The sequence below is a fragment of the Emticicia sp. 21SJ11W-3 genome (assembly GCF_024138715.1).
GTDB classification, from domain to species: Bacteria; Bacteroidota; Bacteroidia; order Cytophagales; family Spirosomataceae; genus Emticicia; species Emticicia fluvialis.
Window position 1 is genome coordinate 1,902,378 of sequence record NZ_CP092074.1, and the last position, 57,671, is coordinate 1,960,048.

Sequence of the window (57,671 nt, forward strand, 5' to 3'; positions counted from 1 at the left end):
GCCAAATATAAAGGCGAGTTTGAAGAACGCCTGAAAGCAGTGATTAAAGAGGTAACGGATTCGGAAGGAGAGATGGTGCTTTTCATTGATGAGATTCACACGCTGATTGGTGCAGGCGCCGGTGGCGAAAGCGCAATGGATGCCGCCAATTTATTGAAACCTGCCTTGTCTCGTGGCGAATTACACACCATTGGTGCAACCACACTGGCCGAGTACCAGAAATATATAGAAAAAGATAAAGCCCTAGAGCGTCGTTTTCAGTCGGTAATGGTTGATGAACCCAATGTGCCTGATGCCATTTCTATTCTAAGGGGTATTAAAGAAAAATATGAATTGCACCACGGCGTGCGCATTCAGGATGATGCCGTTATTGCCGCAGTAGAGTTATCTGACAGATATATATCAGACCGGTTTCTGCCCGACAAGGCCATTGACTTGATGGACGAGGCGGCTTCTAAATTGCGCCTTGAAATGGACTCGATGCCGGAAGAACTGGATGAGCTGAACAGAAAGATTATGCAGCTTGAAATTGAAAGAGAGGCCATCAGGAGAGAGAGCAATAAGGATAAAGAAAGTATTCTGAATAAAGAAATAGCCGATTTGAGCGAAAGACGTAACGAACTAAAAGCCAAATGGGAGAACGAGAAAGGGTCTATTAATGAATTACGTTCATTAAAAGAACAGATTGAGCAGCTGAAACTGGAAGCTGAGCAGGCCGAACGTGCAGGTGATTATGGTAGGGTAGCGGAGATTCGTTATGGTAAACTGGTAGAAGCAAACAACAGACTTAACCAGATTCAGAAAGAGGCCAACAACGGGCAGGCTACTTTATTGAACGAAGAAGTATCAGCAGAAAACATTGCAGAAGTAGTAGCTAAGTGGACGGGCATACCGGTGGCTAAAATGTTGCAGAGCGAACGTGACAAGTTACTGCATCTGGAAACAGAGTTGCATAACAGGGTTGCCGGGCAGGACGAAGCCATAAAAGTGGTGGCCGATGCCGTGCGTCGTTCTCGTGCCGGTTTGCAAGACCCAAAACGGCCTATAGGCAGCTTCTTGTTCTTAGGGCCAACGGGTGTAGGTAAAACAGAATTGGCAAAAGCGCTTGCGCAGTATCTTTTCAATGACGATAACGCACTGGTAAGAATAGATATGAGTGAGTATCAGGAACGCCATGCGGTAAGCAGGCTGGTAGGGGCTCCTCCCGGATACGTAGGATACGATGAAGGCGGGCAGTTAACCGAGGCAATACGTAGAAAGCCTTACAGTGTGGTACTTCTTGACGAGATTGAAAAGGCGCACCCCGATGTTTGGAATATTCTGCTGCAGGTATTGGACGAAGGCCGCCTGACAGACAACAAAGGCCGTGTGGCTAACTTCAAGAATACGATTATCATCATGACATCGAACATGGGTAGTAACATTATTCAGGAAAAGTTTGCCGAAAACGAAGGCTGGAATTATCATCTGATTCTGGAAGAGGCCAAAAATGCTGTGCTTGACCAACTGAAGGCCTATGTGAGACCTGAGTTTCTGAACCGAATTGATGAAATTGTTTTGTTTGAGCCATTAAGTAAACTGAATCTGCAAAAAATTATTGGTATTCAGTTTAAACAGATTCAGAGCCGAGTGGCTGAGCAAGGAATAACATTGGAAGCCACCGATGAAGTATTGGCCAAACTAGGCGAAGAAGGGTATGACCCAAGCTTTGGCGCCAGACCTTTGAAACGTGTATTGCAGCGCAAGATTCTGAACGAATTATCTAAAGGTATTCTATCAGGGAAGGTCCACAAAGATTCTGTAATTATGATGGAATTGGGGGATGATGGCGAAATAGTGTTTGAAAACGTTGGAAACAGTGAATTTGAGATTGAATAATAGCTAAATGATTAAGAGCAATTGCCGCCGATTTTTTCAGCGGCAATTTTTTTGCTTTCCTGGCTGGTAAGCCCTATAATTTTAGTCGGTATATCTTTAATTCTATTCCCTTCGGGAGTATGTAATTTTCCGGCACGGCATCATTGCTAATCAGCTCAAAGCCATTGCGCTCATAAAAGCGATGGGCGGCGTGTGTAACCAGTGGGGTATCCAACAAAATTTCTTTAAAGTGTTGCTTAAGGGCTTCAAGTACCAAAATTTCAAAAAGTCTTTGCGCAAGCCCCAGTGCTTTGCCTCGGTATTCCTGCTTAATAAACATCTTTCTTAAAACCGCTTGTTCGTTGTTAAGCCTTTCCAGTCCTATTGTTCCAACCACATCATCTTTGCTGTTTGTTGCCACCCAGAGCAAATTTCCCCTGTCGTTATAGAACGCTTTCAGATTATGTAAATCCGGTTGGCGCTGTGCTGTTAAGCCCAGGTTAAATTCGCCGTTCTGGATACCCAGTACCATATCTTCAACCTGTGTCTGGTATTTTTCATCAAACAATTGAATGTCAATCTTCGACTGTCTCATTTCTTCAAAAGTTTCATAATACTGGCGTTTAAAGTCATTCTTGTCCAGAAAATCTTCTATCTCCTGCATAGCCATAAGAATGTTATGTTGAGAGGCGCGAATGATTTTTTCATTGTTTTCCTTAAAGCTTACCCACATTTCTTCCAGTTGAGGCAAATTCTGGTAGGCTTTCTCTGTGAGTTTCAAGTGCCTTTTGCGGCCGTCTGTTCCTGATTTTACTGATGTTATCCAGCCCGCCTTTTCCATCTCCCGGGCTATCTGTATAACACCAGGGTGCGTAATATTTAATATTTCGGCAATTTCCATAATGCCCTTTTCTCCTTCTTTACTTAAAACGTAGAAAATTGGAAACCACTTCGACTCAAAATCAACACCTGAACTTTTATAGATTTCTGAAACCGATTTCATCATGCGGTCGCTTAATCTTTTTAACCGGCTTCCTAGTGCCAACGCACCCCAATCAGATATTAAATCCATTTTATGTAAGTAGTTACGTAATTAGTTACGCAAATATTTGGATAATAATTTTTCTTTGCAAATTTTTACAAAAAAATAGATACACATGCAGATAGTAAATGCCGGAATAAACGATTTGGAAACCTTAATGAATTTTTATGATAATGCCATTGCACATCAGAAAGCCGTTAGTAATCTGGTTTGGAAAGGCTTTGACAAGCAAGTAGTGGTAAAGGAAATTGAAGATGGTAGACAATGGAAAATAATGATTGATGGCCAGATAGCCTGTGTGTTTATGACCGCCTTTAATGACCCCGACATCTGGGATGAAAAAGACAAAGATGCAGCCATTTACATCCATCGTATTTGTACCAGTCCGGATTTCAGAGGTAAAGGATTCGTTAAAATTATTACTGACTGGGCAATTAATACTGCAAAAAATAAAAACTTAGACTTTGTAAGACTTGATACCTGGCAAGACAACGCCCGCCTGCATCAGTTGTACCTGCATGCTGGCTTTCATTATGCAGGCATGAAACTGATAGACGCCTCAGGTAATCTGCCAAAACACTATTGGGGTGTTACACTGGGTTTATTCGAAATCAGCATAAATGAACTTTAACTGATAACAATACCATACTTATCTAACAACCCGCCTAATCCTTGCAGTGAAAATCTAGCCTTTTTCAATTTGTTGCGTTCAGGGTCTATGGAGTAATTATAGGCAGACCGAAAGTCAGCTTTTTCCAGGTTAGTATTACTGAAAACGGCACGGGTTAAATCGCAATTATCAAAAATAGCCGTGCTTAAATCAGCATCAGAGAAGTCAACCTCGTGTAGTGTAGTATCTTTAAAAGTGGTTTTCTTAAGATTTAAACCCAGAAACGTTGAAAGATTAAGCTGGCAATTCTGAAATCCTACTTCAAAAAGAAAAGGATTACACTGGTCAAAGTGCACGCCTAAAAGTTTGCAGTCTAAGAATTTAACGTTTTTTAGCGATGTCCCCCTTGTGTGAGCCATACTCAGGTTACAATCTTTAAAAACGCAATCAGAGAAGATACAGGTTGAGAGGTGCAATTCAGCAAAATTGCAGTTACTGAAAGTACAGTCTTCATATTCGCCTTTTGGTAAAGGGTTGACTCTAAAATCAATTTTTTCGAAGGTTTTGCCTTCAAAGTAGCTGATACTCATAAAATCAGTTATTGGGTTCGCATTAAATTATCTAAAACAATGGCGGTGGCAATGCCTACATTTAAAGACTCCGCATGGCCAAACCGCGGTATAGTAACCTTGTTAGTTACAAATTGCTCAACACCCGCGCCAATACCGTTTGATTCGTTACCCAAAACAATATAGCCTGACGCAGGAAATGCAAATTGATGCAGGTTAGCACTGTTCAGAAAAGTGCCGATAACGGCAGCTTTATTATTATGCTGGTTTTCTTTAAAATATTCTGTTAGGTTTGTATAAAAGGCTTTAATACGGGTAAAAGAACCCATTGAAGCGGCAATTACTTTTGGGTTGTACAAATCAACGGTGGTTTCAGAGCATATCAATTTTTTTATACCATACCAGTCGGCAATGCGGATAATGGTACCCAGATTACCGGGGTCACGGATATCATCCAGAACCAGAACAAATTCATTCTCAGCAGCACGTAATGATTCATTGGGTTTCATTTGTGCCACTGCAACGGCGGCATCATTACTTTGCAGGGTACTTATTTTCTCCAGTTCGGTCTGTGAAATTTGCTCAACCGATATTTTTTTTAGTTTTTTTTCGTTTTCATCAAAAAACTTAGTTGTGCATAGCAGCAACTCAATTTCAAAATCAGAGTTTACCAACTCTAAAACACTTTTAGCGCCTTCTACTAAAAAAGACTGGTGTTCTTGCCGATATTTTTTGATTTGTAAGGATTGAACGTATTTTTGTTGCTGCTTTGAAAACATACCCTTAATATTTATGCGTTTTAATTATTTTTCGTCAGGACATACACCAGATAAAAAAAAGCCAGGGATTGTCTTGTCTGATAAAATAAAATTTCTGCCTTTACTTTTTCTGATTTTTACTGCTTGTTCAAGAAAGGTTCAGTTAGCGCCAGACGAATACCGTTTGCATAGTCTGACCATCAAAGGTAATAAACAAATTCCAACTGAGGAATTAGAGTATCTCATTCCTCCGGCACAAAAGCCGAACCGACGCCCATTCAATTTACCGGTTACTCCTTATGTGGGCCTGTATAACTTTGGTAAAAATTTTTATAGCCAACAGAAAATCAAGGCACGACGCGACCGCTGGGACAGCAAACTGAAAGCTTTGCCAAGCCCGGTTAATTTTGATGCTGAGATTGAGAAAAAAAGAAAGCGATACCAAAAAAAAGTAGCGGTTTATCAGGACAGGCTGGATACCGGTGAAAACTGGTGGATGAAAAACGTCGGCGAACCCCCGGCAAAAATTACCGAGGCGGCTATTAAACATACCTCAGATAACATACAGAAATATATTTATAACAAAGGTTTTTTTGACAACACCGTTGTATATGACATTGACTCGGCTGCCAGCAAAAGGGGTATAAAACTAACCTACCACGTAGAGGAAAAGAATGCCTACTACATTGACACCGTTAATTATGCCATTGAAGACCCACGTATTGATAGTATTCTGCGCCTTAATACGAACGCCAGATTAATAAAAAGTGGCCAAAGGTTAGATATGAACAACATAACCCTTGAAAAAGCCAGAATAGAGCTGACTCTGAAAGACGAAGGTTATTACAACTTTGTAGCCAAAAACTCAATTGCTGCCGAAATTGACACCACAGACTACATCAAACGTAATTACAGGGTTAATGTTAAAATGCTGGTTAGTAACCCGCCTTTCAGAAGCCGGCATGAGCAGTTCAGAATTGAATCAGTTTATTTTGTTTCAGCAGACCCGTCGGGCGAAGCCATCAGCAAAGGCGATACCACCCGCGTAAGCTACAACAACATTGATTATTCATTTATAGGGAAGCGCTTTCCGTCCAGGCTGCTCGATAAAAAGATTCTGATACGGCAGGGCCAGCTTTTCAGGATTTCAAAGGTAAACGAAACAAACAGGCAATTATATGGGCTTGACCAGTTTGCTTTTGCCAATATCAGGTTTACTCAATTGCCCGATAACAAGCTAAGAACAGAAATAATTGCGCCAACTAACCCAAAGTACACGGCATCCTATAATTTTGATGTAAACAATATAAACGGAATTTTAGGTGGCGGGGCCAATGTGTCTTTAAGAGCCAGAAATTTACTAAGTGCGCTTGAAACCACAGAGCTGGGCCTGCGTGCTAACCTTGAAGGCCAGCCGGGGCTTGATACCACCGTGCAGCGCAGCCGTGAGCTAGGCGCCAACCTTGCATTTAATTTCCCGAAAATTATTTTTCTGAACAAAGTTGCCAATTTACTAAGCCTTAAAAGCCCACGCACGCAGGTGGCATTGAGCTATAATAACTCTTCGCAGCAGTTATATCGTCGGCAGGTATTCAGGTTAACAGGTAACTACTCATGGCTGAAATCAAAATATGAAACCATTCAGATATCTCCATTTGATATCAACCTTATCAACACGCCCTATAAAAGCAGAGCATTTGACTCTATCCTTACCTCAGAGGCCTTGCGGGGCAACAACCTGAAAGTATTGTTTGACCCCCAGTTTGTGTCCAGCATCAGCGGTAGTTATATCTACAACAATCAGGTACAAGGCAAAAATATCAGAGCTAAATTTCTGAGAATTTTTGTTGAATCCGGTGGTACGGCCATCAACTTTTTCCCGGATAAAAATAAAATCAGATTCATAGACCGGTTGTTTCCTATTGATACCAACCAGCGGGCATATTTCAGATTTGTGAAAATTAACATAGATTTCAGACGGTATATCCCCATTAACTCCCGTGATTCATGGGCTTACCGGTTTAATGTAGGAGTAGCCCATCCGTATGGCGATAATCAGGCTTTGCCTTTCGAAAAGAACTTCTTTATCGGTGGTCCCAACAGTATCAGAGCCTGGCGACCCAGAGCTTTAGGGCCGGGGTCGGCACAGGGTGTAACTGTGGGTAACCGTTTCTTTCAGCAGCCGGGTGATATTCTGATGGAAGGCAGTTTAGAGTACCGTAAATTTATGTTCAGGTTTATTGGCAACTGGAACGCCGGTTTCTTTATTGATGCCGGAAACGTCTGGAAGTGGTACCAGATTAACTCTAAATTCAATGAAGCTAATTTTAACTGGGGGCGTTTCTATAAAGAATTCGCTGTTGGCACCGGTGCGGGTATCCGACTGGACCTTGACTATTTCATTGCAAGATTTGACTGGGGTGTAAAAGTAATTGACCCGTCAAGAAAAGAAGGCGACAGGTTTGTACTCGACAAAACACGCCTGGGCCGTAGCAATGAGTATTATCCGGTATTTCACTTTGCTATTGGTTATCCGTTTTAATCAGCCAATAAAAGCATTTAAAGCCATTACACCGGCCAGCCCTGATACCGAAACCAATGTTTCCATAACCGACCATGTTTTAAGGGTATCTGCCATTGACAGTTGAAAATACTCTCTGAAAAGCCAGAATCCGGCATCATTCACATGCGAGAACATCATACTACCTGCGCCAATACTTAACACCATTAAATGGGGTTCAGTGTGGGTGGCGGCAAGCAATGGCGTCACAAAGCCAGCAGTAGTGATGCCCGAAACAGTTGATGAACCAACGGCCACCCTGATAATAGCCGCCATGCCCCAGGCAAGCACCAGCGGGTGCATTGAAGATGCCTGCATCATACCGGCTATTGACTGGCTGACACCGCCTTCTGTCAAAACCTGCTTTAGGGCACCTGCCCCACCAAAAATAAGAAACAGCATGGCCACTTCTTTTACCGAATCACCCAGCAGAACCGTTACTTCTGCCATTTTCTTATGCTGTTTTATGCCCAGAAAGTATGCCGCAAACAGAACAGAAATAAACATACTTACAATAGGGTCGCCAACAAATGTGATGGCATGAGCGCTAAAAGAATTTTCCGGAAAATAAGGAATTAGCAGGGTTGAAATACCGATTAACAATATTGGTAACAAAACTGAAGCAAAACTGATAAAGGTGGATGGCATCACTTTTTCATCCAGATCAGGGGCAATAAATGCTTTATTGGGCAGGGTAATGTACTTTTTTACTGTTGCGCCAAATAGCGCTCCAGAAATCAGAATGGCAGGTATGGCTACAATAATACCATAGAAAAGCGTGAGGCCCATGTCAACATTAAACTGTTTTACCAAAGCCAATGGGGCAGGGTGGGGCGGCAGATAACCCTGCGTAACAGAAAGCGAAGCAAGCATGGGTAAAGCAATATAAACCGCAGGTAGCTTGTAACGATATGACACCGTAATAACCAGCGGCGCCAGCAACATGAAGCCTACCGAATAAAAAAGCGGCAGGCCTACTATAAAGCCTGTTATCATAAACGCCCAGCGTACATATCCTGTACCGATGATGTTCATCATTTTTACTGATATTCTTTGGGCTGCGCCGCTTTGTGCTACCAGCTTGCCCAGCATAGCACCTAGTGCAATAATAGATACGATTGAGCCCAAGGTGCTGCCCATGCCATGTTGTATTGCCTGTAAAATTTGCGAAGGTGCCATTTGCAGGGCCAGGCCTACGCCTAACGAAACAACCAGAAAAGAAAGAAAAGTATGCAGTTTAAAGTAGGATATGAGCAGAATAAGCACCACAAGCCCAATAACGGTAATGAGCAACGGCATAAAACAATAGTTTTAAGGTTGAAAGTGAAGCAAAATACAAAGGATTATTTAAAATTGATAGGGTTTAAACCTGTATCAGGCCTTTTAACATAAATTATTTCTTTTATTGCTGACAATCTGTCAGTATTATCTTAATTTTGTGTCTGAATTGAGCGGCATTGCTGATATGCAGTAGAACTTTATTTTTATCAGCAGGGTTGTTTTTTATAAATCAAGGTAGCAATCATGGAATTAGTAACAGGCAGATTAGAGATTCTGAAAGAAGAAGATAAGAAAGATTTGGATATAGCCCGCATCAGCGTAGATGAAAATGGCGAAAACAAGCGCAAGCTGTATATAGAAAGCTACGGATGCCAGATGAATTTTGCAGACAGCGAAATTGTGGCGTCTATCTTAAGAGAAAACGGATTTGCCACTACTTCTAAAATTGAAGAGGCAGAACTGATTCTGCTGAACACCTGCGCTATCAGAGAAAACGCCGAACAAAAGGTGCGTAATCGTTTGCAGCACCTGGTGCCTATGAAAAAAAAGCAGAGCAATGTAAAAATTGGTGTGCTGGGTTGTATGGCTGAACGATTGAAAACCAAGTTTCTGGAAGAAGAAAAAATTGTGGATATGGTGGTAGGCCCTGATGCCTACCGGGATCTGCCGAATCTGATAAATGAAGTTGAAGACGGCCACAAGGCTGTTAATGTGTTTCTTTCAAGAGAAGAAACCTATGCTGATATTACCCCTATCAGGCTTGATTCAAATGGCGTTACTGCCTTTATCAGCATTATGCGTGGCTGCGACAACATGTGTAGCTTTTGTGTAGTGCCATTTACCCGTGGCCGTGAGCGCAGCCGTGACCCGTTCTCTATTGTGAAAGAAGCCAGAGAATTGTTTGAACAGGGTTACAGGGAAGTAACGCTACTGGGCCAGAATGTTGACTCTTACAAATGGAAAGGAACAGACGAAAATCAGACTGAAAACACTACCACCTTTGCTAACCTGTTGGAAATGGTAGCGCTGATACATCCTGATTTGCGCGTGCGTTTCTCAACATCGCACCCTAAAGACATCACAGATGAGGTACTATACACCATGAAAAACTATGGCAACATCTGTAAGTACATTCACCTGCCTGCACAAAGCGGTAGCAGCCGGATTCTTGAGCTGATGAACCGTACTTACGACCGTGAGTGGTACATGGGCAAAATTGACAGAATTCGTGAAATACTGGGTGTTGAGTGTGGTATCTCTCAGGATATGATAACCGGTTTTTGCACTGAAACCGAAGAAGACCATCAGGAAACACTCTCTTTGATGGACTACGTGAAATATGACTACGGCTATATGTTTGCCTACTCTGAAAGACCCAACACACCAGCGGCCAAAAAACTGGTTGACGATATCCCGGCCGAGGTTAAGAACCGTCGTCTGACAGAAGTGATAAACAAACAGCAGCAACATTCGCTTGAACGTAACCAGATGGCCATCGGTAAAGTGCACCGCGTGTTGGTAGAAGGCTTCTCGAAACGTTCGGCTGAGCATTTATGCGGTAGAAATGACCAGAACAAGATGATTGTTTTCCCGAAAGAAAACTTTAAAAAAGGTGACTACGTAAATGTGCTGGTAACTGAATGCACCGCAGCTACCTTGATAGGAAAGGCAGTGGAAGAAGTTTTAGCTTAGAATTACAAATGACCAACAACTCAGAAATACAATCAGTTAAAAATCGGTTTGGTATTATTGGCAATGCCCCTGCCTTGAACTATGCCCTGAGCATAGCTATACAGGTAGCTCCTACTGATTTGACTGTACTAATAACCGGAGAGAGCGGAAGCGGGAAAGAATCTTTCTCTAAAATTATTCATGCGCTCAGTACCCGTAAACACGGGCCATTCATTGCCATAAACTGCGGCGCTATTCCTGAAGGAACAATAGACTCTGAATTGTTCGGACATGTCAAGGGTTCATTTACAGGCGCTATTGACGACCGCAAAGGTTATTTTGAAACCACCAATTCGGGTACTATATTTCTGGATGAAATTGCCGAGCTGCCAATTGGCACGCAGGCGCGCCTGCTTCGTGTATTGGAGAACGGCGAGTTTATACCGGTGGGGTCGTCTAAAGTCAAGAAAACAGATGTGCGCGTAGTGGCTGCCACCAATGTTAATCTGATTGATGCGGTAGAGAGAGGCAAGTTCAGAGAAGATTTGTATTACCGTTTAAATACGGTACCCATTTATGTGCCGCCGCTGAGAGAACGAGGCTACGACATAGACTTGCTTTTCAGGAAATTCTCTGCCGATTTTGCAGATAAAAACCATATCCAGCCCATTGAGCTCACCGAAAGTGCCACGCAGTTACTCATGAATTTTCGTTTTCCCGGTAATATACGTCAGCTTAAAAACATCGCCGAACAGATTACCATTCTTGAAACAGAAAGACTGGTATCGGCTGAGATTCTGGCCAAATATCTTCCGCGCGAACAGGCGAGTGGTTTACCTGCGCTTCTGCGAGGCATGAATGGCGGCAACGATTCTGGTATTTCTGAAAGAGACCTGCTTTATAAAGTTCTTTTTGATATGCGGAAAGACATGACCGACCTCAAGAAACTGGTTTTGTCGTTAATGCAGGGCGGGCAGGTTAACCCTGAAATGATGAAGCAGCACAGCGAACTGTTTAATGGTATACATTCAGACGAAAACGTATCGCTGGTGCCGCAGACATTATACAGCCCCATGCCTGCTGCTCCGTATCAGCCATATCAGCCGGTTGATAAAGACGGGTTTATCAAAATTGATGAAATACAGGACGACAGAAATAATATAGAAGACATATCTCACGAAACCCAGGAAGATTCGTTCTCTTTAGAAAAACAAGAAAAAGAAATGATTATTAAGGCTTTGAAGAAAAACGGCTTTAAACGCAAATATGCCGCTTCAGACCTTGGTATTTCTGAACGAACACTTTACCGGAAAATAAAGCAATATGATATTGAAGATGAATAGGCCTTTTGAGATAAAAAACAGGAAGATTACGGTTTTTAGAAAGCTGATTATGATGCTTTGTATGGTGGGCCTTGCTTTGCTGGCAGGCTCTTGCAAAATTTATTCGTTCAGCAGTGCCAAACTGTCTGAAGACCTGAAAACCATTACCATTCAGAATTTTGTTATGAATACCGCAGGTGGCCCTGCTAACCTTACGCTTACCTTTACTGAAAAGCTAAAGGAATACTACCAGCGTAACTCTAATCTGAAACTGAAGCCGGTTGACGGCGATCTTTACCTGGAAGGCTCTATTGTAGGTTATGAATTAACGCCGGTAGGTGCAACCGCCAGCGACAAGGCAGCCCAGAACCGCCTGACGATAAGGGTAGAGGTTAGGTTTGTCAATACCAAAAATGAAGATGAAAGTTTTGAAAAGGAATTTTCTTTCTATCAGGACTTCTCGCAAGAGCAAACCCTCACCCAGGTAGAGTCGGCTTTGGTGCCAAAAATACTTGACCAGCTGGTACTGAATATCTTCAATGACACCGCCGCACAATGGTAGGGTTCACTGTAATTACTGTTTTTCAGAAACCAGGATTAAAATAGATTTAATAAGATAATTTCGCTTTTCAGTTGTACTTTTTTAAGTTATTTTAGTTAATTCGTCGTTAGAATAAAATTTCTGTACTACCTTTGTTCTTCGATTAACGAATCGAAACCCCTTCACGAAAAAAAATGCCAAAAAATCCCAATCTTAAGTCAGTTCTTATCATAGGCTCTGGGCCAATTATCATAGGTCAGGCGTGCGAATTCGATTACTCAGGTTCACAAGCAGCAAGGTCATTAAAGGAAGAAGGTATTGAGGTAAGTTTGATAAATTCAAACCCGGCCACCATCATGACCGACCCCATTAACGCCGACTATGTTTACCTAAAACCACTCGAGAAAAAATCAATTATTGAAATTCTGGAAAAACACAAGGCAATGGGTAAGCCCATTGACGCGGTTCTACCAACAATGGGTGGTCAGACAGCCCTTAACCTGGCTATTGATTGCGACAAAGGCGGTGTCTGGAAAAAATACAATGTGCAGATAATTGGTGTAGATATCAAAGCCATTGAAACTACCGAAGACCGTGAGAAGTTCCGCCTGAAAATGTTGGAATTAGGCGTAGGTGTTTGTAAGGGCCGCACAGCACGTTCTTTTCTGGAAGGAAAAGAAATTGCACAGGAAATTGGTTTTCCGCTGGTTATACGCCCTTCATTTACGCTTGGTGGTACAGGTGGCGGGTTTGTACATAATCCTGAAGATTTCGACAAGGCGCTTAACCACGGGCTACACGCCTCGCCGGTGCATGAGGTATTGGTTGAACAATCAATTCTTGGCTGGAAAGAATACGAGTTGGAGCTTTTGAGAGACAACAAAGGCAATATTGTAATTATTTGTACCATCGAGAACTTTGATCCGATGGGTATTCATACCGGTGACTCCATCACTGTGGCGCCTGCCATGACACTCCCAGATACGATATATCAGCGTATGCGTGACATGGCCATCAAGATGATGAACGGTATTGGTCAGTTTGCAGGGGGCTGTAATGTGCAGTTCTCGCTTAATCCTGATACCGACGAAATCATCGCCATAGAAATAAACCCTCGCGTAAGCCGTTCATCTGCACTTGCTTCTAAAGCAACGGGCTACCCGATTGCAAAAATTGCAGCCAAAATGGCTATCGGGTACAATCTGGACGAACTGATTAACCCAATAACAGGCAGTACCTCTGCTTTCTTTGAGCCGGCCATTGACTACGTAATTGTAAAAGTGCCAAGATGGAATTTTGATAAATTCCCGGGTTCAGACCGTTCGTTGGGCTTGCAGATGAAATCGGTTGGCGAAACCATGGGTATAGGGCGCAACTTTCAGGAAGCGCTTCAGAAGGCCTGCCAGTCGCTTGAAATCCGCAGAAATGGTCTGGGCGCTGACGGTAAAGAGTTAAGAGATCAGGAAGCGTTGAAAAAATCGCTGGCCAATCCATCATGGAACCGTCTTTTCCATATTTATGATGCTTTTAAGGCGGGTCTTTCGTTCAAAACCATTCAGAATCTTACCAAAATTGATAAGTGGTTTTTACGTCAGATTGAAGAATTAATTCTTCTTGAAAAAGAAATTGAGAAATTTACAGTTGACGAGATACCAAGAGAATTATTACTGACAGCTAAGCAAAAAGGTTATGTTGACCGCCAGATTGCTCACCTTTTGAATTGCAAAGAAAGTCAGGTTTTCAATAAGAGAAATGAAATGGGTATCAAGCGTGTTTATAAATGCGTTGACACCTGTTCGGCTGAATTTGAAGCCAAAACACCATACTATTACTCAACATTCAATGCCAATCAGGATAATCCTGAAAATGAGTCTGTTAGTTCAGACAGAAAGAAAATTCTTGTTTTGGGCTCAGGGCCAAACCGCATAGGTCAGGGTATAGAGTTTGACTACTCTTGTGTGCATGGTGTATTGGCGGCCAAAGAATGCGGTTATGAAACCATTATGCTTAACTGTAATCCTGAAACGGTTTCTACTGACCCTGATATATCGGATAAGCTATATTTTGAGCCTGTTTTCTGGGAACACGTATATGACCTGATTCTGCATGAAAAACCGGAAGGAGTAATTGTACAGCTGGGTGGCCAAACAGCCCTTAAAATGGCCGAGAAACTAACCAAATACGGCATTAAAATAATTGGTACCTCTTATGATGCCCTTGACCTGGCTGAAGACAGAGGAAGATTCTCTGAGCGTTTGAGAGAATTGAACGTTCCATATCCGTTGTTTGATACCGTACGGTCTGCCGACAGAGCAGTTGAAGTTTCGCGTGAGTTAGGCTTTCCGTTGCTGGTTCGTCCGAGTTATGTATTGGGTGGGCAAAGCATGAAAATTGTAATTAACGAGCAGGAACTGGAACAACACGTGGTGAAAATCCTGAACGATATTCCGGATAATAATATTCTGATTGACCATTTTCTTGAAAATGCCATAGAAGCAGAAGCTGACGCCATTTGCGATGGTAAAGATGTGTACATTATTGGTATTATGGAGCACATAGAGCCTGCGGGTATACACTCAGGCGATTCTTACGCTTTATTACCACCTTTCGACCTAAGTGAATGCGTAATTGCACAAATTGAAGAATACACCAAGAAAATTGCAGTAGGGCTCAATACAGTAGGTTTAATTAATATTCAGTTTGCTATTAAAGATGAGAAGGTGTACGTAATAGAGGCTAATCCGCGTGCCAGCCGTACGGTGCCATTCATCTGCAAGGCATACCGTGAACCTTACGTAAACTATGCCACCAAGGTAATGTTGGGTGCCAAGAAAGTGAAAGACTTTAAATTTAAGCCTTACAAGAAAGGGTACGCAATCAAGATACCTGTGTTCTCGTTCAATAAATTCCCGAATGTGAACAAAGAGCTTGGACCTGAAATGAAATCAACCGGAGAAGGGATTTACTTCATTAAGGATTTAACAGATGATTTCTTCCTGAAAGTTTATGCAGAAAGAAACCTGTATCTAAGCAGATAATATTTAATAATTGTTAATGATAAAGCCATTCTGAACAGAGTGGCTTTTATTTTTGTTACAAAACAAATAAAAGGTAATATTTTGAGCGAGTTTTGCTGAACAGAACTAATTATATGTGGTTGAAAATCAAAAGGTTGTTAAAATACTTTTTTCTTATAGTTGTCGTTCTGGTTGCAGCATTCATTATGCTTAACTTTGATGCAGCTTTGTATGGTTTCAGGCAGGCCAAAGGTCAGATGAAAGTTATTTTCAATACCAGGCCTGTTGCTGAAGTAATGGCTGACAGAAGTTTTCCTGATTCACTCAAAAAACGAATCGAATTAATTCAGGAAATTAAGCAATTTGCAATTGACTCTTTGGGCTTAAATCAGTCTAAGAATTATACCACTTTTTATAACCAGCATGGTAAACCTATTTTATGGGTAATAACAGCCAGTGAACCTTTTGCACTGAAAGCAAAAAAATGGCATTTCCCGATTGTAGGCACATTTAGTTATAAAGGATATTTTGAAAAACAGCTGGCTGATACCGAGATTACTGAACTAAAAAAAGAAGGTTTTGATACGCAATTGAATGAGGTATCGGCATGGAGCACACTCGGGTATCTGAAAGACCCCATATTGAGTTCAATGCTTTATTATTCTGATGGCCGGCTTGCGGCTTTGATTATTCATGAGCTGACGCATGGAACACTTTTTGTTAAGGATAATCTGGAGTTTAACGAAAACCTGGCCGATTTTATAGGTGATTACGGCGCAATACGGTTTTTAACATACAAGTATGGTAAAGACGCTCAGCAGTTAAAGGATTATGAGTTTTCAAAGAAATATAATGATGCCTACAGCAGGCACCTGCTTAATGGCGCAAAAAAATTAGACAGTTTGTATAACGGTTTTAGTAAAAAGCTATCTAAAGAACAAAAAACAAGTCTTAAGTCGGGTTTAATACAAAAAATAATATCGTCTGCCGATACCTTAATGCACGGCACATTGAAACCATTAAGAAGAAAACCTAAACCCAATGCCCAAATAAATAATGCCTATTTTGTGGGTTTTATGACTTACCAGAGTAAACAGAACCAGTTTGAAGAAGAGTTCAGAGTCAAGTACAGCAAAAACTTTAAATTGTATCTGAAATATCTGAAAGAGAAATATTCCGGAAGCCTGGTGTTTTAAAAGCAGGCACGATTTTTTTCCTTAAAGAATTATGATGAAAAACCTTTTTAAAATATTAACTGCCGGTTTTGTGGTGTTAGGGTCATCTTTCATTGTGGGTGACTCCTACCGGTTTGTGCCGAACTCAAGCTTTAAAGCCGGTGAGTACTTTGAGTATAAAGTAAAATTCGGCATTCTGCCGGTTGGCGAAGCAACTGTTGAAGTAAGCCCCCAGATATACTCAGTGAATAGCCGTGCCTGCTACAGGGTTAATGTTTTTGGGCGCACAACCGGCATTACTGATATTTTTCATGTAAGAAACACGTACAGAAGTTATTTGGATACAGCGGCAATGCTTCCTCAGAAATTTCTGATGAGCTTGCAGGAAAACAGTTATAAAAAAGACCAGGTAATTTTATTTGATCATTCCGGCAACTCGGCTCTTCGCGAGCAGAACAACGATAAAAAATCTTTTAACCTGCCCAATAATATTCAGGATGTGGTGTCGGGATATTATTTTCTGCGTACACTTGATTTCTCAAAAATGAAGGTGGGCGATGTGGTGGAAGCGCCAATGTTTTTTGATGACGAAATTTACAAAATGAAGGTTAAATATACCGGTAGGGGCGTTGTGAAAACAAGATTCGGGAAGATTGAAGCTATTAAGCTGAATCCTGTTTTACCCAAAAATGATATGTTTAAAGGAGAAGAAGGAATAAGAATCTGGGTGTCGGATGATAAAAACCATGTGCCTATCAGAATAGAAATTGAGTTTGCCATTGGTAGTGCAAGCATGGAAATTAAAGACTACAAGAATATCAGACATGCTTTTGAGTGGCGTTAAAATAATTGTACTGCCAATTATTTTATAAAATATCTGTTTAATATTGTCTAAAAAAAGACAGGCATGAATTTACCGTTGTGGACTCCACCCGCCAGCTATATTGAGCAATCTAACCTGAAAAAATATGAGTCGTGGCTCTTAAACAGAGAGAATCTGACTTTTAAGGATTATGAAGCACTGTGGAAATGGTCGGTTACTAATATTGAGAAGTTCTGGGAAACGCTATTTTATTTTTTCGACATAAAAACGCACACAGACTATCAGTCTGTGCTACGCCAGCCCAATACCGAAATGATTGGCACCCGCTGGTTTGAAGGGGCAACTTTAAACTATGCAGAGCATATCTTCAGGCACAAAACCTCTGTCAGACCAGCCATTGTTTTTCAATCTGAGACCTGTGAATTAACCGAAATAACCTGGCAGGAGCTTGAAACCAAAGTTGCAGCAATACAGAAATACCTTCTAGAAAACGGAATTGAAAAAGGAGACAGGGTTGTTGGGTATCTGCCTAATACCCCCGATACTATTGCCATATTTCTGGCAGTAAGTGCTTTGGGGGCGGTGTGGTCTTGCTGCTCGCCGGATTTCGGACTTGAAAGCCTCGTAGACAGATTTCAACAAATTGAACCCAAGGCCTTGTTTGCATGCCGCGGCTACCAGTATGGAGGAAAATATTTCGACAAGTCTGATATTACCTTGGCGTTGTCAGAACAACTAAGCTCTCTTAAAACCACCATTGTGGTAGATAGTACCCAGTGGCTTAATATTGTTAACAGTACATCTGAAAATTCCATTTTTTTTACACCGGTTGAGTTTAATGACCCTATCTGGATACTGTATTCGTCTGGCACCACCGGAAAACCCAAAGCCATAACGCATAGCACGGGTGGAAACCTGATTGAACACCTGAAAGCATTGGCGCTGCACCAGGACGTACAGCCGGGTGAGCGGTATTTCTGGTATTCCACAACTGGATGGATGATGTGGAATTTTGCACTCTCTTCTTTGGCATGTGGTGCTACACTTTGCCTCTACGATGGCTCGCCTGCCTACCCGGATGCCCATGTATTATGGCAATTTGCGCGCGATGCAAAGGTTGACCATTTTGGTGGCGGCGCCGCGTTTTATATTAATTATATGAAGCAGGGTGCAACCTATCTGGCCGAAAATCCTGTAAAAATCAAAACTTTAGGTTCTACTGGCTCTCCATTGCCTCCGCAGGCTTTCGAATGGATATATGAACATGTTTCTAAAACCGTACAACTGATTTCGTTGAGTGGTGGCACCGATGTTTGTAGTGCATTTATGGGTGGCTGCCCGTATCTTCCGGTTTATTCAGGAGAGATTCAATGCCGTATGCTGGGTGCTGCCATAGATGCCTGGAACGATGAGGGGCAGCCCGTATTTAATGAAGTAGGGGAGCTGGTAATTCAACAACCTATGCCTTCTATGCCCTTGTATTTCTGGAACGATATAAATAATGAAAAATACAGAAGTAGTTATTTTGAAAAATACCAGGGTATTTGGTGCCATGGAGATTGGATAAAGATTACTGAAAATTACGGAATTATAATTTATGGCAGGTCTGATGCTACTTTGAACAGGGATGGCGTAAGAATTGGTACAGCAGAAGTTTACAATGCAGTAGAGGCCTTATCTGAAATAAAAGACAGCCTGATTATTTGTGTTGAAAAGGCAGACGGCAGCTTTTTTATGCCGCTTTTTGTGGTTTTGAATGAAGGGCAGGTATTGGATGATACCCTGAAAAACAAAGTTAAAGCGCAGCTACGTAAACAATACAGCCCAAGGCATGTGCCGGATACTATCTTTCATGTGCCGGATATACCCTACACCATCAGTGGAAAAAAAATGGAAATGCCCGTCAAGAAAATCCTGATAGGCACTCCTGTGGAAAAAGCAGTTTCGCTGGATGCAATGAGAAACCCGCAGTCTATTGAATGGTTTAAGAATCTGGCAGTTGATTAACGATGGCCCCGATGATGGCCATTGTCCCGGTGATGTTTATAATAATGGTGTCTGTGCTTCTCATATCTTGGCACTACCACAACCCTTGGTTGTACCCTCACATAATGCCTGTGTGCGTAAGGTGGTCTGTCATAATAACGAACAGGACGACCATTGTAAACGCAACTTGAAAGTATTGTTGCTAACAATACAAAAACGCCCATAAGGGTTAATGTGCGAAATTTCGAGTGTTTTTTCATAAGTTTATGTGATTTTTACTCTTTGATACTTAAAACGAAAAATAGTTTAAACCAATTGCTCTTATGACAACCGAAACCAAGTTTTCCCCTATCGGTTTAATTGTAAGCTGAACAATTTACTACGGTTTAATAATTAAGATAGAAATGGCCCGTACAGAATCAAATATGCTTCCATTGGGAACAAAAGCGCCTGAATTTACTTTGCCTGATACTGTTTCAGGAACAAATCTGTCTTTGAGAGATTTGCCCTCTGCCAAGGCTACCGTTTTTATGTTTATATGTAATCATTGCCCTTATGTGTTGCATGTAAAAGAAGAGCTTGTCAGATTGGCTAAAGATTACCAACCACAAGGTGTAGCATTTGTGGCAATCAGTTCTAATGACGTGGTCAGTTATCCGCAGGACGGTCCTGATAGAATGAAGGTCTTTGCAGAAGAAAACGGCTTTACCTTCCCTTATTTGTTTGATGAAACACAAGAGGTAGCCAAAGCTTATGATGCTGCCTGCACACCAGATTTTTATGTATTTGATAAAGATTTGCGTTTAAAATACAGAGGTAGACTGGACGAATCTCGCCCGAGAGAAGAAAACCCGAAGCCGGTTACTGGTAGAGATGTAAGGATTGCCTTAGATGCTATTCTTGCAAACCAGCCGGTATCAGAAATGCAATATCCGAGCATGGGTTGCAATATCAAATGGAAGTGATACATGAATAATAAAAAAATGGAAGAGGTAAGCATCAGCCAGTCTCTTCCATTTTTTATGTAATAACTAAACGCGGGTTGGGTCAGGGTGTTTCCAGGGTTGGCGATATTGACGCGCCAGAAGTGCGGTGGCTTCGCGGTCACCAACAACTTCGCGTTTCACCGGGTCATATTTTACAGGTCTGCCTACTTTCATTGATATATTAGCTAATATGCAGCTGGCTGTTGAAATGTGGCCTTCCTGAATATCTGCAACAGGTCTGCTTTTATTTTCAATGGCCGACAGGAAGTCGAGCATGTGCAGGCGCGTTGCAGGGGCTGCGTTCAGTTCTATTCGTTCTTCTTTTAAATCTTCAGGATATTTCTCTTTTTCAAAAACCACATCTTTGTGTATTTTTTCGCCCTTACCCTGCGGAATAAAGTCATAAGACATAGTGCTTGCCCAGAGTGTTCCCTTTTCTCCATACAGTGTAAAAGACCAGGGGTAGTCAGGGTTATTGGGCGTTCCCCAGCTTCGGTGCTGCCATACACAATTCAGCTCATCATATTCAAAAATCGCCGATTGGGTATCCGGAATGTTAGATTTGCCATCTTTTTGTACATAAATACCACCCGTAGAAGATATTTTGTTGGGCCAGCCCAGTTTCAGCATCCAGCGTACAGTGTCAAACATGTGTATGCACATATCGCCCATAATACCGTTGCCATATTCTTCAAACGTGCGCCACCATCTGATATGCGGCAGGCCGTCATAAGGCCTCATTGGGGCAGGGCCTGTCCACATTTCATAATCAAAATAGTCTGGCACTGCCTGTAACGGAGGGTTACCGTTATTACGCATGTGGTAATAGCAGCACATTTCAACGTGCGATATCTTACCGAGTAATCCGGCATCAACAATATTCTTCTTGGCGTCTATCAGGTGCGGTGTGCTTTTGCGTTGCGTACCTACCTGCACCACTTTGTTATATTTACGGGCAGCAGCCACCATGGCCTCTCCTTCAATAACATCTACACTAATGGGTTTCTGTACATAAACGTTGGCTCCTGCTTTTACTGCATCTATCATTTGCAGCGCATGCCAGTGATCGGGTGTTCCAACCAGCACAATATCAAGCTGGTTATCGGCTAGTAATTTGCGGTAATCAGTATATAATTTGGGTACTTTGCCAGACTTCTGCCTTTGGCTTACCAGCTTTCCGGCTTCATTAAGCATATTTTTGTCAACGTCGCAGAGCGCCACTACTTCTACCGGCGCTACCTGAATCAGGCGGAACAAGTCGCTTTTACCGTACCAGCCGGTACCAATTAACGCTACTTTATATGTACTTGGCGGATTGATGATGTCCATGCCTCTTGCGCCTAATGTGGACAATGCAAGCGTGGCTGACGCTCCGGTAATAAATTGGCGCCTGTTAATGTTAAAGTTATTCATTAGTAATTGTTGGGGTTGGTTCTGATGGGTTTAAATTCTACCAAGTTTAAGAAAATTTCTAAATATATTGATAGATTTCAGTAGATACTTACAAAACAAGTAGTCAAATATAAACAGTACCCGGGGGTATCCAAGGTCTTAAAGGGCAATGAATGACAGAATGTAGACTTACACAAACTATTGCTAGACCAAACCAAGATTATTACTGATAAAGGGTATAAAAAGAAAAAGGCCACAGATGCCCGTGACCTTTTTCTGAACCAATTCTAACTCAGTACTTATTTTTTCTTCACTAGCTTGTACTCAATTACAGGTTTGCCCCGCTCACCGCCGTCAGCTCCAAGACCCATGCTTACAAACTTCAGTTTATATACATTGCCCAGCGGGTCTTTTATCACATAAAAGCGGTCGCGTTTTATACCTACCGTGCCTGTGGTAGCACGCCATTTGCTGCCTATGGCATCTCTGGTTTTAACAAATGTTGTGGTAGCAATATTTGCTTCGGCGTATGCATCATAGCTTACAGTGTTGGTAAGCACTTCGGCGGCCTCGGCTCCGGCTGCGTAGTTCAGCAATATAAAATCCTGAAACCAATAGGGCGTAGGTGGTACCGTTCCGGCATTTGAAGTGCTGTATCCCCAGGCAATGTCCCAGTTAATTTTGCGAGGCTCTACTGACACCAGATTACCGCTTTCTAATGAAAGGAAGCTGAAATTTACATCAGCATTTTTAGGAACATCAATTGTTTTGATACTTGTTTCACCAATTCTGGCATATTGAACTTTGTATCCATCGCCGTTGCGGTTTACTTTTACCTTATACCATTGCTCTTTGCTTTTGTTTCCTTCAAAGCTAACCAGATATACTTTATTGTTGGTTTCAGTAGCCGATACTTCCGCAAATACAGTTTTGGTAAGGTCTCCATCCCATGAATCGGCCAATGCGGCAGAACCCTCGGCGCCGGCAGTGAAGTTGAGGTCTGGTACTAAATCGGCATCTGCCAGCGTTACGGCTGTAATGTCGGTTTTAGCCGTGGCAGTTGCTGAAGATTGATAACCCGGATTAAGAATTACACGGTATTGCCCTCCCTGATAGAAGCCCAGGTTCCAGCTCTTACGATTCACGGCAGTAGTGGCATTAGCGCTTAAATCGGCATAAACCGTGTTGGTAAAGTTAGATTCAGACGTTTTACCTTCCAGCGTTAATGTGCTTCCGGCAGACGTAATAGCCGCAAAACTCAATTTCATTTCGGTGTTTTGGTTAGATAAAACAGGGTTGCCGATTGCAGTAATTTTAAGTGTGAGGGTTTCATCACCATTCAGAAAAACGTTTGACTTTTTCTTTACCTTAAACGATACTCCAGACTGCCCGCTTGGCACAGTTAAGTTCAGTACATTGTTTACGGCGGCAGGTTCGGTAACAAATTCTTTATCATATGTAACCAGTGCTGGTGTAAGCTGAATGGTTATAGGCACTGATACATCTGTGGCACGGCTTAAAGCTATCTGAACAGTGGTTTCGTCGCCTTCAATTCCTTGTTGTGTAGTTGTAAAGCCGGCCAGGTTATCTGGTAATTCTACTTTTTCTTCACATGCGCTTATCACTACAATACTGCATGCAATCAGAAATTTGTTAAAAATTCGATTCATTTTTATTTTGGTTAAACTGTTGTATGTATAAAGAAACTATTAGTGCTGAGTAAGTTGTGCTGTTAAGCCCACAAAATAAGAACGCCCGTAAGACATAGGTACCGCGCCACCGCCTGCGCTATGTGCCCCGCCGGTTTCAACAGCAGAGTTATTAACCCGGGTAACATTGAATAGGTTTTTAACCCCGGCCAGTAATGAGAAATTCTTAAACACAATTTTATTAAACGTCAGGTCAGAGGTATGAAAAGCAGAGGTTTCTGCTAACCGGGCCTGCGGGCCGTTTTCGGTATTTACTGTCTGATACGCCGGCTGCTTACCTGTAAACTTGTAGATGAGACTCACACTGGCATTGATTTTCGGGATTGTGTACCGGATGTTTGAATTTACTTCACTTGACCACACAAACGCCGGCAGGCTTTCGGAGGTAGAGAAGCGGTTAAAACGCCCGATGTATGAATATCCCAAGGTAGCCTGAAAATTCTCCCAATAGAAGGTGTTATTCCAGGTGGTTCCTGTGGTTTTATACTTGTCTACATTTATATAGGTAGATAACTGGGGGTCATTCGGGTCAATTCCAATCGAAATAAGGTTATTAAATACGTTATAGAAACCGCCGATTGTTGAGTTTAACCTGAGTTTTGGTTTTTCAATGACCTGATACGACAAAAAAGCATTGAAACTATTGCTGTATTCGGCTTTCAGATTCGTATTCCCTTTGATAGAGTGGTTACTGTCAAAAAAAGTAAAGTATAATTCGCGCAGGGCAGGCGACCGGAAGCCCCTGGCATAGGCCAAGCGTAGGTCAAGGCCTTTGGCCAGTGTAAATTTGGTGTTAACCGAGGGTATAAGCGGAGGCGCATCATAAACCGAATTCTTAATGAAGCGCAGCCCCGGGCGTATGTTTATGTGCGGATTTAGTTTGAATTCAGCCGAAGCAAAATAAGCAAACTCGCTAATGGCGGGTGTACCCTGAATACGCGCGCCTGAACTTGAGTTTAGGTTGATTTCAAGGCCATGCTGTAACGAAACCGCAGGTAACAACTTGTGCTGGCCTGTTAGCCGCGCAAAAGCGGTCTGGAAAACGGCTTTATCCTGCCCGCCTTGTGTTAATGACAACGTACGGCGGTTGCGTATCAGGTCAATATCGGTAGTTTCGGTTTTACGGCTGTAATCAGTGTAAGATAAGGCAGCGGTGAAGCTGTTTTTTTCATTTACCTGATACTCACCCTGCGCCTGATGAAACCACCGATTGGTGATATAATACTGGTCGGTGGCCGAAAGGTTACCCGTTTGATTGTTTGTGTAGGTGTTGCCTAAACTTTTTAGGGTTTCGTTAGTGCCGTTGAAACGATACCAGCCATTAAATTTTTGTGTCCGGTAAGCAATGCCGGCAGTAGTAAGATACTGTTCTTTGGGCATCCATTCTTTGCTGCGCGTAGTAGATAAACCCTGCCAGCCTCCAAAAAAGTTGCGGGTAAAATTGCCGTTTATTTGCAGGCCTTTTCTTTGCCAGGCCACACCCAGAAACTCATTATGCGTACCTTTACCCTGAAAAGCCTCATACTCTTTGCCGGCTGATTCTTCCTGCACACGAGCCGATAGTGTCCAGGTAGCATCTGTTTCTGCTTTTTTGGTAATAATATTTATTACGCCCGCCAGTGCGTCGGTGCCGTAACTGACAGACATGGGCCCTTCTACTATTTCTATGCGGTCAATAATGTTAATATCTATTTGGCCTATGCTTTCGCGGGTAGAGCCTCTGTCAACTAACGGAACGCCATCCAGCAATACTTTTACATTCTGCCCCGACATCCCCATCAGCTGTACATCTGTTGTGCCCAGGGTAAGGTCGTTTGAAAAACGCATTCCCAGTTCTGTATTTAAAACGGTCTGTATATTGGTTGCACCTCTTAACCTTATTTGTTCATTAGTAATTGTTCTGACCTGATAAACAGAGTTTCTTACAGATTGCGGCCCGAATTGGCCCGTAATAACCACATCCTGAAGTATGTTGGTTTTTTCAATCAGATGAATGTCTCCGGTATTTAATGTGGCTTTAGGCTGTACCTTCACCCGCTGCTCGGCAGTTTCATGCCCAATAAACTGTATCATTAAAACCTGATTACCCTCCGGAGCCAATATGCTGAAACTTCCGTCGGCTTGTGTTAGTGTGCCAATGCCCGTGTTTTTTATCAGCACTGACGCTCCTGCCAGCGCGGCACCATTACTGGTAACCCGGCCAGTAATTTTTCCGTTGGTTTGTTGTGCATGTGTTTTATTAAGAATTAGTATCAGAAACAGTGTTAGGTAACAATATCGCATTTTAATTTTTATTTAGACTGAATAAAAATAATGCACAAAGTTAAATCTTTATTTAGACTAATTCCAAATAAATAGTTATATTTCTTAATCTTTTAAATGTAAAAGGAGGTAGTTTCAGCCGGTAGGAGCAATAGTGTTGGCAGTGTTTCAGCTTGAGAACCTTATGGAAGGAGCAAAAAAAACAGCATCATCTCAATTTTGAAATGACGCTGCTTATGACAAAGGTTTTTGTGGGGACTGCTAGTTTCTGTGTATTAGACAGCATTTCACAGAGATTAACGATTACTTGCTAAAATAGCGCCACGATTAATTTCTGTGCGGATTACAAAATTCTTCGAAACTTTTTCAGTTGGAGTTTCAACGATAAAAGTATATTCGCCGTCTACCAGATTGTTAAGGTTAAATGCTTTTGAATATTGTGCATCACCTGAGGCGTATTCATTGAAATATACTGTACGGTTGTTGTCTACTAAAATTATCTGCGCTTTTTGTTTAGTCGGATTCTCGAATGACAATTTGAAACGCAGACCACCCAGGTTTTGAACGCTAAGGTTTGCTACTTTCTCTGTTGCACTTACTTTACCATTTGAAGTGCTTTGTGCTAAGCTGATGCTTGCTGATGACGCGATGATTGCGATTGCTACAACTAGTGCTTTCATAATTTTCTTTGTTTTTGTTTTCTGTTGGAGTAATTAATTAAAAGAATAAACTCAAAAAAGTTATACCAGTTATTGTCTCCGTGGAAAACCTTTGTTGATGCAAATTTACGTAACTTATTGAATACAAGTCAATTAGTAATTTAAAAAATTTTAAAAATTGTTTTAATAATATATCCCAATATTTGAATAGTACAACGAATTGAGGAAAATTGCAAGAGAAAGTTTAAAAAATCCTACAAAAAAAGTAGACTAATTTTTGCCCCGAATTTTATAGATGTTGAAATGATGAAAACCTAGCTAAGAATAATACAAGAGGGCAATTCAGCCAAAAAAAAGATGGTTTGTAGTGCCTCTCAGTAAATAAATATTTAATCAGGAATAATTCATAAAAATTTATTTCTTTCGTGTAAAAATTGAGTAACAGAAAATCATGCTAACAATCAGTAATTTCCTAAAAAGCTATAACAATCATAAAATTTTAGAAATACAGCATCTGGATATCCCGGAGGGTGTACATTGGGTAAAGGGTATTAATGGTTCGGGCAAATCAACACTGTTCAGATCAATTGCAGGTATGGTACCTTTTGACGGAGAAATCAGTTTCAGGAATTTAAGTTGCAAAAAGGATACGGTCGCCTACCGGCTAATAGTAAACCTTAGTGAAGCCGAACCCATGTACCCCGATTATCTGTCAGGATACGACCTCCTGAAATTTATTGCCAATGCCAAGCAAGATAAACCGGGGAACCTGAACACACTGGCTGAGAGCCTGGGTGTAAGCCAGTATTGGAAAACCCCGGTAAGCACCTATTCAAGTGGTATGCTAAAGAAAATTTCATTGGTATCGGCCTTTTTAGGCAGTCCAAGGTTAATTATGCTTGACGAACCCCTCATTACCATAGACGATAGAAGTGTTGAAATTATATATGAGCTGGTGAAAGACACTTATGAAAACAAGGGAGTTAGTTTTTTGATGTCATCTCATCAGGACTTCCGTTTCGAGAAACTTCCTATAAAAAATGTTTACCTGGTACAAAACCAGGCCGTGAGCCTGTTATGAAAAGCCTTTTCAGAATTTTTAACCAGACCATCGTAAAGGAGTATTACAGGCAGAATGCAGTTTTTGTTTTTGCAGTACTTATGTTTGCTTTTGGGTTTTTAAGAGCCACAGAACATATCACAATCATAAAAAATACCCTCCGACACCCTTCTTTACTGGCATTGGCATTTGCCGTTTGGGCTTTGCATGCCCTGAAAGTAACACTATTTACACTCAGGTTGCTTGAGTCTCGCCAAAACGAATTTCTATACCATGCCCGTTTATACCCGGCCATTCAGAGATTTTTCGCATTTTGTGGCTTACAGTTAAGCCTTATTCAGTTAACATTTTTGTATGCACTGGCTATGGTAAAATTCGGAATTGAAGAACAAAACTGGCAGGCCGTAGTTTATATAGTACTTTTTAATGTTTTTTTGGTGGTTGCAGGGGCAGTTATCTATGAGTACCGCATACAAAGGCCCAATGCCGCACAGGTACGTAATAGGGCAGTCAGGAGTTTTTTTGCCGGCTACACAACCCCGCCATATCTGTTTTTTATCAGATATCTTTTTTCAAAACAGCCGGTATTGTTACTGCTTACCAAGCTATTTGCTTGTTTGGTTCTGATGGGTGTGTGTAATTTGTATCCGACAGATGATTATGACGAGCGATTGATGGCTTTGGGAGGTCTTTTTGCAGCCGCCGGGCATACGGTTATTTGCCAGCAATATCTTGAATTTGAAAACAGATTTATGAGTATTACCAGAAACCTGCCCTTAAGCAACTGGCAAAGGTTGTTTCAGTTCGGCCTATCCTATTTCATTTTGTTAATCCCTGAGTTGGTGATAGTGTTGCGTAATCTACCGCATGAGGTGAACTACGGGTTTTCTTTGATACTCATTATTTTTATTTGGTCTATCGTATGCCTCAACCATCATGTGCAATACATAAACGGAATCAGCTATGATACCTTCATGCAACGGGTATTTTTTGTAGGTGTTCTATATTTGTTGTTGATTATGTTCAGGGTTCCGTTATTTTTAATAGCTTTGGTAAATACCGCTACCGCCGTTTTAGTTTTCCGGAAACACTACTTCAGGTCAGAATTTAATCCTTAATACCAATGATACGGATTCTATGCTTTTTACTTCTTGTCTCATCGTGTGCATGGGCTCAGGCAAATTTCAGATTAACCGCTGAAGTTCAAAATCCTGTTGAGCGTAAAGCCACGATTGTTTTGTATCGCGATTGGGTAAGCGACGAAGAAGAATATGACCTGGTTTTAAACGACAACAACCAATTTAGTTTTACCACTGCTTTAAAAGACATTGCTTATATAGATTTCTTTTATGGTAACCAGAGCTTTCATTTCTGGATTGCAGAACCTGACGACAACATAAAACTTAACTTTGATGCCGCAGATTTCTGGCAATCCCTGCAGGTTTCAGGCAACGGGTCTGGAAAATTTGAATATTATATAGATTACAGGAAGAAATTTGAGGAAACACGCGATTGGCAGCAACAAGCTGAAAAATGGAAAAAACAACCCGCCGGTGTTTATTTTAAAAAACTACAGCAAGAGCAGGAAATTCAACTGGGGTTTCTGAGCAAATATGGCAATGTTTCAGCGGCATTTCGTGATACCCGTAAAGCAGATATTATCGGAGCAATTCAGAACTATAAAATTGAGGCATTGTCTGAATTAAAAATGCCGCTTTGGACCAGTGAAAACATTCGGAAAAATATGCAGACCGATGTTATTCCGCCAATGGCACAGGCGGCATCGCTTGAATACGGTAATGCACTTTTAAACCTTGCTGATTTGTTTATTGCCAGAGAAGGACAAAGAAGAAAAAAAATGCTTTCAGAAAACCAGGAGTACCAGTACATTAAAACGATGCGGGTTAACAAAATTATTACAAAGGAAATGGCTGAGCGTCTTCTGGGGTCGAAACTAAAAAATAGTATCAATGCCAATGGTCTTACTGCCCAAATAAAACAGAACGCCATCGATTATTTGAAGTTTACCAACCACACCGGATTCAAAAATACCATTAATCAATTGGTTTTTTTGCAACAAACGCTTGTAAAGGGCGCACCTGCCAAACTTTTTTCGCTGGCCGATAGCTCCGGTAAATTCATAAATCTGCAAGACTTTAAAGGTAAAGTGGTATTGCTTGATTTCTGGACAAGCTGGTGTGGGCCTTGTGTGCGTGATATGCAGTTTTCCAGCAGAATAAGAACCCATTTTGAAAACAAAGATGTTGTTTTTATCCAGATTTCGCTGGATGGGGAACATGCTTGGAAAGAAGCGCTTAAAATGTATAAAATTGGTGGAATAAATGTGAGAACAGCCGAAAACAATTCTATCTTAAAGGATTATGGCATTTCTGGCGTTCCTGCTTATTTTCTGATAGACAAAAAAGGCAACTTTGCATTCACTAAAGTGGCGTATCCGAGCGATAATAACACAAAAACGCTTACAGACCAAATTGAAGAAGCACTGGCAGAGTCACCCTAGTATTATCCGGTGCCTATTTGTTTTATAAAGTCTTTATAATAGCTTTCTCCGATGGGTATGGTGGCGCGGCCAACAAAAATTCGTTGGCGTTCAATTGAGCTGATTTTTTCCAGCGATACAATGTATGACTTATGTACCCTCGCAAACCTGCCAGACGGCAACAGTTCTTCCATTTTTTTCATGGTTTGAAGTGTCAGAATCCTTTCTTCGCCTGTGTAAATGGAAACATAGTCTTTTAAACCCTCTATGTATAGGATATCGGCCAAATCGAGCTTGATTATTTTGTATTCTGTTTTTACAAACAGAAAATTAGGTTGAGGCTCATGTTGTAACAATTGTACCTCAGGCACACTATTTACTTCGGTATTTGCACTGGCAGAAGTGTCATTTACATGAAACCTGTTAACTGCTTTCTGAACTGCTTTCAGAAATCTTTCGAACGATATTGGTTTTAATAAATAATCTATTACATCCAGTTCATAACCTTCCATAGCATATTCAGAATAAGCAGTGGTAAGAATAGCCTTGCATTTGCCATTCACTACCCGTAAAAATTGTAAGCCGGTGAGTGCAGGCATCTGAATATCCAGAAAAACCAAATCAATTTTTCCCTGCTGTATAAGGCTCAGTGCCTCCAGTGCGTCAGTAGAGGTGGCCACCAGGGTCAGTGAAGGCGTCTGGTTAATGTAATTGGCTAGAATATCTAACGCCAGAGGCTCGTCATCAACCACCAGGCAGCGTATCTTTTCCATGTTAAAGTATCAGATTTAGTTCAGATAAATAGCTATTTGAATTGATTTGTATATCAAGATTATGATTACCGGGGTAAATCAGCATCAGTCTTTTTTTGATGTTCTCTAATCCAACACCACCGTACGGGTCTTTGTTCTGATTGGCTTGCTGGTTTTGCACCGTAAAGCTCAGTTGATTTTGATTGACCGATAAATGAATCAGCAGTGGGTGTGCCGGGTCTTGCACATTACCGTGTTTAAAGGCGTTTTCAACAAACGGAATCAGCATAAGCGGAGCAATCAATTGTGTTTGTACATTGCCGCTAACCCTGAAATCAACATAAGTTTGGCCTGAATATCTGAGTTTTTGCAATTCAATAAAATTTTTCAGGTATGCCAGTTCGGTTTCAAGGCTCACTTTATTCTGATTAGACTCATATAGCATATATCGCATCAGCTCAGATAATTTCATAACCGCCTCCGGAGCCTTTGGAGACTGGTTGAGCGTGAGGGAGTAAATATTATTGAGCGTATTGAACAAAAAGTGCGGGTTTAGCTGATTCTTCAGGAAAGCGTTTTCAGCATTTAGTTTTTCGCCAAGCAAAGTGTTTTTCTCTTTTTCGTTTACAAAGAAATCCTCAATCATTTTTAGAAAAACAGCATTGAACAGGTAGCCGATTACATTATACATATTATCAGTAATATAGAAAAGCAAACGCCTTGACTCCTCAGAATAATTATGTTTTCCCAGCCAATGCCAGATTAGTACCTCTTCAACCATGTAGCGTGTAAAAATGTATGTAGCGCTGACTGCTACCAGACCGATGCTCAGCTTCAGGTATTGCTTGGTAGAAAAATACCTGTTCAGCACATAAAGTAACAGATAAGTAAACAGAATGGTAAAAGTAATGGAGGTCCAGACAAATAAGCTCTGGAATCGCTCCCAGGCAAACTGGTAGTTTTTTTTACCTATCAGGCTTAGAATATCTCCATTAAAATAGAAAAAAAGCCAGAAAAGTACGTGAAATATTATCTGCTGACGTCTTCTCATGTTGCGCTCATTAAAATTTGGCTTGAAGGTAGCGGGTAAGTTTAATATCTCAAACATTTACCGACAAACGCCCTTGAAATACCGTCAAACAGTATTTTGAGGCTTCAGGGAGGCTTGTCGAGGCTGTAACCTGTTTGACGGTAAAAAAAGTGTTTGCGACGATTTAAGAATAAAGCTCAACAGGCAACACTATAGTTTTGAGCCATAATCAAAAAACAAACAATAAAATTATGAAAAAGCTATTCGCAATTTTGTTTATCAGCGCTTTATGCACCAATTTATTTGCACAAACACCCACCAGTAATTTAGAGGTATTGATGATTGGTGCTTCGCATCAATACAGCCCGCAGCCTGCTCAGGACCTGACGGATATTCATGCCAAAATAAGAGTCTTTAAGCCTGATGCAGTTTTTGGCGAATGGTTGTCGCCGGAAGATGAAAAAGCCATTAAAACGTATTGGAACAAACAAAATGTGCAGAACCGTATTGACCGTTTAAAGAAAAAAACTACAATTGCAGAGAAAGATTTACCCGCAATGCTTACCCGTTACGAAAAGGTTCTAAGCGATAAACCGGGCGATATGAAAAACCGTATTGATCTGGCGGTGGCTTATTATTTAAACCATGATGCCGGTAACGGATATTTTCAGATGTGGAATGTGGCAAAGCACTTGCAGAAGAACCCCAAAGATACGGCTGTGTTTAATTATGCCCGTCTGAAGTACTTTAGTGCCACTGTTGATTCTCTGCATGAGGCCATCAACCCCTATATTGATGATGAGTATGATTACGTGGCGCATCCGATGATGGTAGAGTTTGGCATGAAAAAGATATATGCAATGGATTCGCAACGTTGGGATAACGAGTGGAGCGAAGCCTGGGGAAAAACGGATTCTGTTTTTTATGAACGGCTAAAGCTGTTAAAAAAAGATTCACTGTCGGCCGAAGGAAAGAAAGCAATAGAGATAGATAAATACATAAGAAACAGAATGAACTATCTGCAGAATGATGCTGTAAAGATGTATGGTAACGAACATGTAACAGAAATTTTGAATGGTCCACAACTGACAGAGTGGCTTTTTAGAATTAATCTGTATTCAGACGAATACAGGCAGTTGTCAATTTTTCCGGCAGATTTATATGCATGGAAATTTCATTGGTGGTGGCATAGAAACAACGATATGTGCAATAACACCATAGAACGCGCCAAAGCTAATGGCTTTAACAAGGTAATGATTGTGGTAGGCGCCAACCATGCGGCCATAATGACAAAAATATTCCGCGAGAAAGGTGTGAAAGTAACCAATATAATAGATGCTCCTCTGAAATAACTGAAAACAATAAGGCTAGACTCTTAATATTGGCTTAATGGGCTTTTAAGAGTTTAGCTTTTAAATATAGTTGCAAACCCAGTTCATCATCTTGTATATTCCTAAATTCATGAAACAATTTTTGTTCATTATATATTTAACCTGCGGCACACTAAACTTGGGATATACCCAGACGATAAGTCAATACCAGACCGATATATCGAAGCTACGATTATTATTAAAGAAAACGCCATCTTATAAAGACCAGATCAGGGGTGTCAGGCTAGAGGAGTACAATACAATGTATGAAAACTTAATGGATGATACATTAAATTTATCACCTTATAAGTATTTCAATAATCTAGCTAAATTAATGATTCCGATACAGGATAGTCATTTAGGGTTGGTTCAATTACCTGAAATTAAAAATAATAATGATTCTGCCGCATTTCAAAGCCATTCGAATTGGCAGAAATTCGAAAAATTTCCTGAATACTCCGTAAATATTGACTCGCTTAAAACTGCATTATTAAAAAAAACAGACGATTCAGTAGAGGGTATTTACTATTATGATAATTACTATTCGGTAGGGGTGTTAAGGGTTTCTCAAACAGAATACATTGGGATTGTTATTGAAACTAAAAAAGAGGTAAATCATTGGAAAACAGGGCAGATAGCAATGCATTTATATGAGTATAAAACCAATTATTTTAAAGCTGTTTATGCGCATCCTGTTTATAAAAATTTTATGCTGTATAACAATGAGAGATACGCAAATCATAGTCTGATTAACTCTCATTTTTATCAATCATTCTCCGAAACAGTTTATCGCAAGGTACAGCCATTCATTAATTATTGCGCATTACCCAAAGAAGCACCCATGTTTCAGTTAAAGAGTTTAAGTGATTCTGTGCAATATTTACTCATCAGAAATTTCTCGGCAAATCAGGCAAAAGTGAAAAAATCAAATGCTTTTTGTGATAGCATTCAGTATAAGTTAAATTCACCATCATTGATTCTAGACTTACGAAACAACGAGGGCGGTGCTGCTAAAGTATCAAGTAAATTTAGGAGATTGTTAAAAAAATATGCAGTTACTAATAAAGTTTATGTTTTGGTAAATAATGCAACGGTTAGTCAGGGCGAGATATTTACATTGCAATTAAAATCATTGAAAAATGTAAGAATTTTAGGGCAGACAACTAAAGGTATGATTACCTATGGGTCAAATTACGGACGCTGGGAAATACTACCCGGTAAGCAATTTGCGGCATACCTTACTGATATGAGAGGAGTGGGTAAAGGATTACTGCCTTACGAAAATATTGGTATTCAGCCCGATATTGAATTAAATAATGATTCTGATTGGATAGGGCAAACAATGATTATTATAAAAAAAGACTTATAAGGCAGTCGTATTGCTATACCTATTAGTATTTTATAAGAATTTTGTTTTCAAACCATCAATTAATCGCGATTTTTTGTCGTTCTTTGCAACACTATACCCGTAATACCTTTTGTATGCTACAATCAATGACCGGTTTTGGTGCTGCAACTTTAGAAAACACCAAAATATCTGTAACTGTCGAAATTAAATCTCTCAACTCAAAATTTTTTGATATCTATTGCCGGATTCCCAGAGGTTATTCAGAACGTGAGGTAGAAATCAGAAATATTCTTACCCAGGAACTAGAACGGGGCAAGGTTGAATTTATGATGGCTATTACCCAGAAAGATGAATCAACTGTTTCAACTGCCGTAAACCGGGCACTGGTAAAAGCCTACTTTAAGGACCTTCGGGAAACTTCGCTCGAACTTGGTTTTGAGCCAAGCCCTACTGAACTTCTGAGAATGGCCACCATGATGCCTAATGCTTTTAACACAGATGCGCTGAGCGAGTCTGATGCTGCACAGGAGTGGGACCTCATTAAAAGTGTTATTACACTTGCCATTGGTAAATGCAAGGATTTCAGGATTCAGGAAGGTAAAAATACTGAACTGAAATTCAGAGAATATATTGATAACATTGGGGCATTGCTTGTGCAAATAGAAGAGCAGGCTCCCAAACGTATACCACTGGTTAGAGAACGTATAGAAAAAGCTGTTTCGGAGTGGTCACAAAATGAAAATTTTGATAAAAATCGTTTCGAGCAGGAGCTGATTTATTACGTTGAAAAGTTTGATATTTCAGAAGAAAAAGTACGTCTGAAAAATCACCTTGAATACTTTATCAAAGAGCTTAAAACGGCTTCGAACGGAAAGCGTCTTAATTTTATTGCACAAGAGATTGGCCGTGAGGTAAACACCATCGGTTCAAAAGCCAACGACTCTGTTATTCAGCGTCTGGTTGTGCAAATGAAAGACGAACTGGAAAAGATAAAAGAACAAACCATGAACATTGTTTAAGATTATCTGTATTTTTGCACAGAATGTTTCAAAACAATCTACTAAAGACTTTATTTTATTACCAATAACTCTAAATTTTTATTTTTGAATTATGAGCCAAATTGTTAGAGTACACGCCAGACAAATTCTTGATTCAAGAGGAAACCCTACCGTAGAAGTAGATATCCTAACCGACAACGGTTATTTGGGACGTGCCGCTGTACCTTCAGGCGCCTCTACAGGTGTACATGAAGCAGTTGAACTAAGAGATGATGATCCTAAAACTTACGTAGGTAAAGGTGTTTTAAAGGCCGTTGCCAACGTAAATAATACAATAGCACCTGAAATTTTGGGCGCCAATGTTTTTGAGCAGGGTTTGATTGACAAAATCATGATTGAGCTTGACGGCACACCAAACAAAGGAAATCTGGGAGCTAACGCTATTCTTGGTGTTTCTTTGGCGGTTGCAAAAGCAGCTGCTTATGAAGCAGGTTTGTCTTTGTTCCGCTACCTGGGTGGTGTTAATGCCAATACATTGCCGGTGCCAATGATGAACATCCTGAACGGTGGTTCGCATGCCGATAACTCAATTGATTTTCAGGAGTTTATGGTTATGCCAGCTAAGGCTGACTCGTTCTCGCAAGCGTTGAGAATGGGAACCGAGATTTTCCATAACCTTAAAAAAGTATTGAAATCGAAAGGATACTCAACAAACGTGGGTGATGAAGGTGGTTTTGCACCAAACATCAAATCGAATGAAGAGGCTATCGAAATCGTGTTGCAATCAATTGAAAAAGCCGGCTTCAAACCGGGTGAAGATGTGTTCATTGCTATGGACGCAGCCGCATCTGAGTTCTACAATGCAGAAACCGGTCTTTATACTTTCAAAAAATCTGATGGCAAACAGCTTAATTCTGATGAAATGGCTGCTTACTGGCAAACATGGGTTGATAAATACCCGATTGTTTCAATTGAAGACGGTATGGCAGAAGACGATTGGGCAGGTTGGGCAGAACAAACCAGACTTATCGGCGGCAAATGCCAGTTGGTAGGTGATGATCTTTTTGTTACTAACGTAAACCGCTTGCAGGAAGGTATTGATAAAGGTATTGCCAATGCTATTCTTGTGAAAGTGAATCAGATTGGTTCTTTGACAGAAACTATCAATGCCGTTAACCTGGCGCACAGAAACAAATATAAGAGCATTATGTCGCACCGCTCTGGCGAAACTGAAGATTCAACCATTGCAGACCTTGCAGTTGCGTTGAACACAGGCCAGATAAAAACCGGTTCGGCTTCACGTTCAGACCGTATGGCTAAATACAACCAGTTGCTTCGTATTGAAGAAGAATTGGGTGAGTTGGCTTACTTCCCGGGCTTGAAATTCTGATAAAGAATATTAATTCTATAAAAGGCGCTGCGCATAAAATTGTTGCAGTGCCTTTTTGTTTTTTATTTCATTATTTCTATTTTTGATACATAAACGTGCAATTAACATTCCTGATTGATTGAAATGTCCCAGCTCCGGGCTTCTTTCTTACAAAATTCTGTATAGCCAATGAAAATTTATGTACCTGCTTTTCTGCATAAATATCGTTTTTATGTACTTACCGCAACCGGTTTACTTATTTGGGTTGCTTTTTTTGATGGCAGTAATCTGATTTCTCAATTCAGGCTCTGGCAGAAATACCGCGAGCTTGAAAATCAGAAAGAATATTATGCCGAAGCCCTAAAAAAAGTGAAGCAAGAAGAAAAAGAAGTAATGGGCAACGCTGACGCAATGGAGAAATTTGCCCGCGAAAAATACCTGATGAAAAAAACAGACGAAACCGTTTTTGTAATTGTAGATGAAAACGACCAGTCAATAGAAAAAGAAGAGCAAGAGTAAAAATTAAAGGGCCCTTTGTATTCACTAAAGACCCTTTGATTTTTTATCTGATTTCTACTCTTGCTGTTTTTTGCCCTGAGGCATTTCTGATGGCTACCTGTTGAGCAAGCGCCTCAGCAGTAGATTTAAACGCTTCGCTGGTAATGGGTTCGTCGTCCATCATAATTGGTCTTCCTTCATCGCCGCCTTCTCTGATACTCTGCACTATCGGAATCTGGCCAAGTAAAGGCACATTATATTTCTCGGCTATGGTTTTTCCACCATCTTTTCCAAATAGGTAATATTTGTTGTCTGGTAGCTCGGCGGGTGTAAAATAGGCCATATTCTCTACAATACCCAAAATTGGCACATTTATCTGAGGCTGACGAAACATGGATATACCCTTGTTTACATCGGCCAGTGCTACTTTTTGTGGGGTAGTAACCACCACGGCTCCGGTTAAAGGCACTGTTTGCACCAGTGTTAAGTGAATATCGCCTGTTCCGGGCGGCAGGTCAATGAGTATATAATCCAGTTCACCCCAGTCTACATCACCAAAAAACTGACGCAAAGCCTGGCTGGCCATAGGTCCACGCCACACAACGGCACTATCTGGGGGTGTCAGAAAACCAATAGATATCATCTTTATGCCATACTGCATAATGGGTGAAATCATATTTTTGCCGTTTTTCTGCGAAATCAACGGCTGCATGTTTTCAGCGCCAAACATCAGTGGAATAGACGGCCCTGAAATATCAGCGTCAATAATACCAACCCTGGCTCCGGATTTTTTCAGAGCCATTGCCAGATTAACCGTAACCGTTGATTTACCCACACCGCCTTTACCCGACGAAATGGCTATTATGTTTTTTACACCATCAAGTAGCGGGGCATTGTTCCTGATTGAGGTAACATCCGCCGTCATGTTAATGTTTACTTCTATGCCATTGCCAAAATGACTATGTATGGCATCTGTACAGTTTTTTTTGATTAACTCTTTAAGTGGGCAGGCAGGTGTAGTTAAAACAACTGTAAAAGTTACCTGATTAACACCTACGGTTATATCTCGTATCATGTTAAGGGTTACCAGGTCTTTCTTTAAATCCGGCTCCTCAACTGTACTCAGGGCTTGAAGTATTTTTTCTTTAGTGATAGTAAATTCTCCCATGCAATGGTATATAGTTCGTAAATACTTTTGTCGTACTTGTAAATGCAACAAGTATAACTACTTTTTAGTTTACTGCTTGGCCATTTATTGAGCCATTTTAAAAGCAGGTTACTGCTGCTTTTAAGGTTGTAATCCTCAATAGCAACGCTGCAAAGTTCACAAAAAAAGCGCTGCAAATCAACTGTCAGAATAGATATTACAAACAGTCGGGCAACGCTTCTTACTTATAATGATATTTCTTTTATGGCTGCTTACTTTCTTTTTCAACTGCCCGGGCAAATACTTTCAAACCTGTAAATGTAGCAGGAATTATAACCAGGGTAAACAGAATGCAAAAGCAGAATGATTCGAGCAGAACATTAAAAGTGTGGATGTTTCAAACAGAAATTACTTATCAGGCAGCTACTAATTGAGACAAAACTTTTTCTCTTTCACTTGATACATCAAATTTATCACTGTAACCATCTATTTTTTTTAATAAATCAGCCAGAAACTTCTGGTGCGCCGGAGTGTCGGTCTGAATCGGCCTGTGATTAAGAGACATTTGTAACTTATGCCATTCCTGCAAAAAATTGTTGAGGTCATCTGTAAAATAAGTCTCAGAAAACTTCTCGAATATATATTTTTCGGCCTGTTCATTCGGGTGAATCATGTCTGCTTTATAAAACCTGTAGTCGCGCAGGTCGTCCATCATGATTTCATAACTCGGAAAATAATGAACATCGTTAAACTCTTCTTCAATGTCATAGCAGGCGGTTCTAAGAATACTTTTGCTTACCGAATTTAGCTGAAGTGTTTCACGGGTATGCCTGACCGGACTTACCGTAAGCAGAATTTTAATTTTATTATTGTACATTTTCAGAGTTTCATACATGGCCCTGAAACGCAGAATAATATCCTTCATATTCAGCATTTCTTTTTTAAAGTTCGCGGCAGGTGCTTTGTGGCAATTGGCAACTATTGCGCCGTTTTCTTTTAGCTGATGCACAATGGCTGTACCAAAAGTAATGATCAGCAGATTAGCCTTTTTCAGAAATTGTTGCGATTTGCTGTTTGTTTCATATAAAAGCTCTTCCAGTTCTTCTCTTGATGAGCCAAAAAATCTGGAATGGTAATCGTAATGCTGCCAGATACCGGCGTTTTCAACCATTAAATGCTTAAAAATTGGTTTACTTTGAAGGCTATTGCTGATTAATTTAAAGATAGACAAAGGGTTGAAAACAGTGCCGTAAGGATTGCACAAGCATTGAATTTTATTTTCCGAGAGCTGACTTCCAATGACATCAGAAAAGCATGAGCCAACAGTCATTATTCTGGAGTCTGTGCCGATACGGAAGCTGGACGGGTTAACTTCTATTTCAGTACGAAAATCCATTTCTTTGGTTTTTAAAATGTTTTTTGGTATTATTGATAAGTTGCTGATAATCAATAATTTGCGAATTTAAACTTTTCAACTGACACTCACAAACTTTTTGTTGAAAATTGATTAAACGTAATGGCTGCACTGCGGTTTTGAGCTTTAGATTTTTGCACTAAACGAAAGTTATCATCCAGGTATTTAGGCCCAGCCAGTACGCATATATTGCTTAAACAACCGGTATATTTACGCACTAATTGTATATAAAACGGGCACTTCTTTAATTAATAGCGAGCCAGGAAGTAAAATATTGTATTAAAATCTCTGTTTTAACTAAAAAGAGGCTGTCTAAAAAGGTCTAAAAAATAGGAATCCCCGGTCAAAAAAGACGCGGGGATTTTTCTTTGTTCCTCTAAAAAGTGTTATCTTAGAGGTGCAACACAAAGAGAAGATGAAGATACATTTTAAATCGTTACCGGCCAATAAATTAAGTCTTTTTCCGGAAGATATATTTTCGAGAATACCACAGAATCACCCGGTTCGCCTCGTGAACGAAGTCGTTGACGGACTGGATATAAGCATGCTTGTTTCCCAATACAAAGGAGGGGGAACCAGCAGCTACCATCCCCGGATGCTCCTGAAAGTATTATTCTACAGCTACCTTTCGAATATTTATTCCTGCCGTAAAATAGAGAAAGCCTTACAGGAGAACATTCACTTGATGTGGTTGTCGGGTAACAGCACTCCTGATTACCGGACCATTAACTACTTTCGGGGTAAACGCTTAAAAGGCCATATTCAAAGCCTGTTTGCAGCAGTAGTACGGATGCTTCATGAATTGCAATATGTGAGTTTGGATTTGCAGTATGTGGATGGTACGAAAATAGAGTCCGCCTCTGGCCGCTACAGTTTTGTATGGAAAGGGTCAGTAGAGAAGAACAAAGCTAAACTGGAAGGTAAAATCCAGTCTGTCTTATCAGAGATAGAATCACAGATTAAGCAAGACCAGGGCGAGCTAAATAGAATAGAGACCCCCAAACCCATAGACAGCACCGAACTTAAGAACAAGCTTGCAGAGTTGAATAGTAAACAAAAGGGTAGTACTAAACAGGCGCAAAAGCAAATAAAGCAACTGCAAGATGAACACTTGCCCCGCTTAGAGAAGTATGAACAGCAGTTGGAGACGCTTGGCGAGCGGAATAGTTATAGCAAGACCGATGAAGAGGCCACATTCATGCGACTCAAAGATGACCATATGCAGAATGGTCAACTCAAACCAGCCTATAATAGTCAGATTAGTACCGAGAACCAGTTTATTACCCATTATAGCATCCATCAGACAGCAGGAGATACCACCACACTTACCCACCACCTGGAGGGTTTTCAGGAGCAATACGGCAAGCAAAGTACAGAGGTAGTGGCCGATGCAGGTTATGGTAGTGAACAGAACTATGAGTGGCTTGAAGAGAAAGCCATAAAAGCGTATGTGAAGTACAATTACTTTCATAAAGAGCAGAAACGATCACAGAAGAACAATCCATTTTTGGTTCAGAATCTGTATTACAACAAAGCCTTAGACTTTTATGTATGCCCCATGGGTCAAAGAATGGCATGTGTCGGCCAAGGTAAAAGGACAAGCAGCAATGGCTATGAGTCCGGTGTCAGGTATTATCAGGCCAAGCGATGCGATGGATGCCCCTTAAGAGGGATGTGCCATAAAAGTAAAGTCAACCGAAGAATAGAGGTCAATCCCAGACTTAATGAACTGAAAGCAAAGGCAAGGTCTTGGTTACTCTCAGAAGAAGGACTTAAGCACCGAAGTAAAAGACCCATAGAGGTAGAAGCTGTCTTCGGACAGATGAAAAGTAATAACAAGTTCTCAAGATTTACTTTAAGGGGTCTTCAGAAGGTAGGTATTGAGTTTGGCCTGATGGCTATCGGGCATAATCTGAGAAAGTGGGCAGCAAAACGCCTGTCTGAACAAGAAAACCAACAAAATTCAGTATCTACCGCTCAAAATAGGACTATTTATGTACTTTTTGAATCTTACGAGATAAAATATCGCTACGCCGCTTAGTAAAACCCGAATCATTCCTATCTGAACCCAAAAAAGAAGCTGCCCCTTTTTGGACAGCCTCATTTTTTACGGTATTTTATTAATCAGAACTTTACTTTGTATGTCAGTAAAAGAGTTAGGTTGTTAGTGGTAGCTTTATCGAATTCGTGCGAAATAAATCCACCGGCACTGAGCGTATGCTTTTTGTTTATTTTGTAATTAACTTCTGCCTTGTAACGCAGTTCATCAAATTTTTCACCCATGCGGTAAAACAAATCGGCCGAGATAGCCGGAGTAAATTTTGTTTTATTGGGGTAGGCAACTTCCAGCTTATTTCTTAGATAGCTTTTGTCGTTTTCAAAGTTGCCATTATCGTCTTTAAACTGATTTTGGTATCTTAAGCGGTAGTCAAATTTCAGAAAACCAATCTTTCGGTCATAGTTCAGGTTGGCATAAAACCTATGATAAGGCTTGTAAACCCACTCCTGGTCTCCTTTATCATATTTTCGACGGCTTATAAATCGGTAATATCCGCTTACCTCCAGATGCTTATTAAATTTATAAGCAAAGCCCAGTTCGCCAATGTAAGCGCCGGCAGTTTTAAGGTTATTGGTTAGCCGCCATTGGGCATCAGCCTCAAGCGATATCTTTTTAGTTATTGACTTACTCAGGCTCAGTCCTGTCCACAGGTTGGTGGTTTTGTCCTGAGCCAGTCCTAAAACGGGCAACATTAAAGCTGCCAAAAAGATTATTTTTTTCATAAGGTGGTTTTCATATTGGCAATCAATAATAATAAATGGTTATAATGGCTGAATCTTTTAGAAAATCAAATTCAATAATCTCAACCCGGTGGACATCCAATCCTGTACGGTTTTTTAAGTCTTCAAGCAGTTCCTGCTTATGATTCGGTGTAACCAACCGGATATTCTCATAGCTTACCTGTTTTGAGTACTCTTTTTTTATCAGCCAGCCGTTTTCAAGCAGAAAAGTTACAAATAACACAAGTGTGGCAAATATAGCCAGCAATGGCCAGTTGTTCTGGCTGATAGCAGCTATAAGGCCAATGGATATTACCAGAAACAGGTAGGTCATGTCTTTGGCCGAAATACCCTCTGTTCGGTATCTTAGCATAGAAAAAACAGCAAATAAACCAAAAGCTGCGCCCATAGACATCTCTACTTTGTTGAGCAGATATGTGATGAGAAAGATAATGAGATTAAAAGCAAAAAAAGTAAGAAGTAGGTCTGTTTTTTTGTAATTGGGTAAATAAATGAATCTTATGAGAATAAAAACGGCAAACAGATTAATGCTCAGCCTTGCCAGTAGTCTGAGTGTGGCATTATCCGGCCATTCCAGCCTAAGCGTATTGATTAATTCCTGAAGCAATGTCATATTGGTTATTTAATTTATGGATTCTTAAAAGATGAGGTTTAAATTGATTACAGGGTATGTTGTCAAAAGTGCTGATAACGGCCAGGCAGTATTTACTGATAGACCCCTGCCTTATTTGAGACTTTTTCATGATGTCAATAAACGCTGAACCTGTTGCCTTGTTTTGTTTTACCTCGGCGATAGCAATCTTGTCAAATGCGCTATGCCTGTCACCGGCCCGGAAACTTAAGTTCAGGTCAATTGTTAGTCGTTCCTGCGATTTTCTGCTCACCAGGGTTATACGGGTATAATCTACCCACACCATGCCTTTAAATGCTGTGGCCATCAGCGGGGTTGAGTGCTTTAGAAAGTCTGCCGATGCTTGGTCAATTTCAGCACCAATGGTTTCTTGCCTGATACGCGTCTTAATGGTTCTGCCTTTGTTGTTACGCAATTTTATTTCAAAAAATTTCAGGTCGGAATCCACATAATTTCTCGATCTGATTTTGTATCTGTTTGCCCTGTTTTTAAGATGCGTATTATACAACTGCAAATCAGGCGTATCATAATATAGTGTTTCGTAATGGCACAATCTCTTGTTTTCTACTTCCAGAATCCGGTAATGGCTTTGAGCATCTGCTAAAATTTGCGGTAAAGCCTGCAGAGGTAGTATGTACTTTACATCTACGCGGTCCATCAGTTTTACGTTATCCATTTCCACAAGCGTTATCGGCTCAAAGGTACTGGTCAGGCGTTCTACTTTCTGTAAGATGAAGTCCCGGCTTATAGATTCGCTTTTGTTTATGGGTAGCATTGAAGTCAGATTGGTTTTAAGTTCTTTAAATTGCTATTCAGAAGGTGGTATGCCCTTGCGGGCATACACACCCTGGCGGCCGGGTTATTTAAGGTAAGCTTTCACTGCCTCCGTTCTGCTGGCTACATGCTGTTTTAACTGGCTAACGGCAGAAGTAAACGCCGAGGCATTTGCAAGAAAAGTATATTTTGTCTGCTCGGGTTCAGCACCAATTACATAAGGCGCAATAAGGTTATAATGCTTGTCTATAATGGTGTTCATTTGCGCGCTGGTAAAGTAGGTAGACGCAAATTCTTTTACATAACTTTTGTATTTAGCCAGGTACACGGGGTCATCGGCCAGATAGCGTATAAGGGGCCAGTTATTGGCTACCTCTGTCATTTCTAATGATACTGCTCTACCGTTTGCGCCGCCACCTTGCTGATTGCCGGCGCTGGTGGTCATAGATAAGTTAAAGTCCCACGGAATCCAGGTTACTTTTCCTGTACTGGCAGGTGTATACAGGTAATAATTGTGGGCCATTGCGCCGTAGGCGTCCCAGTTTACAATTGTATTATTTATAGCCAAATACTTAAGGAAGTGGTCTACATTAAAACTTTTTTCAAGATTAGCCCGCCATTGTGCGGGGCTTGTGGTGCGGTCGGTGCTGTTTAATGCGCTTACTACATTTTTTACGTCTGTATAATCGGCTGCTTCCTCGTTATTTTTCTTTTCAAAATTGGCCTCAGCAAATGATTGAAATGTAGACTCCGGCTTATATATATTCCCATTTTCTTCGCCAAACTGGTTGGCAACCATAGTGTCATCAACTACCTCAATCATGGTATATACCCCGCAATATTTCAGACCTTCGCCAAAGTTGATATAAACCTTGCAAAACGATGTTCGGGCTGCCGGAATACCGGCCGACCTGAATAGGTCTGAGACCAACTTATCGCGCATTAATGAGTTGTCGTTATGCCCTGGCGCCATTGAAAGCTCTTTGAAACCATAAAACCGCTGGTTCTTTATTTCGGGGTAGTCGTCCTCAAACTCATCAAATTGTAATTTGAACGGTAGTTTGTATATGCCTTGTGACCACGCCTGCGACAAACTGTTATTACCCTTGAGCCTGAAACCAACTTTATACCATTCTTTTCCGTTATGTTTCAGCGAAACCGGAACATAAATGGGGTCACCGGGTATAATGTCAAGCCCGCCTCCGCCATTACCACCTGGTGGCGCATTGCCTCCACCGGGCATCTGGCCTCCGCCTGGTTGGCCGTTGCCGCCTGTACCAAAGTCTTTTCCTGCCTTTGCAACCATGTCTGTGCGTATGGCTGCCCAGTTCTCGGCAGTTAATGTAATCTCAACGGTGTTAATTTTGTCTTGCGGAAACACTACCTCATAGTCTGGGCTTACTTTGTTGCCATGCGTTTCAGCGGTCCAGTCAATTAGTCCGGCCTTAATTGGGTCTATGTCATCGGCTGATGTTTTGCACGAAACAGTTGCCCAGAGCAAAAAGCCCATGAGCAACCGTGTTATTTGCCTCTTCATATTGGTGGTTCAATTATCTTTGTTTTTCATTGGCATAGACGCAGCGTGCATAGAATTGGAGACATTGTGTATAAAAGTGTAGTGAATGTGTAGACTGTATTAAAAAATTGTTAAATTTTTTGCACTTGTAGCTATCATAAAAGAAATAAACTTTTAGCCTTATACTGTTGTATAGGAGCCACCATCCACCTGTATTAATTAAGTTTCTTTAGCAGAATATTTTATTTTTAAGTGTATGTTCAATCAGTGGCTGGTTAAATTATCTACACAATCAGGTAGAATTTATACAAAGTCAACCATGTTCTCATTAAATTAAATCTTTTGTGAGTAGTTTTTGGTTTGTATTTCTATACCCACAATTAAAATCAATGAATTTTCTTAAACGCTACTCCGTCTGGCTGCATATTATAGGTTGGATTATCTTCATTATTATGCCTTTTTTAACTGCGCCCAGCGGTAACTTCGGTTTCTGGAAACAACCATATTTCAGGTCTTTTGCTTTATCGCAGCTGGTTAGCGATTGTATGCTGATAGCCGTATTCTATGTGAATCTGCACTTTTTAACCCCCAATCTGATTATCCGTAAAAACATACTGGCATTTGTTTTTGTGCTGGCCACTATATTTATTCTGATGCTGCTCCTGAATAAATTTACATTTGATACATTCAGAAGACCTGATTTAGCCAGAATGTATCCAAAAGACTTTACCAGGTTCAGAAGAGATTTTCCGCCGCCGTTTCCATCTTTTATACCTTTTCCTTTGTTGTTCAGAACCGTGGCTTCTTTTTCGTTGGTTATTCTGGCCAGCTCATTGCTGGCACTGATTAAAGAAAGGGGTATTCAGAAAGAAGAAAAACAGCAAATGGCACTTGAAAAAACTGCGGCCGAACTGGCTGTGTTAAAGTTGCAGATAAGCCCGCATTTTTTGTTCAACACCCTTAATAATATTCGCTGGCTGGCCAGGCAGAAATCAGATTCAACTGAAGATGCCGTTGTTAAACTTTCCCAATTGCTGAGGTACATGATATATCAGGCCAAGCAGGATAAAGTACTTCTGGAACAAGAAATCGAGCATCTGAAGAATTACATTGAATTGCAAAAAATGCGGCTCTCGGAGCAGAATTCCGTCAGTTTTAATTTTAGTGGCGATATCAGCCGCTGGAGCATTGAGCCTTTACTCTTTATTCCGTTTGTTGAGAACGCTTTTAAATACGGGCTGCATAGCCAGCATGAAAGCCGGATAGAAATTAATCTTTCAACGGATAGCAATAGCCTGAGATTTTTCGTGAAAAATCCAATATTTACCAATAACTTTCCGGAAAGGGCAGAAGATTCAGGAATCGGGATTCAGAATGTTGAAAAGCGGCTGATGCTGCATTATCCTGACAGACATGAATTGAACATCAGAAATATAGGAGGCTTTTTCAGTGTTGAACTAACTATTAATTTACTGGCATGAGTACCTACCCATCGCGCGACAAAATCAGGTGCATAGCCATTGATGATGAGCCTTTTGCACTGGAAATTATAGCTGATGACATCAGAAAGATTCCATTTCTCGATTTAAAGGCCGTATTCAGCAACGCGCTTGATGCAGCAGCATATCTTGATGAAAATACGATTGACCTTATTTTTCTGGATATTCAGATGCCTACACTTACAGGAACACAGTTTTTAAGAAAACTGGCCGTGCCCCCCCTGGTAATATTTACTACTGCTTATGAGCAATATGCACTGGAAGGATACGACCTTAACATTACAGATTATCTGTTGAAACCCATACCTTTTGAGCGTTTTTTGAGAGCAGCCAACAGGGCTTTCGAACTTTTTATGCTGAGAGCAAAAGGTGCCGATTCTTTACTGCCTGAAAACCGACAGTTTTTCTTTATACATTCAGAATACAAGCAGATAAAACTTTTTTATGACGACGTGCTTTATATTGAAGGTCTGAAGGATTACGTCAAAATATATGTCAGAGATACACCTAAGCCATATTTAACGCGTTTGAATCTGAAAACCATAGAAAGTAAGCTGGCCGACAATCGCTTTTGCCGTGTGCATCAGTCGTTCATTGTGGCATTAGATAAAATTACTTCATTTCAGAAAACCAGGGTGTTAATTAACCGGCAGGAAATACCCATCGGCCGTACATTTCTGGAAGTTTTTAAGTCAAAATATAAAGAAATTTAGATGCTGTTTTCTGCTATATTTCATACATCTACACATAAGCGTTAATTCTCTACACTTGCAAACAGGCCGGCATCCCCTTAAGCAGCAGCCTCGTCATTGACTGTGAACAAATCCTATGCCTGTATGTCAAATAAACATTTCCGCATTCTTTTTCTTTTTATACTGATTGGCCTGACGGGGGAAAGCTTCGCCCAAAAGGCTATGAAACCCACACCTGGTAACCCTCTAATAAAAGACGAGTTTTTCAATAACATACCGCTTGTGGATGTGCTTGCTGCTATGGAAAAAAAGTATAAGTTAAAAATAGACTATGACAAAGAAGAAGTGAAACCTTACACTATTACCTACTGGTTTACCAACGAGACCTTTCTTGATGGTCTTAAAGCCGTTTTTAAGAAAGTGCCGCTTAAGTTTTATCTGGACGAAAACGATGTAATACACATAGCAGGTAAGAATAAAAAGATTGAAACCGTTGTTGACAGAAAATTTGACGGGCAGCCAACCAGGGCTGATTTTACGCTCACGGGTAGAATTGTTGATGCTACCAGTGGAGAAAACCTCCCATTTGCCACGGTGGCTATTAAAGGCGCTAAGGCTGGCAGCCAGACAAATGTCGACGGGCACTTTACATTGCTAAAGGTGCCGACCGACACGGTAACGCTTGAGGTAAGCTATGTAGGTTTTGTTACCAGATTATTTCATCTGAACCCCAAATTAAACCTGGAAGACTTAAAAATTGAAATTGAACCTGCCATCGGCACGCTTGAAGAGGTTACTGTAATGGAGAAAAAAACGGAGGTACTAAAAGCAAATGAAATTGTAGGGATGATAAAAATGACACCCCGCAACATTGCCCGGCTACCCAATGTGGGCGAAAGAGACCCTTTCAGGGCATTTCAGCTCATGCCAGGCGTAAGTGCCTCAAATGAGTCGTCATCAGGCTTGTATGTAAGAGGTGGCACGCCCGACCAGACTCTGGTTTTATATGATGGCTTTACAGTATACCATGTCGACCATCTTTTCGGATTTTTCTCAGCTTTTAACTACAATGCCATAAAAGACATTCAGCTTTACAAAGGGGGCTTTGATGCCCGGTTCGGCGGGCGCATCTCTGCAGTGGCTGAAATTACAGGAAAAGAAGGTAACAAAAAGGAATTTAATGCCGGAGTCGACGTAAGCCTGTTGAGTACAAACGCCTATATTGAAACCCCGCTTGGAGAAAAGTTTACATTTTTGGTTGCTGGCCGCCGGTCGTGGAAAGGGCCATTATATAAAAAGCTTTTTGAGCGTTTTACTTCAGAAAACAGCAATCAGAATCAACCCGCTACTGGTTTGCCGGGTGGAAGTGGCAGAAACCCCTTCGGTTCTTTTGGTCAGCAACAGGTAGCCAGCTCGTATTTTTATGATTTAAACTCAAAACTCACTTACCGCCCAACCAAAAACGATATTGTGTCGCTGAGCCTTTATAACGGAACCGATAATATGGATAATTCCAGCAGCTCAAGCCTGACAGGTTTTGGCAGGCCGGGTGGCGGCTTTGGCGGTGGCCGTGGCTTTAATACAGCCACCAATGATGTTTCAAACTGGGGTAATCTGGGTGGAAGCCTGAAGTGGTCAAGGCAATGGGGTGACAAATTTTACAGCAATGCTTTAATAAGTTATTCTAATTATTATAGCAACCGCGATAACAGCCGCCTGATGACCATAACCAGAGACAGCGTAGACCGCGATGTTCGTATAGGACAGATAGAAGATAACAATTTGTCTGACGTAACAGCCAAAATGGATTTTGAATGGAAACTTCTTCCCAATAATCAGCTTGATTTCGGATGGCAGGCTACCCGCAATAATATTAAATATACATACAGCCAGAATGACACCATCAAGGTGTTAGACAGAAACGATACAGGCAGTACTTACACCGCTTATGTGCAAGACCAGATAAAGATTTTTGGTTCGCGCTTGCATATCAATCCGGGTATTAGAATGACCTATTTTGATGTAACTCAAAAAAACTATTTTGAGCCCAGGTTCTCAGCTAATTTTAACTTAACCCAAAAACTGAAACTTAAAGGAGCAGCCGGTATTTATTACCAGTTTGTGAAGCAGATTAACCGCGAGGATATTTCACAGGGTAACCGGAATTTCTGGGTGTTGTCTAATTCTTCAACACTTCCGGTTACCCGCTCCAAACATTTAATTCTGGGAGGTAGCTATGAAACATCAGACTACCTCATCGATGTAGAGTTCTATCAGAAAAAAAGTACCGATGTTACAGAATATACACTAAGGTTTGTACCGCAGCTTAACCGCATGTTGGCAGCCAGTGAAACATTCTTTAACGGCGACGAAACCATTAATGGTGTGGATGTACTGATTCAGAAGAAATTTGGTGATTTTAATGGCTGGATTGGCTACACCCTGGCCGAGGCAAAGCGCAAAATATCGGCTTTCTCAGATAAGCCGTACTATTCAGATCAGGACGTACGCCATCAGTTCAAGATAGTGGGTTCTTACAAATATAAAAAGTGGGATTTTGCCGCAACCTGGATTTACTCAACCGGCAGGCCTTATACCTCTATACTTGGGGCATATCAGGTTACTCTTCTTGATGGCACCGTCAGAAACTTTACGAATCCGTCAGATAAAAACGCCAACCGGTTTCCTGCGTATCACCGCATGGATGTATCGGCCACTTACAATTTTAGCCCGAGGTTTAACGTAGGGTTCTCGGTTTTCAATCTGTATAACCGAACCAATGTCTGGTATAAGCGATTCCAGGTTATTACTGACGACGACCTGACGATTCTTCAGACCACCAATGTAAATTATCTGGGTTTTACGCCTAATGTCACCATAACCTGGAAACTTAAATGAGAAACACAAAGATGAAAAAGATATACCAATTAATAGTGTTTACAACGCTGCTTACCACTGTAGTAAGTTGCACCGACACCAATACTGTTGTAAACCCCGGCGAAAAACCAATTGTAGAGGCTTATCTGGCACCGGGGCATCGGGTAAGCATGAAAGTATATACCGAGATTCCGTATGCCGAGACCTCTGAGGGTGTCTCGGAGCCTATCAATGACCTAAGCATTAAAATTACAGGTAGTAACGGGAAGGTCTTTATACTTAAATCAGAAGGCAATGGGGTGTACACATCCGCAGACAGTGAATTAATTCAAGAACCCCCCGTTAAGTATAAAATGGAGTTTGATTACAAGGGCAGAACAATAAGTGCAGAAACAGACATACCCGAAAAGCCGGTTGGGATGGCTATCAGTACAAATGAAATTTCCAGAACGCAGATAAACTTATCTGGTGGTGGGTTCCCCGGCGGCGGTGGCTTGGGCGGTGGTTTTAATAACACACCTATAGAGTTATCATGGAGCAACCCCGATAACGTTTATCATTTTATTGCTCTGGAAAACACCGAAACTGAGCCCGTTCAAATCATTATTCCGCCGTCCGGGTCAGAGTTTCCGACTATCCGTTTTAGAATTTCAAATGAACCAGTCCTGGGCACCCATAGCAATATTCAGCCCCAGAGCCTCGAGTACTTCGGCAATTATGATGTAATACTTTACCGTATCAATCCAGATTATTCGGCTTTGTACCAATCAAGCGGAACAACCACTCAGAACCTGAGCACACCGCCTTCAAGTATTACCAACGGGCTGGGCGTATTTACCGGTATAAATGCCGACACCCTTAAGTTATTAGTAAAGAAGAATTAAAATGGTTACAGGTTAGATAGTCTATGAAAGGGTTGGCATTGGTTTTGCCAGCCCTTTATTTTATGTTATTGTTAAGCAATTACTATTTTGGGTTGGTTTGTTGCCTTTTCTGAAAATCTATTATTTACTTTGCGCTGTCAGATATACAATTTCTGAAACATTCAATTTTCAACAAAACCAACACCATTAACTATGAGACTCAGTTGTTTAGTTCTTTTTTTTGGTATGCTTGCCACATCAACAAGCTATTCGCAAAAAAACACCCCGCTTGTAATAGCCACTTATAATCTGCGTTATAATACACCAAACGATGGCGTTAATGCCTGGCCTAACAGAAAAGAGTTTGTTAAGGCGCTTATCGGTTTTCATGAGTTTGATATTTTCGGAACACAGGAAGGTTTAAGAGTACAACTGGATGATATTGCCGAAATGAAGGATTTTGCGTTTATCGGCAAAGGCCGCGATGACGGTGATAAAGCAGGAGAACACTCGGCAATTTTCTATAAAAAATCAAGATTCAAAGTGTTGAAATCTGGTGATTTCTGGTTGAGTGAAACTCCTGATAAACCCGGAAAAGGCTGGGATGCCACCTGCTGCAACAGAATATGCTCATGGGCCAAGTTTCAGGATTTAACCACCCGGAAAAGCTTTTATTTCTTTAGCGTACACTTTGACCACCAGGGGGTTGAGGCGCGCAGGCAGTCAGGCAAACTAATGGTTAAAAAAATTAAGGAAATTGCCGCTGACGCACCAGCTATTTGTACAGGCGACTTTAATTCAACCCCGGAAACGGAACAAATTAAAGAAATACAAACCCTTTTGAACGACGCCCATAATGTAACTATTATGCCTCCGTACGGCCCTGAGGGTACATTTAATGCATTTAAGTTTGATGCCCCAATGAATAACAGAATTGACTACATTTTTGTAGATAAAAAAATAAAGGTGCTGAAATACGGTGTACTTACCGATGCCAAAGAACAACGGTATCCGTCAGACCACCAGCCTGTTGTTATAAAGGCACTTATTGACTGAAAAACCAATATCGCCGGAAAAAGAGGTCATTCCCTGCAAGGGTCAATGACCTCTTTTTTCAATTCCGCGATTAATTTTTCCTGCAATCGTTAGTTTTGTGATGCCTGAAAATAAAAAAATACTGATTCTTTTGATGTCTTTGGATAATTACCTGATATTTGCCGCATGCTAATGACTAACCACCCATTATCCTCAATTTTTATGAAGCGCATTGCTGTTTTACTACTGCTTTCTACTTTTTCACATTTAGTTTTTTCGCAGATCCAGGTGCCCAATGTTAAATTTGGGGTTTATAGTTTACCTGAACTGGAAATGAAAACCTATGCCAAGGACTCAACAGCCGAGGCCGTTGTACTTTATGATTTTGCCGACTATTCCTACACATTTCAGGACAATATACCAGTAGTGGCTTATAATTTTCATAAGCGCATAAAGATTCTAAAGAAGTCAGGGCTTGAAAGAGGCACAATGACAATTCCTTTCAGATTTGAATCATCAATGGAAAGGCAGGAGCTGGTGCGGAATATTAAAGGCATGACCTACAACCTTGAGAACGGCACAGTTCAAATTACAGAATTGACCAGTAAGTCAATCTTTGAGGAAAAAACATCCAACAATACCCGTGAAATGAAAATCATATTTCCACAGGTAAAAGAGGGTTCGGTTATTGACCTCAGCTATTCCATCGAATCTCCTTTATGGTATTTTTTACGTAACTGGTCATTTCAGCAAGACATACCAGTGGCATGGAGTGGTATTAAAGCTACAATACCGGGTTATTTTGATTTCAAACTTACCTACTTTGGTTATCATCCTTTTGCCATTAAAGAAGTAAAAGAGGGTAAATCAGTCTTTATTACACGAGTTACGCCTTTAGGAGAAGAAATAAAAGACCCTTATCTGGCATATCATTTTGCCATGAAAGACCTGCCTGCCTTAAGACCTGACGATTTCATGACTACCGTAGAAGACTACAGGAGTTCGATAGATTTTGAGCTTGCCCGGACGGTTTTCCCAACCACCGGAGAGCGCGTTTATTCTGTAACCTATAAAGACCTTACAAAAACACTTTTGGAAGAAAGTAATTATGGTGTAGCTATCAGGAAATTTGGTAAAACTGCCAAAAAAATTGCCGCCGAAATAACAGCAAAAGCAGCTTCAAAAGATTCAATGGCAATTATTGGTGCGGCTTATGATTATATTAGAAACACCGTCAACTGGAATGGCGAAAACCGCATTGTTGTTACAGCAAAACTAGACCAGATATATGAAAAAAAACAGGGCACATCAACAGAAATAAATCTTATTCTGGTTGCTGTGTTGAATGAGCTGGGCTACGACAGTAATCCTGTATTGTTAAGCACCAGGGCACATGGTAAAGTGCTTACCGAAATAGCGCTCATAGACCGTTTTAATTATAGCGTTGCTCATATTATGGTTAATGGCAAAGATTTTTTGCTTGATGCCAGCGACAGATACGTAAAAATGAATATGCTGCCTAAACGATGCCTGAACGAACGTGGCTGGCTTGTATCAAAAAATCCAAAATGGGTTTCACTGGCTCCTAACGGACGAAAGCAAAGTACCATTGAATTAGTATTTGATATAGCTGAAGACCAGCAGTTGAAAGGTTACTTTACTGAAACTTTTTATGGATATGGAAGTAGTGAAAGGAAAGCCGAGATTGATGAGGAAGGCAGTGAGAAATACATAGAAAAACTAAAAGCTCAATTTACACAGTTTGAGAATCCTTCCTTTTCATTAAAGGAAAGTGAAAGTGGAGACGCCAGATTACATTGCAAAACCACCATTAACGAGGCCTATTCTATTGCCGGTGACAGGATATTCATGCAGCCACTTTTATGGAAAGCCCAAAGTAAAAACCCGTTTATGCAGTCAGAAAGACGGTATCCAGTTGATTTTGGATACGGTATTCAGGAGACAATTATGGCAAGATATACTATTCCTCAGAATTACACTGTAGAAAGCCTGCCCACTTATATGAATATCTATCTGCCTAACAATAAGGGGAAATATCTTTTTATGATAAAGGCCGAAAACGGAGTAATTGAATTAACAAGCCAGTTGTTGATTGCAAAATCAGTTTTTTCTTCGGATGAGTACTTTGAGCTGAAAGAGTTATTTACTAAAATGATGGCTAAACAGGGCGAGCAGATTGTTTTAAAGAAGAAGTAAAACCGGCAGGTTTTTCAAGGGGCTTTATTACATTTTGTTTCATTTTTTATTATCGCAAACTTTTATGAAGAAATTACTATTACTGCTGGAACTAGCTGTGCAAATCTGGTTTATGCGCAAAAAAATACAGAACCTGTAGTGAAATTCGGCGAGATAAGCAGAGCCGAAGTTGAAATGAATGTGTACCCGGCAGACTCAACTGCCGACGCCGTTTTTCTATATGACCACGGCACAACCACTTTTGATTTGCGCAATAACATTATTCAAACCAGATTTACCTACCATGGAAGGATAAAAATTCTTAAAAAATCTGCATTGGATTTAGGAACCATCGCCAGGCAAATCTACAAAGACGGTGCTGATAAAAGCGAGTATATTAACGATATTAAAGGTTATACATATAATCTTGAAAACGGTGAAATTAAAAGAGACAAGCTTACCAAAGAATCTATTTTCTCTGAAAAGCCGGTTGGTAATGTACAGGATGTAAAAATAGTTATGCCTAATGTTAAGGTGGGGTCAGTAATTGAGTATTCGTTCAATATAGAAACACCTTTTTCTATATCCAATAACCCTAAGCCCTGGTCTTTTCAGGGGCTGTATCCTGCATTGTGGAGCATTTATGAAATTACTATTCCTTCGTTTTTTCATTACCGCATTCTGATGTCAGGCTATTTAGACCTGACAGATAATCAGACAAAACCTGTGAATGTATCATTCGGGACACAGACAGAAAGTGGTTTGTTTCAAAGGTTTATAATGAAAGACGTGCCTGCTTTCAGGAACGAGGCTTTTATTACCACATCGAGCGACTATGTAACGAAGATGGATTTTGAACTGGCATCTGTCAATTGGCCCGGGTACCTAATAAAAGATTTTTCTTTAGACTACCCTTCGCTTAACAATACAATGCTTGAGGCCTCTATTTTGGGGGGGCAGTTAAAACATACTGGTTTTTTATCTGGGGTAGCCAAAGATATTTCAAAAACCTATGCTGATTCATCAAGCCGAATAAAAGCTGCCTGTGAATATATTCAGAAAAATATTAAGTGGAACAGGATGGACGGTCTGTATTCAAACAGTATCCGGAAAGTATTTGATTCACGGACGGGTGACGCCGGCGACATAAATCTGTTACTGATTGCCTTACTAAGAGAACTCGGGTTTGATGCCAATCCTGTTATTTTAAGTACCAGAAGCCATGGCAAAATTCATGAGCAGTTTGCACTGCGCAAAAGATTTAATTATGTAGTTGCACATATTGAGCGTAATGGTAAAGATTTATTACTGGATGCCACTGATGAATACCAGAAACCAGGGATGCTACCGGTTCAGTGCCTGAATGGCAAGGGTTGGTTGGTGCATCCTGAAAAGCCGAGGTTTGTTTCATTGGCACCCGCTGAGAAAGAACTTAAATTTAAAAAGGCAGATCTTTCGTTGAGTGAAGACGGCGAATTGCAGGGTGTAATTACGAGGTCTTACGGAGGGTATGGCGATTTAACAGCTAAAAAAGATTTTAACAGACTCGGCGCTGACAGTTATCTGGATGAAGTAAAAAAGAAGCAGGAGTCGTGGACAATTGAAAAAGCTGATTATGCCAATACAACCGCAGTCAATGAATCTTTTGAGGCAAAATACCAGGTAACGCTAAATAATTATGCTACCAAGGCGGGTAAAATGCTTCATTTCAAGCCGATGCTATCTGAAGGGTTTGAAGAAAACCCTTTGAAAACCAAAGACCGGGTTTATCCTATTGACATGGCTTACCCGAAAGAAGAAATATTTATTGGTAATTTTGAAATACCGGAAGGTTATTCAGTTGCCGAATTACCCAAAAATACAGTAATAAGCCTGCCCGGAAACGGAGGCAGGTTTATGTATTCAGTTGCAGTAAACGGAAAAAACATGATGGTTTCCAGCCGTGTACAATTTCTGAAACCAGTATATTATGCAGAAGAATACCCGATTCTGCAAGAGTTCTATGACAAAATAGTTGCCAAGCATAATGAGCTAATAACACTCAAGAAAAATTATTAAGTAATGAAATACCTCATTGTATTTTTGATAAGTTTTCAAGCAATTGCGCAAGACTTTTCTGCTGCATTCATACCGGCAGAGCTAAAAGAAAAAGCCCATGCGGTAGTGCGTAATCATGAAACTGAGTTCTATGTAAAAAATCCCGGAGAAGGCGTTACAAAAGTAAAAGGCACCATTACGATTCTGGACGAAAAAGGTAATGGACATGCCAGCATTGTCATGTACTTTAATAAGTTTACGAAGATAAACAGTATTGAGGCAAGTATATACGACGCCTACGGTAAAACAGTAAAAAAGCTGAAGAAGAGCGACTTTGATAGCTTTAACACTGCATCCGGGCAAAACTCTATTGAAGACAGCTACGTAAAAGTGGCTTCACTTGCGCATACGTCATTTCCATATACCATTGATTATTCTTATCAGATTACTAAGAAGAATATGATGTTTTACCCTGACTGGGATGCAGTAGTTGACAACGCTGAGTTTACTTCAGTGGTTAAATCATCGTTCAGGGTTTCAATGCCAAAGGATTTAGCGCTAAGATACAAAGAACAGAATATGCCTGGAAAAGTATCCATTAGTCAGGACGATAGCCGCACTATTTATAGTTGGAGTGTGAATAACCTGCAACCAATAGAACGAGAAACCAATAGCCCTGGATACGCAGAAATAATGCCCAGGGTTTATACCGCCCCGACACAATTTGAAGTAGATGATTATAAAGGCAGTATTAAATCATGGAGCGACATCGCCAGGTTTTATGGTGAGCTTAATGTAGGTAGAGATAAGCTGCCTGCTGATTTTACGTCTAAGTTAATGCTCCATGTAAAAGATGAACAGGATGTAACCAATAAAATTAAGAAAGTTTATGAATACCTGCAGGCAAATACAAGGTATGTTAGCATACAATTAGGTATTGGTGGCTGGCAGTCTATGAAAGCCACTGATGTGGCCACCAAAGGCTATGGCGATTGTAAGGCATTAACCAATTTTACAAAAGGTATGCTGAAAGAACTCGGCATTAA

44 protein-coding genes (2 of these 44 cut by a window edge) are annotated in these 57,671 nt (G+C 40.7%); 28 read left to right on the plus strand and 16 right to left on the minus strand.

What is annotated here, in order from left to right; all coding sequences use genetic code 11:
- Positions 1 to 1,878, plus strand: the 3' portion of a protein-coding gene (clpB, locus tag MB380_RS08070) for an ATP-dependent chaperone ClpB (protein ID WP_253534407.1). The gene continues 741 nt to the left of window position 1, outside the view; only the last 1,878 of its 2,619 coding nucleotides appear in the window; its start codon lies beyond the left edge, outside the window; its stop codon occupies positions 1,876 to 1,878.
- A 73-nt stretch (positions 1,879 to 1,951) separates the two neighbouring features.
- Here the strand turns inward: clpB and MB380_RS08075 are convergent, their stop codons facing one another.
- Positions 1,952 to 2,929, minus strand: coding sequence for a bifunctional helix-turn-helix transcriptional regulator/GNAT family N-acetyltransferase (locus tag MB380_RS08075; RefSeq protein WP_253534409.1), 978 nt, complete (start codon positions 2,927 to 2,929; stop codon positions 1,952 to 1,954).
- An 85-nt stretch (positions 2,930 to 3,014) separates the two neighbouring features.
- On the opposite strand from MB380_RS08075, the gene MB380_RS08080 reads away from it, so the two are divergent.
- Positions 3,015 to 3,530: an N-acetyltransferase gene (locus MB380_RS08080; RefSeq protein WP_253534411.1), complete on the plus strand. Its 516-nt coding sequence runs from the start codon at positions 3,015 to 3,017 to the stop codon at positions 3,528 to 3,530.
- Here MB380_RS08080 and MB380_RS08085 read toward each other — a convergent pair.
- Positions 3,527 to 4,099, minus strand: coding sequence for a pentapeptide repeat-containing protein (locus tag MB380_RS08085; RefSeq protein ID WP_253534413.1), 573 nt, complete (start codon positions 4,097 to 4,099; stop codon positions 3,527 to 3,529). The genes MB380_RS08080 and MB380_RS08085 overlap by 4 nt on opposite strands.
- 8 nt (positions 4,100 to 4,107) lie before the next feature.
- Complete coding sequence (locus tag MB380_RS08090; protein ID WP_253534415.1) at positions 4,108 to 4,857, minus strand: RNA methyltransferase; 750 nt, start codon at positions 4,855 to 4,857, stop codon at positions 4,108 to 4,110.
- Positions 4,858 to 4,870: 13 nt separating this feature from the next.
- On the opposite strand from MB380_RS08090, the gene MB380_RS08095 reads away from it, so the two are divergent.
- A complete protein-coding gene (locus MB380_RS08095) occupies positions 4,871 to 7,378 on the plus strand; it encodes a BamA/TamA family outer membrane protein (protein ID WP_253534417.1) in 2,508 nt (835 codons plus the stop codon).
- Here the strand turns inward: MB380_RS08095 and MB380_RS08100 are convergent, their stop codons facing one another.
- Positions 7,379 to 8,695 (minus strand): gluconate:H+ symporter, encoded by a 1,317-nt coding sequence (locus MB380_RS08100; RefSeq protein ID WP_253534419.1) that lies wholly within the window; start codon positions 8,693 to 8,695, stop codon positions 7,379 to 7,381.
- Positions 8,696 to 8,920: 225 nt separating this feature from the next.
- Here MB380_RS08100 and miaB point away from each other — a divergent pair, with 225 nt between their 5' ends.
- The 8 genes from miaB to MB380_RS08140 all read left to right on the plus strand — a co-directional run bounded on the left by miaB (position 8,921) and on the right by MB380_RS08140 (position 20,177).
- Positions 8,921 to 10,369 (plus strand): tRNA (N6-isopentenyl adenosine(37)-C2)-methylthiotransferase MiaB, encoded by a 1,449-nt coding sequence (gene miaB, locus MB380_RS08105; protein WP_253534421.1) that lies wholly within the window; start codon positions 8,921 to 8,923, stop codon positions 10,367 to 10,369.
- Between the two features lie 8 nt (positions 10,370 to 10,377).
- Positions 10,378 to 11,691 (plus strand): sigma-54-dependent Fis family transcriptional regulator, encoded by a 1,314-nt coding sequence (locus MB380_RS08110; protein WP_101728462.1) that lies wholly within the window; start codon positions 10,378 to 10,380, stop codon positions 11,689 to 11,691.
- Complete coding sequence (locus MB380_RS08115; protein ID WP_253534423.1) at positions 11,684 to 12,232, plus strand: LptE family protein; 549 nt, start codon at positions 11,684 to 11,686, stop codon at positions 12,230 to 12,232. The genes MB380_RS08110 and MB380_RS08115 overlap by 8 nt, the downstream gene beginning before the upstream one ends.
- Positions 12,233 to 12,405: 173 nt before the next feature.
- Entirely contained in the window at positions 12,406 to 15,249 is a 2,844-nt protein-coding gene (gene carB / locus MB380_RS08120; RefSeq protein WP_253534425.1) for a carbamoyl-phosphate synthase large subunit, read from the plus strand.
- A gap of 185 nt (positions 15,250 to 15,434) precedes the next feature.
- Positions 15,435 to 16,424, plus strand: a complete 990-nt coding sequence (locus MB380_RS08125; RefSeq protein WP_253534426.1) for an aminopeptidase — start codon at positions 15,435 to 15,437, stop codon at positions 16,422 to 16,424.
- Positions 16,425 to 16,455: 31 nt separating this feature from the next.
- On the plus strand, positions 16,456 to 17,247 hold the full coding sequence (locus tag MB380_RS08130) for a DUF3108 domain-containing protein (RefSeq protein ID WP_253534427.1): 792 nt from the start codon (positions 16,456 to 16,458) through the stop codon (positions 17,245 to 17,247).
- A gap of 63 nt (positions 17,248 to 17,310) precedes the next feature.
- Positions 17,311 to 19,233: an acetoacetate--CoA ligase gene (locus tag MB380_RS08135; RefSeq protein WP_253534428.1), complete on the plus strand. Its 1,923-nt coding sequence runs from the start codon at positions 17,311 to 17,313 to the stop codon at positions 19,231 to 19,233.
- A gap of 383 nt (positions 19,234 to 19,616) precedes the next feature.
- A complete protein-coding gene (locus MB380_RS08140) occupies positions 19,617 to 20,177 on the plus strand; it encodes a thioredoxin family protein (protein WP_253534429.1) in 561 nt (186 codons plus the stop codon).
- Positions 20,178 to 20,243: 66 nt separating this feature from the next.
- Here the strand turns inward: MB380_RS08140 and MB380_RS08145 are convergent, their stop codons facing one another.
- The 4 genes from MB380_RS08145 to MB380_RS08160 form a co-directional block, all read right to left on the minus strand.
- Positions 20,244 to 21,611: a Gfo/Idh/MocA family protein gene (locus MB380_RS08145; protein ID WP_253534430.1), complete on the minus strand. Its 1,368-nt coding sequence runs from the start codon at positions 21,609 to 21,611 to the stop codon at positions 20,244 to 20,246.
- Between the two features lie 278 nt (positions 21,612 to 21,889).
- The gene (locus tag MB380_RS08150) at positions 21,890 to 23,260 is read right to left on the minus strand and encodes an HmuY family protein (RefSeq protein WP_253534431.1); all 1,371 of its coding nucleotides are present in this window, start codon (positions 23,258 to 23,260) and stop codon (positions 21,890 to 21,892) included.
- A gap of 39 nt (positions 23,261 to 23,299) precedes the next feature.
- Positions 23,300 to 25,582, minus strand: coding sequence for a TonB-dependent receptor (locus MB380_RS08155; RefSeq protein ID WP_253534432.1), 2,283 nt, complete (start codon positions 25,580 to 25,582; stop codon positions 23,300 to 23,302).
- 275 nt (positions 25,583 to 25,857) lie between these two features.
- Positions 25,858 to 26,241: a hypothetical protein gene (locus MB380_RS08160; protein WP_101728472.1), complete on the minus strand. Its 384-nt coding sequence runs from the start codon at positions 26,239 to 26,241 to the stop codon at positions 25,858 to 25,860.
- A 430-nt stretch (positions 26,242 to 26,671) separates the two neighbouring features.
- Here MB380_RS08160 and MB380_RS08165 point away from each other — a divergent pair, with 430 nt between their 5' ends.
- From MB380_RS08165 to MB380_RS08175, 3 genes are read left to right on the plus strand one after another with little or no spacing between them, the layout of a single operon-like run.
- Complete coding sequence (locus tag MB380_RS08165) at positions 26,672 to 27,301, plus strand: ATP-binding cassette domain-containing protein (RefSeq protein WP_253534434.1); 630 nt, start codon at positions 26,672 to 26,674, stop codon at positions 27,299 to 27,301.
- Complete coding sequence (locus MB380_RS08170; RefSeq protein WP_253534436.1) at positions 27,298 to 28,398, plus strand: hypothetical protein; 1,101 nt, start codon at positions 27,298 to 27,300, stop codon at positions 28,396 to 28,398. Before MB380_RS08165 ends, MB380_RS08170 begins: the two co-directional genes overlap by 4 nt.
- A gap of 5 nt (positions 28,399 to 28,403) precedes the next feature.
- Entirely contained in the window at positions 28,404 to 29,801 is a 1,398-nt protein-coding gene (locus MB380_RS08175; protein WP_253534438.1) for a TlpA disulfide reductase family protein, read from the plus strand.
- Positions 29,802 to 29,803: 2 nt separating this feature from the next.
- On the opposite strand, the gene MB380_RS08180 is transcribed toward MB380_RS08175, so the two are convergent.
- Both MB380_RS08180 and MB380_RS08185 read right to left on the minus strand, forming a co-directional pair.
- Positions 29,804 to 30,553: a LytTR family DNA-binding domain-containing protein gene (locus tag MB380_RS08180; protein WP_253534440.1), complete on the minus strand. Its 750-nt coding sequence runs from the start codon at positions 30,551 to 30,553 to the stop codon at positions 29,804 to 29,806.
- A gap of 1 nt (position 30,554) precedes the next feature.
- The gene (locus MB380_RS08185) at positions 30,555 to 31,583 is read right to left on the minus strand and encodes a sensor histidine kinase (protein ID WP_253534442.1); all 1,029 of its coding nucleotides are present in this window, start codon (positions 31,581 to 31,583) and stop codon (positions 30,555 to 30,557) included.
- A gap of 230 nt (positions 31,584 to 31,813) precedes the next feature.
- Here MB380_RS08185 and MB380_RS08190 point away from each other — a divergent pair, with 230 nt between their 5' ends.
- The 5 genes from MB380_RS08190 (at position 31,814) to MB380_RS08210 (ending at position 37,166) form a co-directional block, all read left to right on the plus strand.
- Complete coding sequence (locus tag MB380_RS08190) at positions 31,814 to 32,914, plus strand: DUF5694 domain-containing protein (RefSeq protein WP_253534444.1); 1,101 nt, start codon at positions 31,814 to 31,816, stop codon at positions 32,912 to 32,914.
- A 295-nt stretch (positions 32,915 to 33,209) separates the two neighbouring features.
- A complete protein-coding gene (locus MB380_RS08195; RefSeq protein ID WP_253534446.1) occupies positions 33,210 to 34,301 on the plus strand; it encodes a S41 family peptidase in 1,092 nt (363 codons plus the stop codon).
- Positions 34,302 to 34,414: 113 nt separating this feature from the next.
- Entirely contained in the window at positions 34,415 to 35,299 is an 885-nt protein-coding gene (locus MB380_RS08200; protein WP_253534448.1) for a YicC/YloC family endoribonuclease, read from the plus strand.
- Positions 35,300 to 35,390: 91 nt separating this feature from the next.
- Positions 35,391 to 36,668 carry a phosphopyruvate hydratase gene (gene eno / locus MB380_RS08205; protein ID WP_253534450.1) on the plus strand — a complete coding sequence of 426 codons (1,278 nt, stop codon included), beginning with the start codon at positions 35,391 to 35,393 and terminating at the stop codon, positions 36,666 to 36,668.
- A gap of 168 nt (positions 36,669 to 36,836) precedes the next feature.
- The gene (locus tag MB380_RS08210) at positions 36,837 to 37,166 is read left to right on the plus strand and encodes a septum formation initiator family protein (RefSeq protein WP_253534452.1); all 330 of its coding nucleotides are present in this window, start codon (positions 36,837 to 36,839) and stop codon (positions 37,164 to 37,166) included.
- A gap of 43 nt (positions 37,167 to 37,209) precedes the next feature.
- On the opposite strand, the gene MB380_RS08215 is transcribed toward MB380_RS08210, so the two are convergent.
- Complete coding sequence (locus MB380_RS08215; RefSeq protein ID WP_253534454.1) at positions 37,210 to 38,313, minus strand: Mrp/NBP35 family ATP-binding protein; 1,104 nt, start codon at positions 38,311 to 38,313, stop codon at positions 37,210 to 37,212.
- Between the two features lie 394 nt (positions 38,314 to 38,707).
- The gene (locus tag MB380_RS08220) at positions 38,708 to 39,688 is read right to left on the minus strand and encodes a GSCFA domain-containing protein (protein ID WP_253534462.1); all 981 of its coding nucleotides are present in this window, start codon (positions 39,686 to 39,688) and stop codon (positions 38,708 to 38,710) included.
- A 433-nt stretch (positions 39,689 to 40,121) separates the two neighbouring features.
- Between MB380_RS08220 and MB380_RS08225 the strand changes: the two genes are divergently transcribed.
- Positions 40,122 to 41,747, plus strand: coding sequence for an IS1182 family transposase (locus MB380_RS08225; RefSeq protein WP_409014641.1), 1,626 nt, complete (start codon positions 40,122 to 40,124; stop codon positions 41,745 to 41,747).
- 83 nt (positions 41,748 to 41,830) lie between these two features.
- Here the strand turns inward: MB380_RS08225 and MB380_RS08230 are convergent, their stop codons facing one another.
- The 4 genes from MB380_RS08230 to MB380_RS08245 form a co-directional block, all read right to left on the minus strand.
- Positions 41,831 to 42,487, minus strand: coding sequence for a DUF2490 domain-containing protein (locus MB380_RS08230; protein WP_253534464.1), 657 nt, complete (start codon positions 42,485 to 42,487; stop codon positions 41,831 to 41,833).
- Positions 42,488 to 42,509: 22 nt separating this feature from the next.
- Positions 42,510 to 43,118 carry a DUF4956 domain-containing protein gene (locus MB380_RS08235; protein WP_253534466.1) on the minus strand — a complete coding sequence of 203 codons (609 nt, stop codon included), beginning with the start codon at positions 43,116 to 43,118 and terminating at the stop codon, positions 42,510 to 42,512.
- Positions 43,084 to 43,911 (minus strand): polyphosphate polymerase domain-containing protein, encoded by an 828-nt coding sequence (locus MB380_RS08240; protein WP_253534468.1) that lies wholly within the window; start codon positions 43,909 to 43,911, stop codon positions 43,084 to 43,086. Before MB380_RS08240 ends, MB380_RS08235 begins: the two co-directional genes overlap by 35 nt.
- 84 nt (positions 43,912 to 43,995) lie before the next feature.
- On the minus strand, positions 43,996 to 45,447 hold the full coding sequence (locus tag MB380_RS08245; protein ID WP_253534470.1) for a CotH kinase family protein: 1,452 nt from the start codon (positions 45,445 to 45,447) through the stop codon (positions 43,996 to 43,998).
- A gap of 368 nt (positions 45,448 to 45,815) precedes the next feature.
- Between MB380_RS08245 and MB380_RS08250 the strand changes: the two genes are divergently transcribed.
- The 8 genes from MB380_RS08250 to MB380_RS08285 form a co-directional block, all read left to right on the plus strand.
- Positions 45,816 to 46,907 carry a sensor histidine kinase gene (locus tag MB380_RS08250; RefSeq protein WP_253534471.1) on the plus strand — a complete coding sequence of 364 codons (1,092 nt, stop codon included), beginning with the start codon at positions 45,816 to 45,818 and terminating at the stop codon, positions 46,905 to 46,907.
- Positions 46,904 to 47,638 (plus strand): LytTR family DNA-binding domain-containing protein, encoded by a 735-nt coding sequence (locus MB380_RS08255; protein ID WP_253534473.1) that lies wholly within the window; start codon positions 46,904 to 46,906, stop codon positions 47,636 to 47,638. The genes MB380_RS08250 and MB380_RS08255 overlap by 4 nt, the downstream gene beginning before the upstream one ends.
- Positions 47,639 to 47,761: 123 nt before the next feature.
- The gene (locus tag MB380_RS08260; RefSeq protein WP_253534475.1) at positions 47,762 to 50,515 is read left to right on the plus strand and encodes a TonB-dependent receptor domain-containing protein; all 2,754 of its coding nucleotides are present in this window, start codon (positions 47,762 to 47,764) and stop codon (positions 50,513 to 50,515) included.
- Between the two features lie 11 nt (positions 50,516 to 50,526).
- A complete protein-coding gene (locus tag MB380_RS08265; RefSeq protein WP_253534477.1) occupies positions 50,527 to 51,378 on the plus strand; it encodes a DUF4249 family protein in 852 nt (283 codons plus the stop codon).
- Between the two features lie 192 nt (positions 51,379 to 51,570).
- Complete coding sequence (locus tag MB380_RS08270; RefSeq protein WP_253534479.1) at positions 51,571 to 52,413, plus strand: endonuclease/exonuclease/phosphatase family protein; 843 nt, start codon at positions 51,571 to 51,573, stop codon at positions 52,411 to 52,413.
- A 312-nt stretch (positions 52,414 to 52,725) separates the two neighbouring features.
- Positions 52,726 to 54,609, plus strand: coding sequence for a DUF3857 domain-containing protein (locus tag MB380_RS08275; RefSeq protein WP_253534481.1), 1,884 nt, complete (start codon positions 52,726 to 52,728; stop codon positions 54,607 to 54,609).
- 138 nt (positions 54,610 to 54,747) lie between these two features.
- On the plus strand, positions 54,748 to 56,646 hold the full coding sequence (locus MB380_RS08280) for a transglutaminase domain-containing protein (protein ID WP_253534483.1): 1,899 nt from the start codon (positions 54,748 to 54,750) through the stop codon (positions 56,644 to 56,646).
- A 3-nt stretch (positions 56,647 to 56,649) separates the two neighbouring features.
- A protein-coding gene (locus MB380_RS08285; protein WP_253534485.1) for a DUF3857 domain-containing protein crosses the window boundary here: on the plus strand, positions 56,650 to 57,671 show its 5' portion. It continues 874 nt past the right edge of the window; 1,022 of the gene's 1,896 nt are visible here — the first part of the coding sequence; its start codon is at positions 56,650 to 56,652; the stop codon falls past the right edge of the window.

Bases quoted from the DNA above. Each gene is read 5' to 3' on its own strand.
- MB380_RS08075 (WP_253534409.1), bottom strand. From the start codon at position 2,929: ATGGATTTAATATCTGATTGGGGTGCGTTGGCACTAGGAAGCCGGTTA.
- MB380_RS08080 (WP_253534411.1), top strand. From the start codon at position 3,015: ATGCAGATAGTAAATGCCGGAATAAACGATTTGGAAACCTTAATGAAT.
- MB380_RS08085 (WP_253534413.1), bottom strand. From the start codon at position 4,099: ATGAGTATCAGCTACTTTGAAGGCAAAACCTTCGAAAAAATTGATTTT.
- MB380_RS08090 (WP_253534415.1), bottom strand. From the start codon at position 4,857: ATGTTTTCAAAGCAGCAACAAAAATACGTTCAATCCTTACAAATCAAA.
- MB380_RS08095 (WP_253534417.1), top strand. From the start codon at position 4,871: ATGCGTTTTAATTATTTTTCGTCAGGACATACACCAGATAAAAAAAAG.
- MB380_RS08100 (WP_253534419.1), bottom strand. From the start codon at position 8,695: ATGCCGTTGCTCATTACCGTTATTGGGCTTGTGGTGCTTATTCTGCTC.
- miaB (WP_253534421.1), top strand. From the start codon at position 8,921: ATGGAATTAGTAACAGGCAGATTAGAGATTCTGAAAGAAGAAGATAAG.
- MB380_RS08110 (WP_101728462.1), top strand. From the start codon at position 10,378: ATGACCAACAACTCAGAAATACAATCAGTTAAAAATCGGTTTGGTATT.
- MB380_RS08115 (WP_253534423.1), top strand. From the start codon at position 11,684: ATGAATAGGCCTTTTGAGATAAAAAACAGGAAGATTACGGTTTTTAGA.
- carB (WP_253534425.1), top strand. From the start codon at position 12,406: ATGCCAAAAAATCCCAATCTTAAGTCAGTTCTTATCATAGGCTCTGGG.
- MB380_RS08125 (WP_253534426.1), top strand. From the start codon at position 15,435: ATGCTTAACTTTGATGCAGCTTTGTATGGTTTCAGGCAGGCCAAAGGT.
- MB380_RS08130 (WP_253534427.1), top strand. From the start codon at position 16,456: ATGATGAAAAACCTTTTTAAAATATTAACTGCCGGTTTTGTGGTGTTA.
- MB380_RS08135 (WP_253534428.1), top strand. From the start codon at position 17,311: ATGAATTTACCGTTGTGGACTCCACCCGCCAGCTATATTGAGCAATCT.
- MB380_RS08140 (WP_253534429.1), top strand. From the start codon at position 19,617: ATGGCCCGTACAGAATCAAATATGCTTCCATTGGGAACAAAAGCGCCT.
- MB380_RS08145 (WP_253534430.1), bottom strand. From the start codon at position 21,611: ATGAATAACTTTAACATTAACAGGCGCCAATTTATTACCGGAGCGTCA.
- MB380_RS08150 (WP_253534431.1), bottom strand. From the start codon at position 23,260: ATGAATCGAATTTTTAACAAATTTCTGATTGCATGCAGTATTGTAGTG.
- MB380_RS08155 (WP_253534432.1), bottom strand. From the start codon at position 25,582: ATGCGATATTGTTACCTAACACTGTTTCTGATACTAATTCTTAATAAA.
- MB380_RS08160 (WP_101728472.1), bottom strand. From the start codon at position 26,241: ATGAAAGCACTAGTTGTAGCAATCGCAATCATCGCGTCATCAGCAAGC.
- MB380_RS08165 (WP_253534434.1), top strand. From the start codon at position 26,672: ATGCTAACAATCAGTAATTTCCTAAAAAGCTATAACAATCATAAAATT.
- MB380_RS08170 (WP_253534436.1), top strand. From the start codon at position 27,298: ATGAAAAGCCTTTTCAGAATTTTTAACCAGACCATCGTAAAGGAGTAT.
- MB380_RS08175 (WP_253534438.1), top strand. From the start codon at position 28,404: ATGATACGGATTCTATGCTTTTTACTTCTTGTCTCATCGTGTGCATGG.
- MB380_RS08180 (WP_253534440.1), bottom strand. From the start codon at position 30,553: ATGGAAAAGATACGCTGCCTGGTGGTTGATGACGAGCCTCTGGCGTTA.
- MB380_RS08185 (WP_253534442.1), bottom strand. From the start codon at position 31,583: ATGAGAAGACGTCAGCAGATAATATTTCACGTACTTTTCTGGCTTTTT.
- MB380_RS08190 (WP_253534444.1), top strand. From the start codon at position 31,814: ATGAAAAAGCTATTCGCAATTTTGTTTATCAGCGCTTTATGCACCAAT.
- MB380_RS08195 (WP_253534446.1), top strand. From the start codon at position 33,210: ATGGATGATACATTAAATTTATCACCTTATAAGTATTTCAATAATCTA.
- MB380_RS08200 (WP_253534448.1), top strand. From the start codon at position 34,415: ATGCTACAATCAATGACCGGTTTTGGTGCTGCAACTTTAGAAAACACC.
- eno (WP_253534450.1), top strand. From the start codon at position 35,391: ATGAGCCAAATTGTTAGAGTACACGCCAGACAAATTCTTGATTCAAGA.
- MB380_RS08210 (WP_253534452.1), top strand. From the start codon at position 36,837: ATGAAAATTTATGTACCTGCTTTTCTGCATAAATATCGTTTTTATGTA.
- MB380_RS08215 (WP_253534454.1), bottom strand. From the start codon at position 38,313: ATGGGAGAATTTACTATCACTAAAGAAAAAATACTTCAAGCCCTGAGT.
- MB380_RS08220 (WP_253534462.1), bottom strand. From the start codon at position 39,688: ATGGATTTTCGTACTGAAATAGAAGTTAACCCGTCCAGCTTCCGTATC.
- MB380_RS08225 (WP_409014641.1), top strand. From the start codon at position 40,122: ATGAAGATACATTTTAAATCGTTACCGGCCAATAAATTAAGTCTTTTT.
- MB380_RS08230 (WP_253534464.1), bottom strand. From the start codon at position 42,487: ATGAAAAAAATAATCTTTTTGGCAGCTTTAATGTTGCCCGTTTTAGGA.
- MB380_RS08235 (WP_253534466.1), bottom strand. From the start codon at position 43,118: ATGACATTGCTTCAGGAATTAATCAATACGCTTAGGCTGGAATGGCCG.
- MB380_RS08240 (WP_253534468.1), bottom strand. From the start codon at position 43,911: ATGCTACCCATAAACAAAAGCGAATCTATAAGCCGGGACTTCATCTTA.
- MB380_RS08245 (WP_253534470.1), bottom strand. From the start codon at position 45,447: ATGAAGAGGCAAATAACACGGTTGCTCATGGGCTTTTTGCTCTGGGCA.
- MB380_RS08250 (WP_253534471.1), top strand. From the start codon at position 45,816: ATGAATTTTCTTAAACGCTACTCCGTCTGGCTGCATATTATAGGTTGG.
- MB380_RS08255 (WP_253534473.1), top strand. From the start codon at position 46,904: ATGAGTACCTACCCATCGCGCGACAAAATCAGGTGCATAGCCATTGAT.
- MB380_RS08260 (WP_253534475.1), top strand. From the start codon at position 47,762: ATGTCAAATAAACATTTCCGCATTCTTTTTCTTTTTATACTGATTGGC.
- MB380_RS08265 (WP_253534477.1), top strand. From the start codon at position 50,527: ATGAAAAAGATATACCAATTAATAGTGTTTACAACGCTGCTTACCACT.
- MB380_RS08270 (WP_253534479.1), top strand. From the start codon at position 51,571: ATGAGACTCAGTTGTTTAGTTCTTTTTTTTGGTATGCTTGCCACATCA.
- MB380_RS08275 (WP_253534481.1), top strand. From the start codon at position 52,726: ATGAAAACCTATGCCAAGGACTCAACAGCCGAGGCCGTTGTACTTTAT.